Raw genomic sequence first — 57,671 nt, forward strand, 5'->3', positions numbered from 1 at the left:
CTGACGCACGTCACGATGGATAGCGCCGGTGCCTCCGCCGCTTGTGGATGTTTACCCATCCTTGATGAATTATGGGACCGTGAGTTCAAAGGAAATCAGAGTCCGCGAATAAAGCTGCGTTTCCTTGAGGAGGCTGTATCGGAAGCGTCGCTCTTCCTCGCAGCGCATTATGGTATGTATTTAAATAACGACACCTACCAGTCTCTGACCAAGACTTTTGCAGCCGAATCCATTACCTATAACGCTGAATTCAATGGTTCCCTCAAGCCGGTGCATTTCACTCGCCACTGAGCGTCACCGGATTTCGTGGGCGAGATAGAGGAGCAGATGAGAGGAGAAGCACGATTGTTTCAAGAAGGTAGCGCATGGTGAATGGGGCAGTCGTCATGCTTGCTGTCAATATCGCAGTGGGCATTTTATTTGCCTCTGCGTATATGGGTGTTGCCTTTGCTAACCGCGGCCAGCGAAGAGTTCTTTGGTTTGGGGTTTGCTATTTAATCGGAACCTTAGAGCCCGCTGGAGATCTTCTGGCGCCTTTTTTCGGCCATTCTTCCATGCTGGATTGGATCAGCCATTTCTGTTTCCTATCAGGACTGGCCTCGATGTCATTGAGCTTTGCCTACTTCCACCGCAAGCCGGTACCGTGGAGGTCTTTCGTCTTTGTGCTTCTCACGGGACTCCTGTTGCGGTTCCTCATCTCCTCCTGGCCGCAGGATACTCTGGCGTACGGCTTCGGATATCAAATTCCGTTTACGATGGCTTGTGAATTAGATACCTTCATCGTTCTGCGGAACGCCAGAAAGCAGCCCCTGTATCTTCTCCTGGGCGCTGTCTTCAGTCTGACGGCCTTACATTTCCTTCTCAAGCCGTTCCTGCTTGTCCGCTATGGAGGCGGAGGTACGGCGGTCTACACAAAAACAGCGTATGCATTACTCTCACAGGCTTCCTCTGGTTTCCTGCTGCTAGCCTGCGGAATCCTGTTATTGATTCTGGTATCCCATAAAGCGCTCACGGACTCCCGCCTGGCCTCGGAAATGGACTCATTATCGTGCATTTACAATCGCCGTGGATTCGATCACAAGGCTGCAACGTTGCTGCAAGATGCTTTCAACACGGAAGCAATCGTGACCGCAGCTATCTTCGATATAGATTTCTTCAAAAAGATCAATGACAACTATGGGCATGCGATGGGGGACAGAGTCATCGTCGAATTCGCCGCAGCGCTCCGGGAAGCCATGCCGCCAGATTCAGTATTGGGAAGAATCGGTGGGGAAGAATTCGCTGCTCTTGTAGTTGGACACAATGCGCAGAGCGCATGGCAGTATGCGGAGGAAGTACGAACGAAGTTTCCTCTACGGCTGAAGCAGGAGTTGGATGTATCCGTGAGTGGAGGTATCACATCATGGATTTCCGGAGAGCAGGTTTCGGAACTCATGAAACGTGCGGACCGGGCTCTTTATACAGCCAAGAACAATGGTCGCAATAAGGTTGTGATAGCAGAAGAGAAGTAAGCACACTCATAATCAGCAGTAAAAAAGGCCCGAATCCAAGCTGGATTCGGGCCTTCGCCCAGGATGGTACCGATAAACGCTCTTCTCGGAATCTTGCAGTATCACTTCCGGGAAGAGAGCTTTCCGCTAGCAATTTGCCATAGTCTCTCTGGAAAAAGCGCTTCGAAGTCAGAACGCCAGCAAGATCAGTATTACGGCTGCGCTGAGACTGGCGCCGATGCAGATGCCGAGTGTATCGGCGTGGGCAGCTTTACAACGGCCGCTGCTCCCGGATCGTCGCGCAGCTTCAGATAAAGCGTCACTCCATCCGCTGGGGTTGGCACGGCAAACTCGTCCTGCGCGAACCCGCTCGGCACATCGGCTGACTTGGCGAAATCTTTTCCCGCGCCGAAGGACTGCACTAGAAAGAGATTTTTTCCGCTCACCGCGCACGTCGCCGCATCGGTGGTCGTGCACTTAATCTCGCTAATCTCGGGCGTCCTGACCAGAATACCCAGCCGCGTCCAATCACCCATGCTTCCGTCTGCCGCTATCGGCCGCATAGCGAGCGGGCCGAACGCCGATTGTCCAAACGCTTTCAATGGATCCAGCGTCACGACCGCCGTGTGATCGTCCTGCAGGACCAGGTTATTATCCGCAAGCGAGAGCATGGTCTTGGCGCGTTCGTTGGCCGTCGCGACCTCTATCTTTTGCGTGCGCGGAAAGACATCTTTCGTCGTAATCACAAAGGTCAGCTTTCCGTGCAACGGGATCTCATCCTTGCCGCTCAGCACAACCTTGAACGTTCCGCCCTCTTCCGCCTGGGACGCGTTCATTGACACCAGCGTCAAGCCTGGCCTGGCCGCCGCAGCCGTAACTTTAACTGGCAACACGCGCCCATCCTTTAACTTGACCTTCGCCTCATCGCCGTCTTTCGGAGTGACAGCAGCCTTCGCCTCCAGGTGCGCCGTCGCCTCATCGCTTCCGGCAGCGGGGGTAAAGGTCTGCCCATCCAGGTCCAACGAAACAACGCTGCCCAGTCCCTTGCCCGTGAGCACTGCGGTCTGGTCTCCCGCGTGGATCGTGAATGCATCCAGCTTGATATTCGCGTTGTACGCCGTGAGGGAAACGTGCTCCAGGTTTTCATCGCCGAACTGCTTGATGCCTAGCGAATACCCGCCCGGCTCTACGCTCTTCAGCGACACACTGAGCGCGAGGGTGTCTTTCTGCAACTTCCCTCCATCCTCCTTCGCCGGCTCGTACTTCACATTCACATCCTTGGCGTCTTTCGCGCCCTGTGCCGGACTGAGTGCAATATGCTCCACGCAAGCCGTTCCATTTCCGATGAGCGTCAGCTTGTTGTCCTGACCAGCCATCAGCTTCGTGTCACCAGCGATCTTCCAGTCCTTGCCATTCACCTGCTGCAGATTGACCGTTGGTCCCTCGAAGTGATCAAACCCCCAAAAACCCTCCACCGTCCCCGTGATCACCAAGTCTGTCGATGAACCCATCTTGCCTTGCGGCCTCGCCGCATCGTTCGCCTTGGCCATCACATCGTCCAGCGGTTTCCGTTCTTTATCAGTAGCCACCACCAGTCCGCCCTGATCGGCATCCGCCTCAAGCGGCAGGTCCACCGCAGCTCCAGTTCGGTTGAGGTGCAGCACCATGTCATGCGCCAGCGACGTCGAGAACACCAGCGGAGCCCCCTCGATCGCCATGACCATCTTGGGGTTCTTCAGGCACGACACTTCATCGGCATTGCTCGGCTTAAGCGGCGGCAGCTTCGCGGCCTGCACAGCCGGCAGCGCAATCACGATCACCGACTTCGGGTTCAGGAAGGAGGGCGGCGCATTCAGCTTGAGGTTCAGGGTCGAGCCCTCCGGCAGCGATAGCGCAGGAATGTACTGATACTGCGCCGTCTTCATAAGGTTGACGATATGAACGACATCGACAATGACGCCCACATACGCGGAATACAGCCCAAGACCTGCCTGCGGCGTGTACGACGCGTTGCTGGCCAGATCCTGTGCGGTCCCCGACGAGAGCGCTTCCGTCACGCTCATCTCATGCCCATCGTTCAACAGCACCGGGACGCTGCCCTGGGTCAGGCATATGACCTGCTGCTCTACCGGCTGCTTGAAACAATCGGGATTCGGCTTCAAATCCAGCGTCACCGCCAGCTTCGAAGAACGATCCGCAATGACCTTCGGGTCTTTCGAATCGACCTTCTTCATCGCCGCCAGATAACGTTGAATCCGCTGTTGCTCGAACGTAGCCTCGTTCAGCCCGGCATCCGCGCGAATAAACAATCCCGGTCGCCCGCGCACGGCTCCCCGCAATGTCTTGAAGTCGCCACCGGTCTCCGGCGCAATGAACATCAGCGCCTGCTCTGCACCCTGTGGCACGGTGATGACCGTACCTTCGGCGGTCTTCTTGTCCCATGTCTCGATCTCGTGGAACCAGTCCTCGGGTGGTTCATTCGTCGTCCCGCGCAAAAAAGCTACGATCAGCAAAAGGTGATTGGACTGCGTCGAAGGGAGATCCGCCTTAATGCGAAGCTTGTCCCCTGCCAAAAGGTTCGGCACCTGGGCGATAGGCAGCTTCATGCCTCCCCGTTCCACCTGCACATCCACCTTGGGGCCGGCCAGGTCGAACTTCACAGGGTCATCGGCCCAGCACCGCGAACCCCCTCCAAAAACTCCCAACAATCCAGCAATGAGACAAACAGCCCGAATCAAACCCTTCATCACTATTTCGACCTCTGCGAGTTTCCTGTCATCCGTACTACGATGCTCGCAGTATTGGTGCCGTTGTTTGTACGGTGCGGCGAGCCGCTATGCCACAGAAGCCGATGCCACTGTAAGGTCAATAAATGCAGGGCTTTGATGCTTCGTCCAGTAAGAGCAATGGGAAAGTTCCCGTCCATTGCCGGAAGCGAATAAATCACGAGACTCGCGCTTTCGTCGGTGAGCCCATTCCTTCCGAGAAGTCGACTCATCGGTACCTATCGTGTTTGCGATAAAGTCATAGGCATCGGCGCACCCTGCAACGTTGCGAAGCTTTGAGGCGCGCAACAGGCGTGCCCCAACCGTACAAGATCAGCTTTCATGGCCCGGTCTGTTCCGAAAGACTTAAGAGTTGCGTCGAGAATGGACGCCGCTCCTGTGTCATCTGGCCGCTCAATGCGGTAATGCATCCACTTGCCCTCGCGTCTCGCCTCTACTATCCCTGCACGGCGAAGGTAGGCGAGGTGCCGAGATATCTTCGGTTGCCCTTGCTTCAGTATTTCGACGAAGTAACAGACACAGACTTCGCGGCCGTTCATGAGATTCAGCAGCCGCAAACGAGTGGGATCAGCAAGCGCTGAAAATAGCTTCACTAGATCGAATGACTGTGGAGTTCGAGTCATTTAATAAATATACGCCTTGACGGATATGTTCCGTTGGTCATATATTCGCCTTAGCGCATATGAGGTGCTGGCCATGGACAATCAAACCGCCGTTCGTGAAAAATATGGCTCGATAGCGAGGAGCGTAACGAATTCCGGGGCGACTGCGTGTTGCGATCCTGCAATGCGTTGCTGCGATCCGATCACCAAAGATTTGTACAACGAGCAAGAGACAGGCACGCTTCCTGAAAGTGCGGTCCTTGCATCGCTCGGATGCGGCAATCCAACCGCTCTAATCGAATTAAGAGAAGGTGAGACCGTTTTAGACCTTGGCTCTGGCGGTGGCATTGATGTGTTGCTTTCTGCAAAGCGAGTAGGGCCAAGTGGCAAGGCTTACGGTCTCGACATGACGGATGACATGCTTGCTCTGGCACGAGAGAATCAGCGGGAAGCGGGCGCGGTCAATGTCGAGTTTCTAAAGGGCGAGATTGAGGACATTCCGTTGCCGGATAACTCAGTCGACGTGGTCATCTCCAACTGCGTCATCAACCTGTCCGCAGATAAAGGGCGAGTCTTGCAAGAGGCATTTCGCGTTCTCCGGCCCGGCGGGCGCTTTGCAGTTTCGGATGTGGTGGTCAACGGTACAGTTCCGGAAGAGATACGGCAGAGTATGTTGCTTTGGGTGGGCTGCATCTCTGGAGCGCTTGAAAGAGAGGACTATCGCGCGAAGTTGACGACCGCAGGTTTTGCCAACATCAGCTTCGAGACAACACGCAGCTACAACATCGAGGACGCTCGTGTATTCCTGACCGAAGCGGGCATTGCAGTGGACGAGATTGCACCTTTGGTCGAAGACAAGTTCCAGAGTGCCTTTATCCGTGCCACCAAGCCGAATGAAGCCTGTTGCGAGCCGGGTTGCTGCTCTCCAGATCAGAAAGGCTAACGCGATGTCGACCCACTACAACGTTTTATTTCTATGCACTGGAAATTCAGCGCGTTCCATACTCGCGGAGGCCATCCTTAACCATAGGAGCAAGGGCGAGTTCACTGCGTACAGTGCAGGCAGCCATCCCTCAGGAACGCCACGGCCCGAGGCATTGAAGCAGCTTGAATCAGCCGGGATATCAACGAACGGGCTACGCAGCAAATCGTGGGACGAGTTTGTAGCACCCGACGCGCCACACATGGATTTTGTCTTTACGGTTTGCGACAATGCCGCCAATGAAGTGTGTCCTTTCTGGCCCGGGCACCCGATGACCGCGCACTGGGGTATCGCCGATCCCGCGGCAGTGAAAGGATCGCCAGAGGAGATCGAACGCGCCTTCTGTGACGCTTTTGTCGTGCTGGACCGGAGAATTGGTCTCTTCCTTTCGTTGCCGATCGCAACTCTTCAGCAACTCGCTATCCAGAAAGAGATTGAAAGTATTGGTCGCTCATGAGGCCAAGTCTTTTGCGCCGCGCCGTCGCAGAGTTCGTGGGAACGCTGTTTCTGCTTGCAACAGTTGTCGGGTCCGGCATCATGGCAGAGAAGTTGGCGGCGGGTAATGGCGCTCTGGCTCTGCTGGCGAATACGATTGCCACGGGCGCGGTCCTCGTCGCATTGATCCTTACCTTTGGGCCTATCTCAGGGGCGCATCTCAATCCGGTTGTGACGCTTGCCGATGCCTGGCAGGGCGGGATCGCATGGCGCGAGACCCCGGCATATGTCGCGGCTCAGTTTGCCGGGGCATTTGCAGGCGTAGCCACGGCTCATCTGATGTTCGGGCTCACACTGTTCACTGCGTCGACGCACGTCCGCAGCGGCCACGCTCAGATATTCAGCGAGTTCATCGCTACCTTCGGCTTGCTCTCTGTTATTTGGGGATGCGCTAGGCATCGGCCCACTGGGGTACCGTTTGCGGTCGGTGCATACATCACCGCCGCTTATTGGTTCACCGCGTCCACTTCATTTGCCAATCCAGCCGTCACACTTGCCCGATCCGCAAGCAACACGTTTGCAGGTATCAGACCGGCAGATACAGCGGAGTTTGTCATCGCACAGTTGGCCGGGGCATTCGCTGCAACATTGCTCTTTCGGTGGCTAGCCCCAGCGGCTAGGGCGGCGGCCGTGGATTGACACCGATAAACGCGCTTCTCGTCCCTGAATTAAATCCACGAACATTCCGTATGCGAGCTCTCAGCAGTGAGGACCCGCTTAGCATGTTCAAATGCTGCGCCCGTTACTTTAGTCCATTGTCCTTTCGTACCGTCTTCCCACTCCAGATAGTTTGCATAGAATTAACCCCATTTGTGAAACACTCATAATCAGCAGAGAAAAGAAGGCCCGAATCCAAACCAGATTCGGGCCTTCGCATTCCCTCTCGTAACAGAAAAAAAAGGAAAAAATTCGCGTTTTTTCTTTATAGTAACCACTTTTTAGAAATCTATTATCGAAATAGTAAACACCATAAAATCAACATCAACGTTCTTCTTTTCAATTGTTTAACCCTATCTAAGGCTTTAACTCCCTCGACAGAAACTCGGCGGTCGCCTTGTAGCTCGACACCCAGTCCCGCCACAGCAGAAAGTCGTGGATCTCATCCGGGTAGACGATCTGCTCAAATGGCACATGCGCCGTGCGCAGCCGCTGCACCAGATCGACCATCTGGTTGAACGGAACATTCCGGTCGTCGTCGCCCTGGATCAGCAGCACCGGCGACTTCCATGTCGCAATCGAGGCATCCGGCGAGGACTCCCACGCCAGCTTCCGTGCCGCAATGTAGTCCGGGGCCTTGTTCGCCGTGGGGTCGTCCTCCTGGAAGATCACGCTCCAGTCATGCACGCCGTGATAATCCACGCCCGCGGCAAAGAGATCGGAGTTGCGGCTCAACGCCAGCGCCGTCAACAATCCACCATACGACCCGCCCCAGATGCCGATGCGCTTCGGATCCACCGCAGGCAAGGTCCCTAAAAACTTTGCCGCCGCCACCACATCCTTGTATTCGGAAGACCCGCGCCAGCCGCCATTCGGCGCTACGCGGAAGTCATGCCCATACATGATGCCCAGCCGGTAATTCACCGAGAGCACCGTAAAGCCCAGGCTCACCAGATACTGATTCTCGGCATAAGCATTGTGATAGTAAGGCCGATAGTTGAAGCCCAGCAGCATCTGCCGCATCGGCCCACCGTGAACGAAGATCACAGCAGGCCCGCGCCCTGCCTTGTTGGCAGGTTCAAACAGCTGCCCATGAATCGTCAGCCCATCCTCGCTCTGGAATGTCACCTGCTTGGGCGTGACCAGCTTGTCCGATGGAAAATCCTTGGGCAGCAGCGAGCCCGAAAGCAGAACCCGCTTGCCATTAGCCACGCGATACAACATCGCAGGCGTCGTCGCCGTAGATCCAAAGCAGATGAGCGTCTTGCCGTCGCCCGTTTCTGCCGGACTCCACTCAATCGTCTCGCCTGAGGTGAGCGCCTTCGGCGTACCGCCCGCCGCAGCCACGCTCCACAGGTGTCTGCGGTCAATGTCATTCTGATTCGATGAGTAGAGGACTGTCTTACCGTCGACGCTCATCTCCACATCTTCAATCTCGAACTCGCCCGGCGTCAGCAGCGTTGCCTTACCGCCGCGCAACGCGTCAATCGAGTACAAATGCCCCCATCCATCCTGCTCGGAGTCAAAGACAATCCGCTCGCCTGCCGCGTAATGGAATGAGCCGGAGGCAAAGTGCGGCAGCGAATCCCGCAAGCCCGCGCCGCTATGCCAGATTTCATGCGCTTTCAGAGTGTCCGTATCGGCAACCCAGATGGCCCACGACTCCGGCGTGCGAGGAATGATGGGCAGCTTATTCTGCTCGCCTGGAAGGCGCATAAATGCTACATGTTTGCCATCAGGCGACCAGCGCGGCTCAATGTCGCGGTCGACAGAAGGAGCGACGTAATCGGTCTTCACCAGCTTGCCGTCTTTCACCGCGGCAATCGCAAGGAAGGCATGATCCCCACGGCTCAGCGTGTAAGCAATGCGGTCTCCTTGCGGCGACCACTTCGGACTCTCCGGCGTGCCGCGTTCATCCGTTAAGCCGACCGCCTTGTCTTTACCCGCAATTTCGACAATCCAAATGCGATGCTTCGCCGTCCACATGGCCCAGCGCCCATCCGGCGAAATCTGAATATCCTCGCAGTCCTCGCTGCCACAGCCCATATCGCCGAGCAGCTTCGGCTCGCCTCCATGTACTGGCACGGCCCACGCCTGTTGCAGCGGTTGCGCAGGCTCCGTCGTAGGATTTGCGGCGCGGCCTTCATCGTTCAACTCGGTTCCGCGTGCGTACAGCACTGTACCGCCATCGGACGTGATCCGGACTGAATCGATCTCCTGTCCGTTGTCACCGATGTAATGCGTGAGCTGCCGTGGCGTAAACTCCGGTCCCTCGGCAATCCAGATATTTCGCTCACCCTTGCTGTTCAACACCCATGCAATCGTGGAACCATGCGCATCCGTTGCCAGATCCGAGAGAAACGGCGCGCTCATCACCTGCTCTACGGTGAAGGATTGTGCAGCAGCTATGGATGCAGCGAAGACGAAGAGCGCAGACAACGCCACGCGACGGTAAACAGAAAAATGCACGAGACCTCCCCAAAAATGGGCAGAGATAAGGCGTACTTCTTATGGAAATGAGTATAGAGACTGCAGCTCAGGCCAGCTGAAACCGCACAGGCACGCCGGTCCGCTCTGCAAGCTGCTCGCGCGTGACTCCTTCGGCCAGCTCCGTGACTGCGATGCCATCGGGAGTGACATCCATCACGCCAAGATCTGTGATGATGCGGTTTACTACACCTGCGCCAGTCAGCGGCAGCGTGCATTCCGGCAGCAGCTTGGGGCTTCCATCCGTGGCGTTATGCTCCATCAGAACGAGCACGCGCCGCACGCCGTTTACCAGGTCCATGGCCCCCCCCATGCCTTTCACGCGCTTGCCGGGAATCATCCAGTTAGCGAGATCGCCGCTTGCGGAAACCTGCATGGCGCCGAGAATCGCGAGATCGATATGCCCGCCGCGAATCATAGCGAAGGACTCTGCGCTTGAAAAGATGGCCGCGCCCTCAAGCAGCGTCACCGTCTCCTTGCCTGCATTGATCAGGTCGGCGTCTACTTCGCTTTCCAGCGGATATGGCCCCATGCCCAGGATGCCGTTCTCTGACTGCAGCACCACCGAGATGCCCGCGGGAATGTAATTTGCCACCAGCGTGGGCATGCCGATGCCGAGATTCACGTAATAGCCATCCTTGAGTTCAGCGGCGGCGCGCTGCGCCATCTGATTGCGGGTCCACGCCATCCCTTAACTCCTCTTAAGCATTCCGAACTGTCCGGCGCTCGATGCGTTTTTCCGGCGCGGGGTTATGCACCACGCGCTGCACATAAATGCCCGGCGTATGGATCTCATCCGGATCTAACTCGCCCGGCTCTACAATGATCTCTGCTTCCGCGATCGTGACTTTGCCGCACGAAGCCGCCATCGGATTAAAATTCCGTGCCGTCTTGCGATAGATGAGGTTGCCGAACCGGTCGGCCTTCCATGCCTTCACGAGTGCCAGGTCCGCTTGCATTCCGCGCTCCAGAATGTAGGTGTGCCCGTCAAACTCTTTGTGCTCTTTGCCCTCAGCCACCATCGTGCCAACGCCCGAGCGGGTGTAAAAGCCCGGTATGCCGGCGCCGCCGGCACGCATGCGTTCGGCCAGCGTGCCCTGCGGAACGAACTCCACCTCGAGCTCGCTGGCCAGAAACTGCCGCTCGAATTCGGCATTCTCGCCCACGTAGCTCGAAATCATCTTGCGAATCTGGCGCGTTTCAAGCAGCAGCCCGAGTCCCCAGCCATCTACGCCGGCGTTGTTGCTGGCAACGGCAAGGTTGCGTGCGCCGGTATCGCGCAGTGCAGCAATCAGCGCCTCCGGAATGCCGCACAGGCCAAAGCCTCCAACGGCCAGCAGCATTCCATCCCGCACAACGCCTTCAAGGGCCGCAGCCGCACTGGGCCAGAGTTTATTCATCATTCGTTCCCATAACGCCAGAGAAAAATAGCATGTTACACCAACGGGAAGAAACAGTAGCCAATTGCATTCCGGGTGATTGCCTCAGCTTGCTTCGCGATGCGATACTCGCGGTCGCATGATGTGGAAGCCAGGCGCATCTAAAGATAAAGCAGAGTTGTCATAAAAAGGAGTTCCGCATGGCAGTAAGTACCGCGAGCGCGGAGTTTGAGCTAACGGAAGAACAGGAAGAATTGCGGCGCGAGATACGCCGCTTTGCGGAACGCGAGATTGCCCCGCATGTGCGCGAGTGGGATGAGCATTCGACCTTTCCCACTGAAATCGTTCGGCAGCTTGGCCAGATGGGCCTGCTCGGCGTGATCTTTCCGCCGGAGCTGGGCGGCAGCGGCATGGGGTATGTGGAGTATGTGCTTGCCATTGAGGAGCTTTCGCGCGTGGATGGTTCCATCGGCATTATTGTGGCCGCGCATAATTCGCTCTGCACGAATCATCTTTATCTTGCTGGCAATGCGGAGCAACACAAACACTGGGTTACGCGGCTGGCATCCGGTGAATGGCTTGGATCATGGGGCCTGACAGAGCCGGGCGCAGGCTCTGACGCGCTGGGCGCGCGCACCACAGCAGTGCGCCGCGATAACGGCTGGGTGCTGAACGGCAGCAAGACCTTCATCACCAATGGCGGCAAAGCGGATTGCGCGCTGGTGATCGCGGTGACGGATCGCGAAAAGAAGAGCCATGGCTTGACAGCCTTCCTGGTGGAAAAAGGCACGCCGGGGTTTCGGCCCGGTAAAAAAGAAGACAAGCTCGGCCTGCGGGCCTCTGACACTTCTGAACTGATCTTTGAGGACTGCTTTGTGCCGGACGAGAACCGCATCGGTGCGGAAGGCGAAGGCTTCATCGACTCAATGCGCGTGCTGGATGGCGGGCGCATTTCGATTGCCGCGTTGGCGCTTGGTATTGCACATGGTGCTTACGATGCTGCGCGCAAGTATGCAAAGGAGCGGAAGCAGTTTGGTAAGGCAATTGCGGAGTTTCAGGCGATTCAGTTCAAGCTTGCAGATATGGCTACGCAATTGGAAGCTGCTCGCCAGCTGACGCTTCGCGCCGCGCGTATGAAGACAGCGGGCCGAAAGGTTACGCTTGAATCTTCCATGGCGAAGCTGTTTGCAAGCGAGGCTGCGGTGCGCATCTGCGACGAGTGCGTGCAGATTCACGGCGGCTATGGCTTCATCAAGGACTATCCGGCGGAGAAGTTCTACCGCGATGTAAAATTGTGCACCATCGGCGAGGGCACCAGCGAGATTCAGCGCATGGTAATTGCGCGCGAGATTTTGAAATAGCCGCGGAGAACGAATGAGCAATACATTGCCATCAAAGCTGGATACCAAAGCCGCGCGCTATGAGAAGAATCGCGAAGCTCTGCTTGTGCTGCTCGGCGCGATGCGCAGCGAACAGGAGACTATTCGGATTGGCGGCGGCGCGAAGGCGATTGACGCGCAACATGCCAAGAAGCGGCTGACGGTGCGCGAGCGGCTTGCGCTGTTGCTCGATCCCGACACGGCCTTTCTTGAGCTTGGCCTGTATGCAGCGTACGAGATGTATACGGAGTGGGGCGGTGCGCCTGCTGCGGGCGTTGTCACTGGCCTTGGGCGCGTGCATGGCAGGCTCGTGATGGTGATTGCGAATGATGCCACGGTGAAGGCAGGCGCGTTTTTTCCCATGACGGCGAAGAAGGTGATTCGCGCGCAGACGATTGCGCTTGAGAATCGCATTCCGACGATTTATCTTGTCGATTCTTCCGGCGTGTTTCTTCCTCTGCAGGAGGACGTCTTTCCGGATCAGGATGATTTTGGGCGTGTCTTTCGCAACAACGCAGTCATGTCAGCAAAGAATATTCCGCAGATCACGGCCATCATGGGTATGTGTGTGGCAGGCGGCGCGTATCTGCCCGTGATGACGGATACCGTGTTGATGACCGAGGGCAGCGGACTGTTTCTCGCAGGGCCCGCGCTGGTGCAGGCTGCGATTGGACAGAAAGTGGGCGCGGAAGAGCTCGGCGGAGCGACAATGCATGCGGAGATCTCCGGCACGGTAGATTTCAAGGAGCCGAGTGATGAGGCGTGCATCACACGTGTGCGGTCGCTGGTAGGAAAGCTAGGCGCGCGCGGCAGAGCGCCGTTTGATGCAATCGCTTTTAATCCGAAGAGAGACGCGCCACTGTATGTAGAAGAGGATTTGTACGGTCTGCTCGATCCTGATCCGGCGCGTTCCGGGACTAATACATACGACATACATGAAGTGATTGCGCGGTTAGTCGACAGATCAGAGTTCGACGAGTACCGCACAGGTTATGGACGCACACTGGTCTGCGGCTATGCGCGCATTGGCGGCTATGCCGTGGGCATTGTGAGCAACCAGAAGCAGCACCAGACTACGACCGCGGCGGGTGGTGATCGACGCACTGAGTTTGGCGGCGTCATTTATACGGAGAGCGCGGAGAAAGCCGCGCGCTTTATTCTCGACTGCAATCAGAGTTTGATTCCGCTGATCTTTCTGCATGACGTGAATGGCTTTATGGTGGGCCGCGACGCGGAGCAGAGCGGCATTATTCGCGCTGGAGCAAAGATGGTTGCGGCTGTTTCCAATTCTGTCGTCCCGAAGATCTCTGTCATCCTCGGCGGCAGTTTCGGCGCGGGGCATTACGCGATGTGCGGGAAAGCCTACGATCCACGTTTTCTCTTTGCGTGGCCAACGGCGCGTTACGCCGTGATGAGCGGGGCTTCGGCAGCGAATACGCTGGTGGAAGTGCGCGTGAAGCAGCTGGAGCGCGGTGGTCACGCGATCACGGATGAAGAGCGCAAGCAGATTTACGACGAGATCAAGAACACCTACGATGCGCAGGCCGATCCGCGATATGGAGCCGCGCGGCTGTGGATAGATGCGATTATCGATCCTGTTGACACGCGGGCTGCGCTGATTGCTGCGCTTGAAGCCGCCAGCCTGAACCCGGATGTTGCGGCGTTCAATCCGGGTGCAATTCAAACCTAAATCTGATGAGCCATGCTATCCAACTCGTCGAGTGTCCGCGCGATGCGTGGCAGGGATTGGCCGGTGTCATTCCTGCGGCGGCGAAGGCGGAGTATCTGGGCGCGCTGATCGCAGCGGGATTTACGCGCATTGACGCTGCGAGCTTTGTTTCGCCGCGCGCTGTTCCGCAGATGGCGGATTCTGAAGAAGTCCTTTCTCTACTCGATCTTCCACCAGGTGTGGAGATCATTGGCATTGTGGTCAATACGAAGGGTGCGGAGCGTGCAATTGCCACGGGTAAGGTTACGACGCTTGGTTTTCCGCATTCCATCTCGGCTGAATTTCTGCATCGCAATCAGAACCAGACGCCGGATGGATCGCTGGCGACACTTCAGGCGATCCAGGCTGCGGCGAATCAGGCCGGGCTGAGCCTTGTTGTGTATATATCGATGGCCTTTGGCAATCCATACAATGATCCGTGGAGTATCGATGCTGTTCTCGATGCGTGCCGAGAGCTTACCGCACGGGGAGCGCGACAGATTTCGCTTGCAGATACGGTCGGCGTTGCGGCTCCCAAGAAGATCGCAGGACTTTTTGCAGCAGTTCGCGCGGAAATGGACTCGTCTGTCGAAATTGGCCTGCATCTGCATGCGCGGCCGCATGAGGCAACAGCAAAGATTCGCGCGGCCTACCAGGCTGGATGCCGCAGGTTTGACACGGCACTCGCGGGACTCGGCGGCTGCCCCTTTGCGCAGGATGATCTTGTAGGCAACATTGCCACAGAGACAGCGCTTGCCGAGCTGGCGCAGCTTGGCGCGGAGCTTCCTGAACTTAAGCCGCTTGGGGAACTGATTGCGCTCTCGCGAGATTTCGGCAACCGCTACAGCCATGTTGCAGAGGACTCCTTATGACTCGTTATAAGACGCTGCTTACGGAGCAACCTGACGACGGCATTCTTACGGTAACGCTGCACAGGCCGGAGCGGCGCAACGCAATGACACCTGAGATGCGCGAGGAACTGATCGACGTCTTTGAGTCGACGCGTGACTCTGTGGAGATATTGATTCTTACCGGCGCGGGCGCGGCCTTCTGCGCGGGGCTGGATCTTACGGCGCTCGAAACGATTGCAGCGAGCTCTCCTGCGGAGCAGGAAGCGGACGCGCGGCGGATTGCGCATCTCTTTCGTACTCTTTATACCTTTCCAGCGCCAACGATTGCCGCTGTGAACGGACCTGCCATTGCCGGGGGCACCGGATTGGCGACGCTCTGCGACTTTACGCTGGCTGCGCCGGAGGCGAAGTTTGGTTACACCGAGGTCCGCATCGGGTTTATTCCGGCGATTGTCTCGGCATTTCTTGCGATACAGATTGGCGAGAAGCAGGCGAAGGGTCTTTTGCTCTCAGGCCGCGTTTTTGATGCTCACCGGTCACATGCGCTAGGGCTTGTGGACGAGATTGTTGAGCCTGCAAGCTTGCTGACGCGGGCCCATGCGCTAGCGCAGGAGCTTCTTGCAAATAGTTCTGCCGCGATGCGCCAGACCAAGGCGCTCTTTCTGGCGCAGAGTCTTCCGGCGCTCGACCACAGCATTGAGGCTGCGATTGCTGCGAATGCGGAAGCCAGACAACATCCCGACTTTCGCGAAGGAGTGCGAGCCTTCCTTGAAAAGCGCAAGCCGCAGTGGGTGCGTGGTAAGTAATTGAAGTTACTAAGCTTGTGAGCGATTTCGTGCGTTTACTATTTCGATAACAGGTCTCAAAAAAGTGGTTACTTTTCCAAAAAAATTAGAATTTTTTCCTTTTTTTGTGAACCAGAGCTAAAAACAGAACGGCCCAAATCCATGCTGGATTCGGGCCGTTTTTCTCTGCTCATTATGAGTAAAGCACAAACGGGCATAATTCTACGCACGAGATTTCCACAGATCAGGGAAATATTTTCGGGATGGTACGACGCCTATTCTTGTAGGGATGAAAAATCGTATCCATACACGCCGCCGTTTTCTTGAGATCTCCGGCGCAGCGGCCCTGGCTGCTGCCGCGCCATTGCACATGACGGCACTGACGAGCGGGCCGTCTGCCGCCGCGAGCACTGCTGCGCTGAATGCGGCTCTGCAAAGGCTGCTCGGCGAATATGCGAAGCAGGTTCATTTGCGAGTCGCAGCGCAATCCGGTGCAGAGAGTTTTCACATCTCCGGCAGTACGGGAAATATTCTTGTCGAAGGCTCGTCGCCTTCCGCCGTGATGATGGGCGTGAACTGGTACCTGAAGTATGTGGCAGGCGTGAGCATCAGCTGGAATGGCGACTGCCTGAACCGATTGCCTAAGATGCTGCCCGCACCCGCGACTCCGATTATGCAAACAGCGAGCGTGCCGCATCGCTTTGCGCTGAATGACACTAACGATGGATACACCGGCCCTTACTGGCGATGGGAGCAGTGGGAGCGGATGATTGACGTGCTGGCGCTGCACGGCATCAATGAAGTGCTGGTGTACATGGGCGCGGAGGCGGTGTATCAGCAGACCTTTCGCAAGTTTGGCTACACGGATGAGGAATTGCGGGCCTGGTTTCCGACACCGGCGCATCAGCCGTGGTGGCTGCTGCAGAATCTTTCAGGCTGGGTTGGGCCAACAGTGCCGCAGCATTTGATTGATGCGCGCGCGGAGCTTGGCGCAAAGATCACGCGGCGGCTGCGCGAGCTGGGCATGGTGCCTGTGTTTCCCGGCTATTACGGTATGGTCCCGGATAATTTTGCCGCGAAGAATGCAGGCGCGAATGTGATTCCGCAGGGCGATTGGCTGGGATTGAAGCGGCCCGATTGGCTGAACCCCACGAGCGAGATTTTTGCGCGCGTGGCGGAAGAGTTTTATCGCGCGCAGGAGCGAGTGCTGGGGCCTTCCACGATGTTCAAGATGGATCCACTGCATGAAGGCGGCAAGCAGGGTGGCGTGGATCTGGGACGCGTGGCTGATGCGATTGCGGCAGCGCTTGAGCGGGCCCATCCAGGGGCGACGTGGGCGATTCTGGGATGGCAGAGCAATCCGAAGCATGAGCTGCTGGCGGGAATTCGCGACAAGAGCAAGGTGCTGATTCTGGATGGCCAATCCGAACGCTTTGCGTACAAGGACCGCGAGACTGAGTGGGACTCGACGCCGTATGCGTTTGGCAGCATCTGGAACTTTGGTGGGCACACGGCGATTGGCGCGAATGCGGGCGTGTGGAACGAACGCTACTTTCTGCAGCTTGCAAAAGCGGGAAGCAAGCTGCAGGGGATTGCGGTGATGCCGGAGGCGAGCTGCAATAATCCTGCGGCCTTTGCGCTGCTGACGGAGATGGCATGGCGACATGAACAGTTGGATCTGCCGAAGTGGTTTGCGGATTGGGCGGCGTATCGCTACGGCGGGCGCGATGCAAATGCGGCGCGTGCATGGGAGGTGCTGCGCGCGACGGCGTATGACGAAAAGGCCGGCGAGTGGAGTGAATCGCACGACAATCTTTTTTCAACGCAGCCCAGCCTGACGGCCAACTCCGGCGCTTCGTTCAGCCCGCATGAAGCGCGATACGATCTTGCGGCCTTTGCGAAAGCGATTGGGCCGCTGCTCGATGTACGGGCTGAGCTGCGTGCGAGCTCAGCGTATCGCTATGACCTGGTGGATGTGGCGCGGCAGACGCTGGCAGATCAGAGCCGCGTTATGCTGCCGAAGATACAGGCTGCGTACACGGCGAAGGACGCGGCGAAGTTCCGCGAGCTGACGGCGCAGTGGATGGAGAAGATTGCACTGTTAAATAAAATTGTCGGCACGGATGAGGCATTTCTGTTCGGCCCGTGGCTGGCAGCGGCGCGGGCTGCCGGAAAGACAACTGCGGAACAGCATGAGTTCGAGTTTGATGCACGCAGCCTGCTGGTGGAGTGGGGTCCGGCGGCGTCTGCGCCTACGAATATTCATGACTATGCTAACCGCGAGTGGAATGGGCTGCTGGAGTTTTATGCGGAGCGCTGGAAGCTGTACTTTGACTCTCTTCAGACGGCGATTGAGAAGAATGAGCCGGCAAACACGATTGACTGGTTTGCAGTGCATGAGAGCTGGGCGAAGCGGACCAATCGCTATGCGGAGCGGCCTGAGGGCGATGCGTACGCCGTGGTACGCGGGGCGATTGCGGCGATTACGACTTCGTAGTAAGGCCCGCGAAGTTGTGCTCGTGCAGGAACTGGTCGCGGAGTGCGGCATCGCGGAAGGCTTCTGTGCCGCCGGGGCGGAGCGTGGAAAGCGCGCCGGTGATGTTGCCTACGCGCGCTGCTTCCTCGTAGCTTGCGCCGCGTAGGAATGCGAAGAGGAAGCCTGAATTGAAGCTATCACCGGCGCCGATGGTATCAACGGGAGTGACAGTGACGCCCGGAACGACGATGCGCTTGTTCTCGACCTGTACCACTGCGCCGCTTTTGCCGCATTTCACAGCGATGGCAGGCACTTTTGCCGAGAGCGCGGTGAGGGCTTCATCAAGATTATTGCGGCGTGCGATTTTGAGGATTTCATTTTCGTTAGGCAGAAGGATATCAACGTAATCGAGAAGCTCATGCAGCACGCCTTCCCATCGGTCTTCGGGATCGTCGTTGGTGTCGAGCGAGATGGTGAGGCCGTCGCGCTTGAGATCGCGGAAGAGTTGAGGAAGATCTTTTTCAAGCCCGCGATGCAGGAAGAGCGACGAGAGATGGAAGTGGCGGGCTGAGGCAAGATATTCGTAGTCGAGATCGGCACGCGACATCTCAGCCATGACGCCGGGATAAGTGAACATGCGACGCGTGGCTCCGTGCGGCAGAATGATGGTTACGCCGGTGGTTGCCGAGCCGTTGGAGCGCGTGACATGCGACAGATCGACGCCGGACTCGTTGAGGCGGTCAAGGGCAATGGAGCCGAGCGAGTCTGCCGCGGGGTTTATACCGACGCGCGTGATGAAGCCGACCTGTGCGCCAAGCACGGCAAGATTGTGCGCCAGGATGGCGGAAGAGCTGCCGAGTGTCAACTGAAAATCGCTGGCCAGCAACTCGCGCTCGACCGGCAGCTCCGTGGGAAGGCCGTAGAGAATGAGGTCGAGGTTGATCTCTCCGGCGATGGCAATATCTAGCTTTTTCATGCTGTGGGTGGCGACTGTATTCCGATTTAAGTGTAGGTGGACACCAGAATCTACGTCAATAATTCGAAAGAAATCGTAATAAAATGCAATTAACCCGCTGCCGGGGAGAGGAGCGACCCGATTGCCTTATCTTGAGGCGACTTGGTTCGGAGGGCGATAAGGAGTTTTTCAATGCAGGACAAGTTTGTAGATATGGTGAGCGCAAAGGTTGAAGTAGACCTGCCGCTGAGCAGTTTTCAGCCGCGGCCGGCGCTGACGACCGCGATAACTGCGGTGGAGAAGCCGAAGTTTCCGGCAATCGATTATCACAATCATCTCGACTCGACGGAGCCACGCGAGGTGCTGGGAATTATGGACCGGTGCGGCTTGGAACGGGTTGTGAACATCACGATGAAGACCGGCCAGGATGCGCTGGATATGATGGATCGTTTTCACCGCGCGTCGCCTGAAAGGTTCTCTTCGATCGGATGGATGGACTGGAGCGATGTGACGAGCGCCGATTTTGTACAGAAGACGCTGGATCGCATTCAGCGGATGATGGACCACGGCGCGGTTGGGATCAAGTTCTGGAAGGACTTTGGGCTTACGGTGCGCGACGACGACGGCAAGCTGCTGCGAATTGACGATGAGCGTTTTGCGCCGATCTTTGCGGCGTGTGGCGAATGGAAACTGCCCGTCATGTTTCATACGGCGGATCCGACGGCATTTTTTCAGCCGATTGACGCTTACAACGAGCGATACGAGGAGCTGGCGGCGCATCCGGAGTGGGGCTTTCAGGATGTGCCGGTGACGAAGCGCGAGCTGATAGAGCAGAGAAATCGCGTTATTGCTCGGCACCCGGACGTGACGTTTGTGGGCGCGCATTGCGCGGAATGCAGCGAGGATTTGCAATGGCTTGGCAAGCAGCTGGATGCGCTGCCGAATCTGATGGTCGATATCAGCGCGCGTACGCCGGAGCTGGGGCGGCAGCCGTATAGCGCGCGAAAGTTTTTTCTAAAGTATGCCGATCGGATTGTCTTTGGCACCGACCTGCTGCCCGAGGACGAGATGTATCGGCTCTACTTCCGGTTTCTGGAGACGGCGGATGAATACTTTGAATATCCCTCGCATGCTTCGCGGCAGGGGCGGTGGAATATCTGCGGGATCTTTCTGCCGGATGATGTGCTGCGCAAGGTCTATAGAGAAAATGCGTTAAAGCTGCTGAAACGATAGGAGAAGGATCAACAATGTCGGAGATTTTGAAAGCGCTGCTAAAAGAGCGGAAAAATCCTAACGCTGCGCGGGGAATTTATTCAGTGTGCACGGCGCATCCACTGGCGATACGCGCGGCGCTGCGGCAGGCGCGCGAGGACGGCTCACCGGTGCTGCTGGAGGCGACCTCAAATCAGGTGAACCAGTTTGGCGGCTACACGGGAATGCGGCCGGGAGATTTTCGCCAACTGGTGCAACGGCTGGCGGAAGAAGAGCAATTTTCTGTGGAGCAGATCATTCTTGGCGGCGATCATCTCGGGCCGAATCCATGGCGTACAAAGCCTGCGGAAGAGGCCATGAAGCTGGCTGAAGAGATGATTGCCGGGTACGCGGCGGAGGGCTTTACGAAGCTGCATCTGGACGCGAGCATGGCGTGCGCGGGTGATCCCGCTGCGCTGCCGCCGGAGATTGTGGCGGAGCGATCGGCGCGGCTATGCGCTGTGGCTGAGGCGGCTGCGCCGAATGCAGGCGAGCTGTTGTACGTGGTGGGAACCGAAGTGCCTGTTCCGGGTGGAGCGACAGAGGAGTTGGATTCGCTGCAGGTCACATCAGTTGAAGATGCGGAGAGGACGCTTGCAATCCATCACGAGATCTTTGCTACGCATGGACTCGCAATTGCATCGCAACGCGTGATTGCGATGGTGGTTCAGCCGGGTGTGGAGTTTAACCACGACACCGTGCATGACTACGTTCACGAAAAGACAGCAGCATTGACGAAGTGGCTCGATGCACATGAGCCGCTGGTCTTTGAGGCGCATTCGAGCGATTATCAGCGGCCGGAAGCGTACCGTCATTTGGTGAATGATGGCTTTGCGATTCTGAAGGTAGGGCCGGCGGTGACATTTGCCATGCGTGAGGCATTCTTTGCGCTGGCCCGGATAGAAGACGAGCTGCTGCCCGAAGCGGAACGGTCTAACCTTCCGCGAGTGCTGGAAGAGGCGATGCTGGAAGCGCCGGCCAACTGGAAGGGCCACTACCACGGCACGGCAGCGGAGCAGCGGCTGTTGCGGACCTTCAGCTACAGCGACCGGCTTCGCTACTACTGGACGGTGCCGGCGGTGCAGCACGCGGCGGATAAGCTGATTGCCAACCTCTCCGCGCGCACAATTCCTGAAACCTTACTGAGTGCGTATTTGCCGGTGCAGTATGCGGCGGTGCGCGAGAGGAAGCTGAAGAATGAGCCGCTGGAGTTGGTGCTGCATGCAAGCCAGTGTGCGCTGAAGCCGTACGCACGGGCATGCTTCGGTGTTTAACAGACTGTGACTTCGATGCCGGCTTTGCGGAGAGCGGCGAGATCAGTCTTGCAGATACCGCGATCGGTGATGACATGATGCAGCGAGACCGTGGGGCAGAGAAGCGAGAGGCTGCGCTTGCCGAATTTGCTGGAGTCGCAGACGGCGACTGTCCGGCGTGCCACGTCCATCATGGCGCGATTGACGCGCGCCTCGAGCAAGTTGGGCGTAGATAGACCGAAGTTGACATCGAAGCCGTCAACACCCAGAAAAAAGATGTCGGCGCTGAGCTTGCGGAGTGTCTCTTCGGCGAGCGGGCCGACCTGCGAGAAGGAATTCTTCCGCACATTTCCGCCAGTGAGAATGACTTCGATATTGGTGCCGGAAAGCTCAACGGCGATGTTGACCGCATTGGTAATGACGGTGAGATTTTGAAAGTTCCGGAGGGCGCGGGCGATGGCAGTGGTAGTAGTGCCGGAATCGAGAATGACAACCTGAGCTTCGGAGACCAGTTTGACTGCCTCAGCCGCAATAGCGCTCTTCTCTTCGCGATGAAGTTTTTCCTTGTCGAGCAGGCTGGGATCTTCGAGCACATTGCCCCGGGCGGTCAGTGCGCCGCCGTGGGTCCTGTAAACATGCCCCTTGGCGTGAAGGGTTTCAAGATCCTTGCGAATCGTAACCTGTGATGTGTGAAAGCGCTGAGCCAGCTCCACGACTAGAACGCGGCCCTCCCGACCGAGAATCTCAAGAATAGCTCGCTGTCGTTCTTCGCTTAGCACTTTGTGTCAGCTCGCAAAAACACTTGTTTCAGTTGGATGCACGAGCCGGTATTGTAATTGCCCGCAGGGACGCAATTCCAGCCGGAAGATTACGTTTGTGAACAGTCGCGCATGTATTTTGGGTAGGCCGGCCGAATGAAAAGTCCATTTACTTTCATATCTTGCATGCAAACGTAATCATTCGTAAGATATCAACAGGCTCGTTGGATTTTTGCGTCCGATGTTCCAGGTGGTTTGCCAGAGGCTACGTGATGGATCCTTTGCCCGCATTGCTCGCTGAACAAGCTGCCAGACATGCACAGCACGAAGCAGTGCATACTCAGCGCGAGATTGTGCAGCAACCTGACACATGGCCGAAGATGTTTTCGCTCCTTACAGACAGGAGGGGATCGCTGCCTTTCTTAAAAAGTGGCGGCCCTGATGAGCGACAAGGGACAGAGGTCAACTGTGCGCTGTAGACCATAGAGATTTATCAAGCGTAACTGGGTACAATTGCAATCAATTTACGCGAAGAGGAGTATCAGGTGATCCATCGGTCGCCGCGTATTTTTGCCCTGTGTATTGTGGCAACGTTTTCCACTCACTGCGCGCTGTCGCAGACGGCGAAGCTTGCCGCGAACGGCGGCAGCATCCGGAACGCAGGAATTGTCGCCGAATGGCAAGCCCAAGGCAATCGGCCCGCTGCATTGACCGTGCGTGGGGAACAGAGCGCGATTGTGCTGGAGAGCCCGTTTGCGATTTCGATCAAAAATCGCGGCGTGCTGAATGCGGCAGAGCTGACTCCAGAAGGCGAGCCGAGCGTAGAGCAACTGAAGCCTGAGCCCGGGGCTTCGCGATTCTCCGACCGCGTGCCCGGAGTAGCGGTGCACTATCAGCTTGCCGACCCGCAAGGAGAGTTTCATGCGGTCTGGTCGGTGATTCTGCGCGAGGGATCGAATTATGTGCGCCAGTCGCTGACGATTACTGCGGGCGACAAGCCGGTAAACATTACGGGAGTGCGGCTGATTGATGCGCACGCGCCGGGCATGGAAGTTGATGGGACAGTGAATGGCTCGCCGCTGGTGGCAAGCGAGGACAAGGCGGATTTTTTCCTCGGCTTCGAGCATCCGCTGAGCGAATCGAGCGTCGTGCGCGATCGCGGTGTAAGTGTGCTGTCGATTGCGGTGCCGCTGGGAGCGCATCAGACCGCGACATACTCCGCGGTCATTGGCATTGCGCGCAAGGGCCAGCTGCGGCGCGATTTTCTTGCCTACATTGAGCGCGAGCGCGCACACCCGTATCGCACCTTCCTGCATTACAACAGCTGGTTTGATATTGGCTTTTTTACTCCGTACACGCAGCAGGATGCTCTGACGCGGATTCACGAGATTGGCGACGAGCTGAACAAGAAACGCGGTGTGACGCTGGACTCGTATCTATTTGACGATGGCTGGGACGATCACAACGATCTGTGGCGCATCCGCGCGGACTTCAAGGATGGGTTTACGCCGCTCAAAGAGGCCGCTGCGGAGTACGGCACTGCGCCGGGAATCTGGCTTTCGCCGTGGGGCGGTTATGACAAACCAAAAGATGAGCGTGTGGCCACGGCGAAACGTGACGGCTATGAGCTCGCCGGTGGTTTGCTTGCGCTCTCGGGTCCGAAATACTACGCACGCTTCCACGAAGCGGTGACGGAGCTGGTGACAAAGTACGGGATCAACCAGTTCAAGCTGGACGGCACTGGCAATGCAGACCGGGTGATTGCGGGAAGCCAGTTTTCAAGCGACTTTGACGCGGCGATTCATCTGATCGGCGACCTGCGGCAACTGAAGCCCGATATCTATATCAATCTGACGACGGGCACCTATCCCTCGCCTTTCTGGCTGATGTATGCGGACTCGATCTGGCGTGGCGGAGATGACACGGAGCATGAGGGCGTGGGAACATGGCGCGAAAAATGGATCACATATCGCGATGCGGATGTATATGACGAAGTGGTCAAGCGAGGGCCGCTCTATCCGCTGAACTCGCTGATGCTGCACGGCATTGTGTATGCACAGAAGGCACCGCATCTCTCGACCGATCCGGGCAATGACTTTGCGAATGAAGTTCGCAGCTATTTTGGCACTGGCACGCAACTGCAGGAGCTGTACATTACTCCGAAGCTATTGAGCGATGCGAACTGGAATGTGCTGGCAGAGAGTGCGAAATGGTCGCGCACGAATGCGGCGACACTCAAAGACACCCACTGGGTGGGCGGCGATCCGCGCTGGCTGCAGGTATATGGATGGGCTTCATGGTCGGCGGCGAAGGGGATTTTGACGCTGCGCAATCCGAGCGACAAACCGCAGACGATTACACTCAATGTGGAGCAGATATTTGAACTGCCTGCAGGCGCGACGCGCGGCTACAAGGCGCACAGCCCGTGGGCCGCAGATGCTGCAACGCCCGCGATGGAATTACGCGCGGGCCAACCGCATACTTTTCAGTTGGAACCATTCCAGGTGCTGACACTGGAGGCGCTGCCGCAGTGATGAAGAAGATTGGAATTGTTATTGCGTTGGTGCTGCTCGTCGGCGCTGTTATTCTTCGCGCGCAGGGCACACCGTCGGATCATATTTTGCGTGTCGTCGGCGATCACTTCGAGCTGGATGGCAAACGGTTTCAGATCATCTCCGGCGCAATTCATTATGCCCGTGTGCCGCGCGCGTACTGGCGCGACCGTCTGAAGAAGGCGAAGGCGATGGGGCTGAATACCGTGGAGACCTACGTCTTCTGGAATCTGCATGAGCCTGAGCCGGGCAAGTACGACTTCAGCGGGCAGAACGATGTGGCGGAGTTTATCCGCGAGGCGCAGCAGGAAGGGCTGTACGTAATTCTGCGGCCTGGGCCATATGTGTGCGCAGAGTGGGAGTTCGGCGGCTATCCTGCATGGCTCTTGAAGAATCCGAAGATCAAGGTGCGGACCTCCGATCCCGCATTCATCGAACCCGCGACGCGATGGCTGCATCGACTGGGCCAGGAGCTTGCACCGTTGCAGAGCGGCAACGGCGGACCGATCATTGCAACGCAGGTGGAGAACGAATACGGCAGCTTTGGATCAGATCATGCGTACATGGAGCAGATTCACCAGGCGCTGATCGGTGCGGGATTTACGAAGTCCATGCTGTACACGGCGGACGGCGCCGATGAACTTCCGAATGGCACGCTGCAGGGGCTTCCCGCGGTCATTAACTTCGGTACAGGCAGCGCGAAGGAAGAGTTTGCAAAGCTTGAAAAGTTCAGGCAGGCTGGGCCGCGCATGTGCGGCGAGTACTGGGCCGGATGGTTCGATCACTGGGGCGAGCACCATCATACGGAGAGCGCAAAGACCGAGGCTGACGAGCTGAAGTGGATGCTGGAGCAAGGCTTCAGCGTGAATCTGTATATGTTTCACGGTGGCACAAGTTTTGGTTGGATGAACGGCGCAAACATGGACGGCAAGAAATATCAGCCAACTGTGACCAGCTATGACTACGATGCACCGGTGAGCGAGAGCGGCGAATTGACACCGAAGTATGAACTCTTCCGCGAAGTGATTGCGAAGGCAACGGGCGTTGTGCCGCCTTCGCCTCCTGCACGGATTAGGTCTCGTGTGTATGCATCGGTCGAGTTCACACGCTCGTCAGCGCTATTTGCGACTTTGCCAAAGCCGGAATTATCAGACCAGGTACAGCCGATGGAGGCACTGGGCCAGAGCCATGGATACATTCTCTACCGCACGACGGTCGATGCTGCACAGTCAGGCGAACTGAAACTGGATGCACTTCACCACTATGCGCAGGTGTATCTCGATGGCAAGCTGATTGGCACGCTTGATCAGCGACTCGCGCAGGACACGCTCGCGCTCACAATCCCGCACGATCATGCGCAGCTCGACATTTTGGTTGAAAATGCTGGCCGCGTAAACTTCGGGCATGAGTTTCCGATGGAATGGACCGGAATTACGCATGATGCGACGCTGGGCGGCAAAGCGCTGGCACATTGGTCGATTTATTCATTGCCGATGCAGCTGACCAGCAAGCTGCCATTTGCAGAAAAGCCGTGTGAGGGCGCGTGCTTTTACGAAGCAAGCTTCAACGTTGATCAGCCCGCAGACACGTTTATTGACACGCGCCCGTTCGGCAAAGGCATGGTGTGGGTAAATGGCACGCCGCTGGGGCGATTCTGGAAGATCGGCCCGCAAGGCGCGCTGTATCTGCCTGCGCCATTTTTGAAGCGAGGACGCAACAGCGTCGTTATCTTTGACCTTGAAGGCAAGGGCAATCCAACATTGAAGTTTTCTGAAAAGTCGATTCTCGACTTTCAGCCATAGCTGTCGCGTAAAAGATCAAGCCGCCACTCGCGCATCTACGCGAAGCCATAAGGCAAGTTGCCGCAACAGCCATATATTGCGCTCAAAGAGCCTAGTGGCATAGTGCAGTGCGGCGATCTCCTTTGTCTTTTCGGCATAGTCTGCATACACCCGATTGCGGGTTTCTTCCATCATGCTGCCGCGATCATCCGTCACGCGTATGAGTAAGTCGATGCGTACAGAATCGCGCGTCGTAAGCGCATCGTTGGCCATGATAAGAATCGTGTCGAGCGCTTCCAGAAGCGTCATGGCAAGATCGTTCCCGCTGTAATGTTGCAGCGTCTCCGCGAACAGAAAGACATTTTCATCCAGCGCCCGGAGCATCTCTTCTTTGTGCTGAAACGAAATCACCCGTGCCGCAAGATCCGTTGCAATGGACTGTTTCACCAGCGCTGCAAGAAAGCTTGTAATCTCGTTTTCCAGCACGCTGGCTGCGCCATGCAGAGACTTCAGCGTCACGCTTTCGCGACCGCGCACGATATCCAGATAACGCCTTAGAGCGACAAAGATTCGCATCTGCTCCAGTGCCACCAGTTCTGGCGTGGTCTCAGGAGAACGCAGTGCCTCCGGTTGCAGATACATCGGTTGCGACAGGCTTTGCTCCGGGGTTGCCGGTGAAATTTTTGCCAGCCATTCCGGAGCCCACTTCAACCCGGCAATGCCTACCGCTGCGATCGTCAAATTCAGCGTGAGAAACATCAGGGCAATCTGCCCCGGCAGCGTGGGCGAGAGTTTTGCGAAGACTGCCTGCAACAGCGGCAAGCTCGACTCGCGTTCGATGAGCAGCAGTGCGCCCAGGAGCATGGCCGCAATGGCATTTGAAAAAATCTGATACCAGGCAATCTGACGGGGAATGCCGCGCAGTGTGCTGGTGAGAAAGAACATTGCGATTGCCGCGCCCATCCCCAGGCCCGCAATTGCCATCAGCGCCGGAAACTCGGTGCGCAGCCCAACTTTCTCGACCGTAATAATGATGGCAGCGCAGCCTGCCGAGGAGTGAATCAGGCTACGCATCAGGAGGCCCACAACAAAGGCAGCGTCTGGCCATCGATCAAAAAAGCGGGCAGCAATCATCAGTCCAGGCGATCCTGCCAGCGGCCTGAAGGCCTGCTTCATCATGTCCAGCCCGAAAAAGACAAGCCCGATTGAAAGCAGTCCGGCAATCCACGGCTTCCACCTGCCGAGCAGCTTGAACGCCAGGATCATGCCGCAAATGCCGATCAACATCAGGATCGGCAGATGCAGATCCACTGCGGCAATCAACACAAGCGCCGCTGTGCCAATGTTGGCGCAGGAAAGCACGACAAGTGCCCGGCTCAGCGGCAGCAATCCGCTCGACACCATGCCCGACAGTATGAACGCGACCACGGAGGTGCTCTGCGTCACGGAGCCTGCCACTACACCGAGCAGCCCCGCGCGCAGTTGCCCACGGGTTGTCCGCGCCAGCAGATTTCGGAAGCGCTGCCCGCTCAACTGCCGCAAATTGTCTGAGATGCCGGCTATACCGGTAAAAAAGAAACTCAGCCCTGCCAGGTACAGCGCAATTAACTCAACCATCTACAAGAATCCAACTCAACAGAAAAATGCGCCTCCGTGCCGTTCCGGCGCAGTCATAGGCCGCTAAGAGCCCCATATCACCGGGGCCGAAGAATATCTGGAATTTTTGCGTGAAGCCGGAATCAGCGTTCCAGGCTGCCAGAATTGTAAATGCACGCTCGTATTCAAGGCTTGTATCTTTATAAGGAAAACGTAAGACTCATCCTAAATGCATCGAATCTTGTCGCATAAAATCCAGTTGTGTAAAATCCGGTCCAATTGGAAACCAAGCATGGCTGCATTGTTTATGTGCCTGGCAATGATGCAGGCTGCGGCGATGCACGCGCAGCAGACGCGCGCAGAAGCACAACAAGATGGCGCACAGCAATTTGCCGATCTAGGCCGCTGCGCGCTTGAAAGCGGGCAGACGATTGAACACTGCCGCGTGGGCTACCGGACGTTTGGGCACCTGAATGCCGCGCGCGACAATGCTGTGCTGATGCCCACATGGCTTTATGGCAAAAGCGTCGATCTGGCGGGACTTTTCGGCGATGGAAGCTCAGCAAGTCATCTCGTCGACACGAAAAAATTCTTCGGCATTGCTATCGACGCTTTTGCGGACGGAGTTTCCTCTTCGCCCTCGAACAGTGAGACACAGCATGGAGTGGATTTTCCGGCCATCACCATGCACGACATAGTTAACGCCGAGTATCGCGTGGTGACGGAAACGCTGGGCTTGAAACATCTGCACGCCGTGGTGGGGCTCTCCATGGGTGGCGAGCAGACCTTCGCATGGGCCGCGGCGTATCCGGGCTTCTTCGATCTGGCAGTTCCGATTCTGGGCACGCCACGCCTGACCAGCTATGACCTGCAGGTGAAGGAGATCATGCTGGGCACGATTTATGCCGACCCTGATTTTCACAGTGGCCGCTACACTCAGCAACCGGCGTTGAAACTGGCCAATCTCTTTGGCGCACTCACGGTGACCACGCCCGAGTTTCGCAACCAGCAAACACCGCGTGAGCATTTCGAGGAATTTGTGCAAACCACGGAGGCGCAGCAGCCAATCGATGCCAACGACCGTGTGGCGCAACTGAAAGCCGTCGTCCGCCATGATGTGATCGGCAAGCGCACCCCTGCTGAAGCGGCGCACGCCACCACGGCGCGCTTTCTGATCATCGTGTCCGCGGAAGATCATCTGGTGAACCCAGGGCCCGCGCTTGAATGGGCCGCAGCGCTGGGCGCTCCGACATACATTTCGCATGGAAGCTGCGCCCACCTGATCATGAATTGCGATGCGGCGGAGGTGTCGCGCCGCGTGCGGGAGTTTCTGGAGGCAGGCAAGTTGAGCCAGCCATAAGTCCGGCGCGATATGCTGCCTGTGCACGTCTTGCAAGCAACCACAACACAACCTCACAGGAAGTGCGGAATCATGCAATCCATATCACGCCGCCGTTTTCTAACTTCTGCTCCTGCTGCCGCTGGAGCGCTGGCGTTAAGAAAAAACCTGCACGCAGCGGAGCCGGAACAGACGCAGAATACTGCTCTCAAGCTCTGGTATCGTCAGCCCGCTACGCAATGGGTGGAGGCGCTTCCCATTGGCAACGGGCGCCTTGGAGCGATGGTCTTTGGCGGCGGCGCAGTCAGTCCGGAGCCTGCCAAGGGAACGATGGCCGATTGCGCGGATGGAGCGGTTGAAGTCGACCCCGCAAAGGAAACGCTGGCGCTCAACGAGGATACGTTGTGGTCCGGGCGTCCGTTCGACGGAAACAAGCTCAATGCAAAGGAAGCGCTGCCGGGGATTCGCAAGGCAGTTCTTGAGCAGCAGGATTATCACCTGGCGGACAAGCTGTGCCATGACCTGCAGGGACTATTCGGCGAGGGGTATCAGCCGGCTGGATTGCTGCATGTGGATTGCGTGCATGCGGAGACGGTGAGCAATTATCGTCGCGAGCTGGATCTGGACGCCGCGATGGTGCGAACGAGTTATAGCGCGGGCAGCGTGCAGTTTGAGCGCGCGGTCTTTGCATCTGCGCCGGACCAGACGATTGTGCTGCGCTTGACTGCGAGCAGTCCCGGAGCGCTGAACGCAACGCTGTGGATGGATGGCGCGCTGATGCACAAGGTGACCGAATCCGCGCAGGGCACTACAGAAGGCCGGCTGATGCTGGAAGGCAAAGCGGCGAGTCATGTGCCGGGCGCGGGACATCCTGACAGTGAGAAAGGACCTGGCTTCTCTGATGCAGTGGGCGAAGGAATGTACTTTGCTGTAGCTGCTGAGGCGCGCGCGGAAGGAGGCAGAATTCATGCGGAAGCCGGGCGCCTGCGCGTGGAAGGCGCAACGGCTTTGATCGTGACGCTGACCGCGGCAACGGGCTTTCGCGGCTTCGACCAGAATCCGAATCTGCCACTGGAAACAGTGAGGCAAAATGCGGCCAAGCAGTTGGATACAGCACTGAAGAGCAGTTACGATGCGCTGCTTGAGCGGCACCAGGCTGATTATCGAAAGCTCTTCCATCGCGTCGCGTTGAATCTTGGTTCCGGCACAGCGACAGCGACCTTACCCACCGATGAGCGGCTGAAAGACTTTGCAGATACGCCCGATCCATCGCTGCTTGCGCTTTACTTTCAATATGGCCGCTACCTGCTTATCGCCAGCTCGCGGCCCGGCTCGCAGCCTGCGAATCTGCAGGGTATCTGGAACTTTCAGGTGGAAGCGCCGTGGAGTTGCAACTGGACCTCCAACATCAATATCCAAATGAACTACTGGCCGGCGGAAAGCTGCAACCTGAGCGATTGCGCGGAGCCGCTCTTTGAGCTGATGCAGGGCCTCAGCCAGACTGGCCGTCGCGCAGCGGAAGAGACCTATGGTCTGCCCGGCTGGGTTTCACACCACAACATTGATATCTGGCGTACGGCCAATCCGGTCGGCATGGGCGTGGGCCAGCCAACATGGGCCAACTGGCAGATGAGCGGCCCGTGGCTGTGCGCGCACCTCTATGAGCACTACCTGTTTACCGGCAACCGCGAATTTCTTCGCACGCGCGCTTATCCAATCATGAAGTCTTCCGCGGAGTTTTACCTGACATGGTTGATTGAGGATGGCAGCGGGCATCTGACAACCTGCCCATCGTTTTCCACGGAGAACTCGTTCCTGGCTCCGGATGGCAAGTCCGCAAATACCAGCGCAGGATGCACAATGGACATGGCGCTGATCCGCGAGCTTTTCGCCAACTGCATTGCCTCTGCAAAAGAGCTCGGCATCGACGCGGAGTTTGCAGCGAGGCTTCAGACAGCTCGCGCGCGACTGGTCCCATACAAAGTGGGACGGTACGGCCAGCTGCAGGAGTGGAGCGTGGATTTTGAGGAGAGTGAGCCAGGTCAGAGACACATGTCGCACATGTATCCGCTCTATCCGGGCGCGGAGATCACGCCGGACCTCGACCCGGAGTTCGCGCAGGCAGCGCGTATCTCTCTTGAGCGGCGGCTTGCACATGGTGGCGCATACACGGGCTGGAGCCGCGCATGGGCCATCGCCTTCTGGGCGCGCTTGAAGGATGGCGACAAGGCGTGGGAGTCTCTGGAGATGCTGATGAAGCACAGCACCAATTCCACGCTGCTCGATACGCATCCGGCAGGCAAGGGAAAGAGCATCTTTCAGATCGATGGCAACTTTGGCGCGACGGCCGCGATGGCCGAGATGCTGCTGCAGAGCCATGCAGGATTCATCGAGTTTCTGCCGGCGCTTCCAACAGCATGGCAGCAGGGCGAAGTCAAAGGCCTTCGTGCGCGCGGCGCGCTGCAAGTGGATCTTCAATGGCAGAGTGGGCGTGCCGCGCATGCAAATCTGCGCGCGGATGCGGGAGGAATGTTCACGCTGCGCGCGCCGGCAGGACAGCGGATTGACCATATTGCGGGCGCGGGAAATCCGCAATTAGAGCGGGTCAACGAGCGAACCGTGCGATGCAGGCTGGAGCCGCGAGCCGTCTACCGGGTGAGCTTTGCATAGGGCACAACGGAACTCGAATCAATCCATTACCCTGGCAGGGTATGCTGCCTCTGTAGCACTCTTGTGAGCTTGTAGGATAAGGCGGTGAAAGATGCGGCGACTCACTCTGCTTGTGGCTTTACTGTTGCTCTGCGGCGCGGCAAACGCAAAGCCCGCGGCACTCTTCTACTTGACGGACAGCCCTGAGGGAATTCGCTCATTTCTGGCTCATGCGTCCAAGATCGACATTCTCGTTCCCACCTGGTACCAGGTAGATGAAAACGGCCTTGTGAGCGGCGGACCAAACATGACCGTGCTTGCAGCTGCGAAGGCCAAGGGCGTCCCGGTGATGCCGATTCTTGCGATGTTCAACAAAAAGGGATTCCACACCCTGGCCGGCAACGCTGAGGCGCAGTTGCGCATGAACAATGCACTGCTGCGTGAAGCTAAGCTGCACGGTTACTCCGGATTTCAGTTCGACCTGGAAAATGTGGATTACCTGGACAGCGCTGGACTAAACGACCTCACTGCCCACACCGCACAGCAACTGCATGCAGCAGGCCTGCAGCTCAGTATCGCCACGGTTCCCAACGCGCCGGGCTATCCGGGGCAAGGTGGATTTTCGAAGTGGATCTTTACCGACTGGCGCGGCGCATACGATCTTGCGGCACTGGCAAAATCCGTGGACCTGATCTGCCTGATGACCTATGACCAGAACACGCGCTGGACCATGCCTGGGCCGGTGGCGGGCTGGGGATGGACCGTTGAAAACCTGAACTACGCGCTGAAGGTTGTGCCCAAGGAAAAGCTCTCGCTCGGCATTCCGCTCTACGGATATCACTGGTACACGAAAGCGCCAACTGTGGATAAGGACGGCACGGAGCATCCTAACGTGACAGCGGACTACATCAGCACGCCCGATGTACTGCGCCTGGCGACCGACTACAACGGCAAGCCGCAGTGGGATGCAGAGGATCACAATGTGTTTTTGTTCTTTTATCGCGACCAGTTGCGCGAATGGATCTTCTACACAGACAAGCGCACCTTTCAGGATCGCTACAATCTGGTGAAGGAGCGCGGTCTTCAGGGCTTCTGCTCGTGGGTATTGGGAACGGAAGACCCGGAAATTTGGAACCTTCTGCCGGACGTTCATTGAGGCCCCGCAGGATTGGAGTTTAGGAACGAATGTCGTATTTTCTTGCGGTGGATTCAGGCGGCACCAAGGCTGAATACTTGCTCGCGGATGAGACGCGCGAGCTCAAACGCACATTTAGCGGAACCATCAGGCGCGTCAACGCGGAAGCTGCAGTAGCAGCGGAGAATGTTTCAAGCGCGCTGGCGGAGCTGGAAGCGGCCACAGGCGTGCGGATGTCGCAGGTGACGCGCACCTGCATCGGCACATCCGGCAACACTGTTCCACTCGTCACGGATTGGATGCGTGAAGAGTTCTCGCGCCGCGTAGGCGGCGAGCTCATCATTGTCGGCGATGTGGAGATCGCGCTTGACTCCGTCTTTCATGGAGGCCGCGGCGTGCTGGTGCTTGCCGGCACCGGCTCCAACGTGGCCGCGCGCGCGGCGAATGGCGAGATCATGACAGCCGGCGGCTGGGGTCCAAATCTTGCGGATCAAGGCTCGGGACACTTTATCGGCCTCGAAGGTTTACGCCGTGGCTTTCTGGCGCGCGATGCGCAGAGGCCTACACAGTTGCTGGAGTCCGCACGAAAGCTGTTTGATTTGCCCACTGTAGATGCGTTGATTGAGTTTGCGAATGCGCAGCATCCTGTGCGTTATGCGTCAAAGTTCGCGCCGGAGGTTGTCCGCTGCGCGGCGGCAGGCGATGCGGTGGCGCAGGAAATTCTCGCGCAGGGCGGGCGCGATCTTGCCTATCTTGCCGGACTGCTGATTGAGCGAATGCGCGCAATAGAATCCGGCGAATTTCAACCGCCGGAGATTGCCATTGCCGGCAGCATCCTCGCGCATGTGGGGCCTGAGCGCATCGCAATGCAGCAGGCCCTGCGCGACCGCTATCCCGCGATTCGTTTTGTCGATCAACCCGCCGATCCGGTGCTCGGAGCCTTGTGGCGCGCCATGCGCGGTTAAAAAATTGAGAGGGAAGATGACACGCAATGTGAAGTATTGGATTGTCTGCGCAGCGGCTCTACTCGCCACGCTGAACGTTCCTGCGATCCGCGGCCAGGAAGCGGGCGAGATAAAGCCCGCGCCATATCAGACTGCGTGGCAGGATCTCGAATTCGGTGTCATCCTTCATTTCTCCACCAATACTTTCCTCGATCGCGAGTGGGGCGACGGCACTGCCAGCCCCGCGACATTCAACCCCACGCAATTCGATCCAGACCAGTGGATGAAGGCCATTCGTGACTCCGGCGCAAAGTATGTGGTGCTGGTAGCCAAGCATCATGACGGCTTTTGCCTCTGGCCCACTGGGCAGACCGATTACAGCGTGAAAAGCAGCCCGTGGCAGAACGGCAAGGGCGACGTGGTTGGTGATGTGGCGCGCGCCGCACGTAAATACGGGCTAAAGTTCGGCGTCTATCTTTCGCCATGGGACCGGCACGAGCCTAAGTACAAGGACTCGGCTGAGTATGACAAGTACTACAACGCAGAGTTAGAAGAGCTAGCCACAAGTTACGGCGATCTCGTCGAGTTCTGGCTGGATGGAGCAGGCAGCGGTGGCCATGTGTATAACTTTCCCAAGATCATTGAGACGCTGCGGACCTATCAGCCGAACACCGTGGTCTTTGCTGACATGGCTTTGTTTGAATACGGCGACGCGCGCTGGGTCGGCACGGAGGCCGGGAGCGTGGACTACGAGAACTGGAATGTGATTGACAGGCACGGCTATCGCCGCTGGCGTCCTGTGGAAGCGGATACGCCTTTACGCAAGCTGCATTGGTTCTGGCATCCGAATGACGAGGCTTCGCTCAAATCCCTGCCTGAGCTTTTGGATATGTACGACACAACCGCAGGTCGCGGAGCGCAGCTCATGCTGGGTCTTGCGCCGGATCGCCGCGGTCTGCTGCCGGATTCCGACGTGAAACGGCTGGAGGAATTCGGTGCAGCACTACACAAGCGAGCAGAAAATAACCTTGCCTGGCATCAAATGGCCACCACGCCGGAGGCGGCAGCGGCGTTGGACAACGATCCGGATACATTCTGGTCTGCGCCCGCAGGATCGCATCACGCGCAGCTTGAGGTGATTTTCAACAAGCCTGAGACTTTTGATCACGCCGTCACGATGGAGTGGCTCAATGACGGCCAGCACGTCGAGAAGTATGCCATTGAAGTGTGGAACGAAGGCGAGCACACATGGAAGCCCGTTGCGCAGGGTCAGGCCATTGGCCACAAGAAGATTGACAAGTTTCCTGCTGTAACGGCGCGGCGCGTGCGACTGAACATTCTCTCCAGCACATCAGAGGCGCACATACGCGAGTTCCAGATTTTTAATTGGGGAAATAACTAAACAACGAGAACCTTGATTCCCTTCGCCTTAAACGCGGCGACGGCTTCATCGGAGATGCCGTCGTCAGTGATCAGCATGCCGATCTCGCCCGGCGTGCAGATCACTGCAGGACTCACCGAGCCGATCTTGCTCGAGTCTGCCACCACCACCACTTGACGCGCCTGACGCGCCATGGCGCGAAAGACCGCAGCTTCCTCCGGCTCAATCATTGAGGCTCCACGTTCCGGATCAATTCCCGTAACGCTCAGAAATAGCCGGTCCATCACAAACATCCGAATCGTCTCAATAGCCGCGGGGCCGACCAGCGAAAACGCGCCCACCCACAGCATCGCGCCGCCTGTAATCGTGGTCCTCAGCCGCGAGCTTGAGCTGAGCTCCATGCCGATATTCACCGCGTTGGTGAGAATGTGAATCTCACGCCGCTGCAGAAGCTGGCGAGCCACAAGGGTCGTAGTGGTGCCTGCTGAAAGACCAATCGTCTCGTTATCTTTGACCAACGCAGCAGCCGCATGAGCAATGCGCTGCTTCTCCGCGGCAAAGCGGTCCTCGCGCACATGAAAGGACGCATCGAAACGGAAGGGCTCATAGACAGCGCCGCCCGTTAACATCGCGCCGCCATGCGTGCGATGCACCAGGCCGCGCTCTTCCAGCCGCGCCAGGTCGCGCCGGATGCTCGCAGGAGACGCGGCAAGCGTTGCCGTCAAGTCTTCCACCGAGGTCTTGCCCTGCTTCAGCAGGACCCGGAGGATATCCTTCGCGCGTTTATCTGTCTTTGAAGACATGCTTTGCCCTGAAGTCGCAAATCAGCGCCGTGCAACGGACTGCTCGGCTGCAATTCCATCCAGCGTTTGCCTAAGTGCGCGCACATCGGCTTCGCGCACCACATAGCGCGCATGATCTTCCGCATGCGATCCCAACACCACGCGCGGATTCCAGTAACGTGCCGCACCCGGAGTACGCGCGCCCAGCGAGGTATGCACTTCTTCCACTCCCGTGGCGTGTACAAAGTCGTGCACGTTATTGCGCCGCACGCCGCCCCCGGCCAAAATGGCGATTCTGCCGCGAGCAGCCTCGACAAGCTGAGCAATGCTGGCGGTTCCGCGCACAATGTCATGCTCTCCGCCGGAGGTAAGAAGAATCTCCGCCCCCAAGCCAATCACGTCTTCGAGGGACCGGTTCAAATCGCGCGTCACATCAAAGGCGCGATGAAAGGTAATCTTGAGCGGCCGTGCTGCGGCGATCAACTCCGCGGTTATCACGGTGTCCACATCACCATCCGGCGTAAGCGCGCCAAGAACCACGCCATCGACGCCAAGCACGTGCGCTTCCTTCACGTCCTCCAGCATGGTTGTTACCTCACTCGGCGTGTAACAAAAGTCGCCGCCGCGCGGCCGGATCATCACATGAATGCCGATGGAAACAGCCGCGCGCACTGAGCGGATAAGGCCGGCGCTGGGAGTGATTCCTCCCTCGCGCAGCGCCGAGCAAAGTTCAATGCGATCTGCCCCGCCCGCCTGGGCCGCGACCGCTGATTCTACCGAGTCCACACAAACTTCAAGCAGCATGATGCCGTATCGATTCCTTGGGCCAACCCTTCCGGTATAGATACGGAAGGGTTAGCCAGAAAGTTTTCGGGGAAACGACGACCATGGGAAATCAGCCGCCTTTAGAAAGTGTACCGTGCCGAGAACTGCAGATGCCGCTCCGAGGAACGAATCTGATTCTGCTGCACGATCTGTCCAAATCCGGAGTCGTTGATTCCCGTATCCGGATTGCCATAGCTGACGATGTTAAAGGCGTTGAAGGCATCGAACTGGAAGCCCAGGAAGTGTTCGCGGAAGATGCGGAAATCTTTCATCAGCGACATATCCACATCGTGGAAGCCAGGCCCGCGCACCGCGCCGTTCTTGGATGTGCCGAAGGTGTTCTGCGCCGGTGCACCGAAAGCGCACACACCGTTGTCCACACCGGCCGTGGTGCAGGGCTGGGCGGAGGGATCGTCTCCAAACCAGTTGCCCAGGGAGCGATTTCGGATATGCAGCGGGCGATACCAGTTGGCTCGTTCCTGGCCGTAGCTGTTTACGTTGCTGCTCACGCCAGAGGTCAGCGTATCCGGGAAACCTGTATACGACATACCGGCAGCCGTAATCTTCCACCCGCCCAGAATCTCGTCCACAACCCGGTTGGAGTTGGCCATGTATTTCTTTCCATGGCCGAACGGCAGAGAATATACCGCCGTGCCGGAGAAGTTGTGTTTGATATCGGAGCCCGCCAGACCATAGTCCGCGCCGCTGTCGTAATAGTTCTGGAAGCCCGGATCTGCATTGTAGCCGGAGACGTTCAGCCCATAGTTGCCCACGGCATTTGTCATTGACTTCGAATACGTGTAGTTCACCGTGTACTCGAGTCCCGAGTTTGACACGCGCTGGCGCAGAACCACCTGCAACCCGTTGTAGTTCATCATCGCGCGGGACTCGGTCACGAGCAGGCTGTTCGAACAGATCTGCGTGGCCGCGGCCGTCTGGCAGCCAATGTACTGGTTGTTGTAGAACGGCGCGGAAGTCGCATCGCCCGGCGTCTTCCACTCGTTAATGTTGCCGTAATCCTCAATGTGCTGGCCGCTCTCGCCCACATAGCCGGCCTGCAGAGAGAGCAGCGGTGTGATCGCATACTCCAGTGTCAGGTTGTAGTTGTGAATGTATGCCGGCTGCATGTTCTGCGGATACACGTTATAGGTTCCACCCGTCTGCGCCGACTGCTCAAAAGCCGTCTGCGTGGTAAGCGGCTGCGTAATCAGCTCAGCCGTAGGCTGCGGAATGTTCACATTCAACGCCTGGATAAACGGCGTGATCGAAGTGAGGCGCTGATTGGATGAGTTGCCTTCAAAGAAACTGGTTCCACTGTATCCGCCGCGAATTACGAAGCGATTGTTGACCTGATATGCAAAGCCGAGCCGTGGCATGAACTGATGGAAGTTCCAGTCATAGCAGCCGCTGTTCTTGCACAGCCCCGCTCCAGCGGGCGCGCCTGCCGGAACCGCGTGCGCGTAGATAATCTGGCCAGTCGCCTCATCAATGTTGCCGGTCTTATTGTTCTGCTCCGCCCAGGGCTGGTCGAACTCATAGCGGAAGCCATAGCTCAGAGTCAGATTCGGTTCGAGCTTGAAATCGTCGTTGAAGTACGTTCCCACACGCCATTGACGCTGGCCCACGTTCACGCTGGCAAAGGTAACCGCAGCGCTGCTGACGCGGTCCAGCAAGAAGTCCGCGCCGCCATAGCCGGAATTGGTATTGACTCCCGTTACATCCTTGGTGAAATTGCCGTTGTACGTCAGCGATCCGAGATAGCCGTTGTTGTTGGCCGTGGGATAGTTGTTCTGGTATCGCAGCCAGGAGGTGCCAAAGGTGAAGTAGTGGCGGCCCTTCTGCCAGCTCAACGCATCAATGTAGCTGTATGTGTTGTCAATCAAACCGCTGCCGCTGACAGGATTTCCACCCGCAAACAGGCCGCCGCTGATGGTCTGGTTGCTGTAACCCGGCAGCGTCTGGTTGGGAAAGTTGATGCCCACCTTCTGGTTGCCCGTATCTCCGAACTGGCCCGTCGAATCTACCGAAAAGTTCTTCTCCCACACCGTACGCGTAAAGCCGATACGCGCCGAGTTCACCAGTGACGGCGAGAAAGTATGCACCCAGTTTGCTCCGGTCAGCTTCGTGGGATAGAGATTCGGGCCGCTGAAGCTGATCGCAAGCACAGGAGAAGTGCCGTCGTAAGCTGTCGACATGGCATAGAATCCGGTGAGCTTGTCGCGCAAGCTCATGTCGTACTCAAGCTTGATGTCACCCTGGTTGTTAGCCTTAAAGCTGCGCGTATTCGCCTGGTAGTTGTTTGCAGCAATGCCGTCGGTCGCTGTCGCATTCGGCTCGGGATAAAGCGAAGAGTTGGCAAGCAGGAACTGCGCCACGGGGTTATTGATCTGTACGCCCATGTTGTCCGCATACGGCTTGTTGCCATTCAGCGGATCATAGAGCTGAATGTTATTACCGTTGTTCAGCAGCTCAGAGAAATCGCCATTTCTCATGCGTTGAGTAAGCACGCTCTCAAAACCGATGCCCCCCTTGTGATAGCGCGAGCCGAGGTAATCCACAAAGAAGAAAAGCTTGTTGCGCAAAATGGGACCGCCGAAGGTTCCACCAAACTGATCCTGAGAAAACGGATTGGTCCCCACAACTGGATTCTGGTTGCCGTTCTGCCACGAATTCGCGTTCAGCCGATAATCCTGCACGTAACCATAAGCCGATCCATGAAAGTGGTTCGTACCGCTCTTCAGCACGCTCACCACGCCTGCGCCGTTCACATTGCCAAACTCCGCAGGCGAATTCGCAGTCAACACCCGCACCTCAGCCAGCGAGGCCGGAGCCGGGCTGTAGGAGATGAGATTGTTGAAGCTTTCGTTCATGTCAATGCCTTCAAGCGTGTAATTGTTGGCCTGCGCGCGATTGCCGTTCACGTTCACTGAGTCGCTGTAATACGTGCTGCGTTCAATGCTCGTGGTGCCCGTGTTGCCATAGGTCGAAGTCGCGCCTGGGACATACAACGTCAGCGCGCTGAAGTCGAGGCCATTCAACGGAAAGTTCGAAATCGTATTCTCCGAAAATGTGCCGCTCAATGAGTAATCGTCTGTATGCAAAATTGGCGCAAAGGCTGAAACCTGCACGGAGGAGTCTGAACCCTGCACAGCTAGCTTCACATTGAATGAAACCGTTTGAAGCGCCTCCAACGAGAAGACTGGAAGCTTGGTCGAGCTGAATCCGGGTGCGCTGACCCTCACCTCGTATTTACCGATCTGCAAAAAGTCGATGTGGTAATTGCCGGTCGAGTTTGTGGTCGCAGGCGTATCAACGTTTGTGTCCACATTGTGCGCAGTCACCGTGGCGCCGGCAACCACCGCGCCGCTAGGGTCAGTCACCGTGCCCGCAATGGAGCCGGTAACAGACTGGCCGTATGCAAACGATGTGCCCAACAAAACCGCGCACACGCATCCCTGAACCATCCGGAGAAATGCAATTTTCATGGAGCCTCGCTTCCTGTCGCAGTCCTTTGCGTCACCGTACTGGCCTCAGAACGGATGTAAGCGGAAAATCTGCGTGGAATCACATTAGCGGTAAAGTGATTGCTTTGTCTACAAAAATGATCATTTTGATAAAAACATACAAACATTCAGCTAAATAAAAGAAATATAAGATTTTAATCTGATTGCGGGTTACGATTAACCTCCTACGCAGCAGCCGGAATCGTCAATATCGCACAAAAAAGTGAGCGAAATGGAATCCATCTCGCTCACTTTCCGATCCGCTTTTTGTGAATTTCGGCCTATTGCACCTTCCCTACTGCACCTTTAAAGTCGCGTTCGCCGGCAGGTCCGCCGACGAGCCGCCAGCCATAAGCCGCACAGGCTCCGTTTCTACACGAAAGTCCTTCGTTTTTTCATCCCAGTAGGCCAGCGCACTCGCCTTCAGCGGAATCTCGACGGTCTTCGTCTCGCCCGGCGCAACCGACACACGTTTGAAGCCCTTCAGCTCCTTTTGCGGCCGCTCCACCTTCGAACCAAGGTGCTTCACATACAACTGCACCACGGCATCGCCTGCGCGGCTACCCGTGTTGGTCACATCCACGCTTACAGTCACCTCGCCGCTCTTCGCCACCTGCGGCGTGTTGGTCCGGAGATTCGCATACTTGAAGGTCGTATAGCTCAGTCCATAACCGAAGGGATAGAGCGGCTCGCCCTTGAAGTACATGTAGGTTTTACCGTGCCGGATGTTGTAATCCATCATCGGCGGAAGCTGATCGAGCGACTTGGGCCACGTCTCCACCGTGTGGCCGCCAGGATTGTAGTCGCCAAACAGCACTGAAGCCAGTGCCGTGCCCTCATCCTGCGAGGAGTGCGTCATGTGCAGAATCGCCGGCACATTCTCCTGGCTCCAGTTGATCGCAATCGGGAAGCTCGAAACCAGGATCACGACGGTCTTCTTGTTCACCTCGTAGACCTGCTTCACTAGCTGCTCTTCGGTCGAGTCAATCCGCTCGCGGTCGCGGCCTTCGCGCCCGTCGCTGGGGTCCGTGCAGGGGAAGGTTCCATTGTCACCCCAGTCATGCGGCATATCCGGCCCGCATGTCGGATCGTTGCCAATTACCACCACGGCAACATCGGACTTGCGCGCCGCCTGTACCGCTGCCTCGCCCAGCTCATTCTCCGCGTAGTTCACCTTCACATTCGGTCCCACGGCAGCCTTGATGCCATCCAGCGGCGTTACCTTGTACGGCGGAGTCCCACCATACCAGTCCCAGCGCACAGAATCCGCCAGCGGACCGATCACCGCAATTGATTTGATCGCGTCTTTCTTCAGCGGCAGAAAATCCTTGTCGTTCTTCAGCAGCACAATCGACTCAAGAGCTACCTTCTTCGAAATCTCCTTGTGCTTATCGCCGTTCCACGGCTCTCCGCCGGCATCGGAACCGCCCTTGACCTTCGAGTAAGGCATCATATCCGGCGGATCCAGTAATCCCAGCCGAATCTCCGTCCGGAACTTCAGCCGCAGAAGCTCGTCGATCTCCTTCTCCGTTACTGAGCCATCTTTCAGCGCAGCCTTGGTCTCATCCGACCACTTATCTAAAAACTGGTTGATGCCCGCCTTGAGGCACGCCACCACTGCCGCCTTCTGGTCCGGGAAGAGATGACGATGATCCCATAGCAGCTTTACCGCGCCGCCATCAGAAGAAAGAATCTCCACGCCCCACTTATCGCGCAGAATCGATTTCAGAATCGGATTCACTGCCATCGTCGTGCCGTTCCACGCGTTGTAGCTCGCCATCACGGCCTTCGCGCCGCCATCTACAAAGCCCATGCGGAAGGGAACCGAGTAGTACTCCCAGAAGAGCCGGTCATCAAAATCCGATGACGTCACGCTGCGGCCATTCTCATTGCTGTTCGCCAGGAAGTGCTTCAGCAGTGCCGCAGCCTGCCAGTACTTCGGATCGTCACCCTGGATTCCATGGATAAACGACACCGCCATCGTGCCGTTGAAGAACGGGTCTTCGCCGTAGACCTCTTCGCTGCGGCCCCAGCGCGGATCGCGCATCAGGTCGCTCTGCGGTCCCCATGTCATGAGAATCTGCCGGTTGTACTGGGGCGTCTGGGTAATGTAGCGCGCCTCATAGCCCTGCACGCCACCGGCTGCACGCACCGCCTCCGGGTCCCATGTCTCGCCCATACCCGGCGGCTGCGGAAACTGCGTCGTCGTAATCGGCTGGCGGCCCAGTCGCGGCTCGCGCTGCACTACGCCATGAATGCCCTCAGATGATCCGATGTTCGGCACACCCAGCCGAACCACACTGGTCACAGTACCCAGGCATGCCACCTTCTCATCGCTCGTCATGCGGCTCAGCAGATCCGTGATCCGGTCTTCCATCGGCCGCTTTGGGTCGGCGAAAGGATACTGTTGCCGCGTCTTCGCCAGTTCTTCCAACGACGGCATGACAGGACGGGTTGGGGCAGCCTGCTGTGCCTGCGCGGCGGCAGCGGAAAAGACAAGACAGAGCAAAGCAGCAAGAGGCTTCATCATTACAAGCGATTCCTATATGTGAATTGCGAACGCAGCAAGCCTACCACGCACGAATTGCATCTGGCATATCGATTTTCTTTGCTGTTTTGTAACGCCATTCAACTTCGAGCAGGGTTCAAGTTATGCGTCGCTATTGCGTTACCTTCAACCCCAGCGCGGCATCCACCGCACCCAGCAGTGCACCATTCGAATCCGCCTCGTAGCTCCAGAACATCACGCCGCCCAGCTTGTGCTTCAGCACGTACTTACCCTTCACCGCAATTGACTCCGGATCTTCATACGAAACGAAGATCTTCTTGTCCGCGTTGTAGAGATACGGCACTTTCGAAACATCATCCCAGTAACGCGTAAACCCATGCCCCAGCATCGTGGAGACAATCATGCTGTACGGCGCAAAGGCATTCGGAATCTGCTTGCCCGGCTGAAAAAGTCCATGCGCCGTTGCAGGAACCTCACCCCACACATGCCCATAAAACGGCAGCCCCAACAGAATCTTCTCCGCAGGCACGCCAGCATCCTCAAGCACGCGTACCGAAATATCGGAGGAAGCTCTGTGCGGATCGGCAGGATTGTTATACAGCGGCGCGTGATGCCCGGTATTGGGCGCTGAACCAGGCTCATAGAAGTCGTAGGCCATCAGGTTCACGGTATCCACAATCCGCGCTATCCTGGCCATCTCCGTGTTTGCCACAAACTCCGGACCACTGCCTGCAGCGAAGGTTAGATATAGCCGCTTGCCGCTCCGCTTCGTCTCATCATCGAAACGCTTTCGCAACTCCGCCAGCAGCAGCGTAAAGTTCTGCTTATCCTCCGCGCGAAACTTGTGTCCCGCTCCCGGATCTCCTGGAAATTCCCAATCAATGTCCAGTCCGTCGAGCTGATAGCGGTCCAGAAAATCCATCACGCTGTCGATAAATACCGTGCGGCTCTCAGTCGTGAGCGCCGCATCGGTAAACCCGCCCGACCACAGCCATCCGCCTACAGACACCAGAACGGTGAGCGAAGGATTTTCCTTCTTCAGCGCATTCAGCGTCGCAAAGTTTTCCGCATCATACTTGAACCCCGTCACCATGCGGCCGTTTTCAATATTGGCGAAGGCATAGTTGATGCGCGTCAGCGCCCGTCCATTCACCTGATCCGGCGTAAGCTTCGCATCCTGCGGAAAGAGATACGCCACCACCATCGGTGTCCGCTGCGCCTCTGCCTGCAGAGCCGCAAAGACCACCAGCAGCGCTGCCAGCGCTCTAAACAACTTTGTCATCCGCATGCTCCATCGTTGCATCCGCATAATGCTTGCATCCAAACACGCGGAAATCTGCCACATTCTTTAGCCGGAACTGCCCCGCCGCTTTGCGCCCCGGAAACTTCACGCGAAAGAAATCCGCTCCATCCACATCTTCCAAATGAAATGCAGGCCGTGCATCCTCGCGCTCCGTGGCAATCTCCACGTTACTGAACTCCACATTCTTTGCATGCCGCGTATAGAACCCCGTCGCCGGCAAATCTCCAAACATACGCGGATCAGGATACTTCTCCGCATTTTCCGGCGGGTTGATCGCAGCCATCGCTGCATCCGCGCCGCCCACCTGGTGCAGATACACATCGCTGATCTTGATATCTTCCACCGGATGCCCCTCGACTCCGGCAAGAATCGATGGCAGCTGCGACGAGCCGGAGCAAGTCACATTGCTGATGATCACGCGCTTGAGCGACCCTACCACCGTCTCCGGCTTCGGCCCGCGCAGCCTTGAGCCCAGCCGCAGAAATATCGGCGCTGAGTTGATATTGCGCATGGTCACGCCGGTAAACGTAATGTCTTCCACCACTGCGCCGTCTTCGGTCTCCAGCGCAAATCCCTGGCAGGCCTCAAAGACACAGTTCGTAATGGCAACATTGCGAAATCCGCCATTCGACTCCGTGCCCAGCTTGATGCGTCCCGTGCCCCAGGCGCGGCCATTCGTATTGAACGGCTTCCACGTCCCATCCAGCACCGAGCCCAGCGCATAGCCGGCCGTCACAAAGCAGTTCGCAATGGTCACATTCTCCGTGATGCGCGCCTGCCCCAGCGCATACGAGCTCTTCGGGCAGATCGCATCATCCCACGGCGAATTCACCGTGCAATTCGACACGCGCACATTCCGGCAGCAGTCAATATCAATACCATCGCGATTCGTGTCGATCTTCAGGTTGTCGATCGTCAGGTTGTCCACGCCCGTCGCCAGAACCCCGAACCATCCGCCCTGCAGAATCGAAAAGTCACTCAGAATCACATTGCGGCAATTCTTCAGCGCAATCGCTTTGTTGCCTACGCCCGGCGCAGTCGTATTGGGCAACGCTTTTTCATCATGCCCACGGCTCAGCCCCCTGCCATAAATCAGTCCCGGCCCAAAGATGCCGAAGTCGTGCAAATCTTCGCCCCAGATCAAGCTGTTGTGCCAGTGGTTGTGACCGTAATCCTGGTACGGATCCCACGCGCCTTGCGTCTCTGCCGCATCGTAACCGCCGCTCGTCATTCCTTCATAAGGAGTCGGCGCAGCCAGTATCGTCGCGCCCTGCGAGAGATACAGCGCCACGTTGCTCTTCAAATGAATCGAGTAACACGCATACACGCCCGCCGGAAACACCAGCGTTCCGCCGCCCCCATTCGCCACGTAATCAATCGCCTTGTTCACCGCCGGCGTATCGATCGTCGTGCCGTCGCCCTTGGCGCCGAAATCCCGCACGCTGAAGATTCCCGGCCAGCCTTCGCGATCTATCTTTCCTGTCTTTTGGCCCGCGGCCTGCGCCGGAACCAGCATCGCCGCACTCCCCGCCACACCCAGCCCCGCCATCCGCAAAAACTCCCTGCGAAACTCCACTCCCGGCTTCTCCATCTGCTTCGCTCCACCAAAATTGAAATTGTTTCCGGCGAACCCATCAAAGCAGGTTCGCCTTTCGCGCGCAAGCTACCGCCGGTAAGAGTAATGGGGCAGCTTGACGCAAGCTGCGGAACTTGTCGAAAACGTGACATTAGGAGAAGAGCGAACGGGTGCCTTCGTTCGGTTCAGAACGGCAAGGTGGCTCGGCGAGATTGCCGACTGGTAACATGCCACGTTATGGCAACAATTTGGCATGACGAGTTCATCAAGCTCATTTTCAATTGCCTCGGCGGAATATTTGTTTTGTTCCTCGGAGCCCTCGGTGGCCAGCGGCTCACCGCCTATTGGAATTTGCGTCAAAAACGACGCGAACTCCAACTGTCGGCCCTGCAGCAGTTTTACGGCGCTTATGGCGATTTTTTTGCAGTTTGGAAGCTTTGGAATCGATTGGATAGGGAGTCGAAAGACGCACCTGAAAGAACTTGGGAACTTCACAAACGAGCTGCTTCAGCAGAGGCCATAGTTGAAAGCACAATGGTACGTCTCGCCAGCGAGATGAAGCTACTCGACTTTGACATAAGAGATTTAGGTCGATTCCGTCAAGCATTTCAGCAGCTTCGCCAGTCCATTCGAAAAAATCAGGACTTGGAATGGCCCAGCTCAGAATGCCCTGAGTATAAGAGCTTCAAAACCTTGGCAGTTCATTGCGCAAGGATCATTTCAAAAGCGTGGCCGGACCGGCCCATCGCGGCTGACCTCGCGACGACGCAATTGCTGCAGATAACTTCAAACAAATGGGAGCACGATTGGATTGTTGTTCGAGATCACTAAGAAAGCCTAAGGATTGAATCGTTCCCAGGAAACGACGTTTTCGACGACTTCGAATACTCCACAGTTCAAACTGCCCGGCAATATGCGAGACTTTCATCTCAGGACCCCCTTCTCGCGCAAGCCACCATGGAACATCCCGAAAAACATTCCGCGCTCTCAGTTCTCCTCGTCGATGACGATCAGGAGCTCTGCGGCATGATGACGGAGTTCTTCGCGCTGGCCGGACACAGGCTCACCTTCTCGAACAATGGCCGCGATGGCCTTGCCGCCGCGCTCAACGGCGCGCACGATCTCGTCATCCTCGACGTTATGCTTCCCGTCCTCAACGGCTTTGAGGTCCTTAAGCAGCTTCGCCGCCGCAAAACCGTGCCCGTCATCATGCTCACCGCGCGCGTGGAAGCGCAGGACCGCATCCTCGGGCTTGACACCGGCGCGGACGACTATCTGCCCAAGCCATTCGATCCCGATGAGTTGCTCGCGCGCATCCGCGCCGTGCTGCGCCGCATGGAGTTCACGCCATCCGGACCGCAGCAGGAGGTAACGCTCGGCAATATCCGCCTCAACACCACTACCCGCGAGGCATGGAGTTCCGGAGAACTGCTGCAGCTCACCGGCATGGAGTTCGACCTGCTCGAAATGCTCGTCCGCTCTGCCGGCCGCGTCGTTTCGCGCGAAGAGATCACCGCAGCCCTCTTTGAGCGCGAAGCCACGCCCTACGACCGCTTCCTCGATGTCCACATCAGCCATCTCCGCAAAAAGCTGCACGATGGCCAGAAGCTTATCCGCACGGTACGCGGCGTAGGCTATATGTTTACGGGAGCCGAATGATGGCAACGCGCGTGCGTCAATGGTTCAGCCTCAAATCGCTCGTCGTGGCCACCGTGGTCTCGATGATTGCCATTCTCGCGCTCTCCTTCCTCGTCTTTCAGGCCATCGCCAACCGCATGACCCAGCAGCGGATCGATCCCACCTTCCAGAAGATGGATGAGGTACAGCTTGAGAGCGCGCGCTCTGCCTATGAACACCGCGGCCAGCAGGGGCTCATCGACTACATGGGCATGCTCGACCGCATCTTTTCAGGCTCCCACTATCTGCTCGACGCGCACGGAATCGATCCGATCACTGGCGAGGACCACAGCTCACTGCTGCCCGCCCCGCCCGCCGCGCATTCCCGCACCGACGACGGCCACGGCCACTGGATCATCACCCATCGTTCCCAGGATGGCGCCTACTGGTTCGCAGCCACCGGGCAGCTTGGCCGCATCCATATCTGGACCTTCCTGCCCTACTACTTTCTCGTCCTCGGCGCTACCGCCGTCGTCTTCTGGCTCGCCGCTGTCGGCGTTGTGCTGCCCATTCGCCGTATCGCTTCTACCATCGCCCTCTTCGGCCAAGGGGATCTCACGGCCCGCATCCAGACAAAACGCCCCGACGAGATCGGCCAGCTCGCGCGCTCCTTTGATCAGATGGCCGAGCGCCTTCAAAAACTCATTGTCAGTGAACGCCAGCTTCTCGGCGATATCTCCCACGAACTCCGCTCGCCGCTTGCGCGTCTCAAATTCGCCATCAAGCTGGCACGCACTTCGCCCAATCCGCAGGCCGCTCTCGATCGCATCGAGCGCGATGTCGATCGCATCTCCACGCTCGTCGCCGACATCGTCGAAGTCACCTTCGTCGAAGGCGATCCCGCATTGCGCGGCGCAGAAAGCGTCCCCCTTGGCGATGTCGTGCAGGACGTCGTCCGCGATTGCACCGTTGAAGCTGAAATTCGCGGCTGCCGCGTCGAGCTGGACGGCGCCATCACAGGCCACGCTCTCGGAAGCCGCGAAATGCTTCGCCGCGCCATTGAAAATGTTCTCCGCAACGCCGTGCGCTACTCGCCTGAAGGCAGAGTCGTCGAAGTCACGGCAACAGAAACCGAGCGCTGCGCCGTCATCGTCGTCCGTGACCACGGCCCCGGCGTGCCAGATGAAGCCCTCGTCCGCATCTTCGATCCCTTCTACCGCGTAGAAGAGGCTCGCGAAAACAAAAACGGCGCAGGCTCAGGCCTCGGCCTCTCCATTGCACGCCGCGCCGTGCAGGCTCACCACGGCTCCATCGCCGCGGAGAACATGCACCCCGGCCTGCGCGTGCAGATCGCGCTCCCCCTGATCTCTGCCCGCCTCACAGCATGAAACCTGGGCCTGAAAACTTCACAGCCTAGAACTTCACATCTGTCACTTTGTGGTCCTCAAAAACCACCTGCATGCCGCGATAGTTCCACATGGATTTGTTTCCGAAGTTCACCTTCTTTTGCGGAACCCCCATGGCCTTGAGTACCTCGGCCTCCGTCATTCCCACGGTGATTGAAGCATCGTCCGAAGATGTCTGCGCCGAAGAGTTATGAGCCGCGTCGGTCGGCGGTTCCGTCACTGCCTGCTCTGCCGGCGTCGCGCTCCGGGGCTGGCTCGCTCTGCGCTCCAGCAATTTCGCATAGTTTTGCCTGGCCCATTTCTCCACGTTCGATGCCATGTTTCCCGATGCAAGACGCCAGGAGAGACTGGACTCCGCCTTCATGGGGATCTCCGAAGAGCCGGCGAGAAGCGTCGCATGAAGCACGTTAATGGTCTGCATCGTTGGCGAGGTTGTGGATGTCGTCTTTTTACCGTCATCGCTCTTGGAGGTGTACGTGTTCACACTGCTCAACTCTTTCCGAACATTGCGTGAATCGATTCGCAGCACAATATCCGCGTCGGAAGGGTTTTCGACAACTCGAAGCGTCTTTGATTTTCCTGCAAGCGACCGGCTTAGATCCCCGGCAGAGTCTTCTGCGCCATTCGCCGCAAATTCTCCACTGCCAGCCTGCACATAGACCCGGATGAGAGTCTGGGCCCACACACCGTGCGCTGCTCCCAGCAGAAGCGTCAGAAAACAGAGAGCAATACGATAATTTTTCACCATCATGATGGAAGCTCCTTGGCTGCTCGATTGGATCCCTGCTCCTAGGCGTTGCTGCAGTGGAACGATTCTACCCCGGACGAATAATCAGACCTAAGCGACCACGCTTCTCATCCCGGTGCCCTTTTACCCCCCATGGAGGCGCCACATCCTGCCCGGATTGCTTCCGTATCTCTAACAATCCCCAACTCTTACCATCGTTTTTCCACGTTGTAATTAAAGCACTTAACATTTCTTAAGGTTCATTGTTGACAACTGTATGTTTTACTTGCTCTAATGCCGTACCCCATATGGGGAAAACTAGCGCGGCAGGCTGAGAGGAATCACCATGAAGCGCTTGCTCTATTCCGCCGCAATCCTTGCTCTCGTTTCCGTTCCCGCCTTCGCCGCCAAGAATTCGCAGACAGTAACCATCCCCGAGGCTGTCACTGTCGGTTCCAACCAGCTGCCTGCCGGCGACTACAAGGTCACCTGGACCGGCAATGGTTCTGATGTGCAGGTCACGCTCATCCAGAAGGACAAGTATTCTCCCAAGCCGGTTACCGTTGCCGCCAAGGCAGTGGATGCCGCCGAGAGCCACAATGGCTTCACCGTTGACCGTCAGGGTAATGTGAACACGCTCCAGACCCTGCAGCTTGGCAAGACCACGCTCGTCTTCAACGGCGCGCCTGCCAACGGTCAGTAAGCAGCATTGATTCTTTTGCGGCCGGGCCCGTTTATTGCTCAGCCGCCCATCATCTGCCGGCGCAAGCCGGCAGCCTCCTGAACAAAACTTGCTGTGCCTTCCGAGCTCCCTTGTCCGCCCGCAGCGGATAAGGGAGTTTTTTTCTGCGCGCTCGCGCGTACCACCACAATCAAACTCGCTCAGCCCGAATCACTCGGTGCGAAGCGCTTCCATCGGATTCACAGAGGCTGCGCGGCGCGCCGGCAAAAAGCTTGCGGCAACCGACACAACACCAAGCGCTGCCACCACGCCGGCCAGAATCGTCACATCCCAAAACTTCACCCCAAACAGCAGGCTGCGCATCAGCATGGACGCGCCCACGGAGCAGACAAGCCCGCATGCCAGCCCCACGGCTGTCAGCCATCCGGCCTGCCGCATCACCAGTGCATAAATGGATGTGCGTCCCGCGCCCAGCGCCATCCGCACGCCAATCTCTTTCACACGTTGCGCCACGGAATATGCCACTACCCCATACAATCCCACCACGCTCAGGATCAGCGCCAGCACTGCAAATCCACCTACCAGCCATGCCAACGTGCGATGCAGATACGGCGCAGGAGAGTCGCGAATCACCTCATCCATCGTTGCTGCATCTGATGTGGCAATTCCCTTATCCACCTCATGCGCAGCGTTCACCAGCATCGGCAGCATCGCCCCTGGAGCCTGCGCGCTTCGCACCACCAGCTCAAACGAGCCCCAGGAATTCTGGTTGAACGGAACATACATCACTCCGCGCATCGGCGTATCCAGCTGCCCTTCCTTAATGTCGTCCACTACGCCGACAATCAGCATCCTGTCTCCAGACCCCGAGTACGCAATGCGTTTGCCCACAGCATCTCCGCCCGGAAAGAGCTCCTTCGCGAGCGTCTGAGTGACCACCACAACGCGCGGTTTGGCCGCATCGTTTTCAATCTCCGTAAAGTAGCGCCCGCGCAGCAGCTTCGCTCCCAGCATCGACAGGTATCCCGCGCTCACATCGCGCTCCGGAACATCATGTCGCTTATCCGGCTCCGCGCTTTCAGGAACCACAATGTTCGTTCCCAGATCCCATGAGTGAATCGGCTTCGATACCGTAAACCCCACCGACTCCGCGCCCGGCAAACTCTGCGCGTGACTCATCAGTTGCTGCTCCAGCACCATCACCTGCGCGTCCGTCTTGTAGGATTTCGGAACCTCCACCACAACCGAGCTGAGATGATCAGCCCGGAAGCCCGTCTCTACATGCAGCAGCTGGTAAAGGCTCTTCCCCAGCAATCCCGCGCCCGCCAGCAACACCACAGACGTGGCCAGCTCCACAATCACCATCCTTGCACCAAGCCGCTTCCACGCTCTGCCCGTTGCGCCTCGCGCATTTTCCTGAAGATCCTCGCGCACATTCGACCGCTTCAGCCGCATCGCAGGAGCCAGCGCAAACAGCACCACCGCAAACACCGCGATCCCGCCCGCAAATGCCCACACATGCGCGTTCATCTTCATATCCAGCAGAAATGGCATGGCGCTCATCTGTTGTGCCGGAATCATCTTCGGAAGCAGCCGGAGCGCCACATACGTAAAGCCCAGGCCGAGCATCGACCCCGCCAGCACCAGCAGCAAACCCTCCGTCACAAACTGCTGCATCAGTCGCGTAGAAGAAGCGCCCAGCGCCTCGCGCACCGCAATCTCATGCCTGCGGCCTTCAGAACGCAGCAACAACAGCCCCGTTACATTCACGCAGGCAATCAGCAGCAACAACCCTGCCGCGCTGAACAATGCCAGCAAGACAGGCCGGATCTCTCCCACCACAGAGTCGCTCAGCGACACAGTGACCGCGCCATATCCCCGGTTCGAATCCGGAAACTGTTTCCCCAGCTGCTCCGCAATCGCTTCCATCTCCGCCGAAGCGGCAGAAGCTGTTACGCCATCCTTCAATCGCCCCAGCCCGAACAATCCATGACACCCGCGTCTCTTATCGCAGCCACTGGGATCATTCAGCGCTGTCCAGAATTCCGCTTCGCCGCGCGGAGCAAAGTGAAAGCTCTTCGGCAGCACTCCAATAACGGTGTAGCTCACATCATCCAGTTGAATGGTTTTTCCAATCGCGCTCGAATCGGCTCCAAAACGCTTCTGCCACGCCGTGTAACTCAGCAGCGCAGTGCGCGGCGCGCCCGGCTTATCTTCGCCCGCATAGAAATCGCGCCCCAGCATTGGCCCCACACCCAGAGTGCGAAAGAAACCATCGCTGACACGCGCGCCATCCGCAGACTCCAACCCATCCGCAGACTGCACTGTGTAGCGCGCATAGCCCCACACATCCAACGACCGGAATGAGTGCGCCATCCGCTGCCAGTCGCGAAAATTCTGATAGGAAACATTGCACAGCGGGCACGAAGCCACCGTCTCATACACGCTCACCAGCTGGCTCGGAGCCTCATACGGCAGCGGCCGAATCAGCGCCGCATCCACAAAGCCAAAGATCGCCGTGCCCGCTCCCATGCCTAGCGCAAGCACCAGCATCGCAGTCACAGTGAACGATGGATTCTTCATAAGCTGGCGAATGGCAAAACGCAGATCGCGCATCATGTTTTCGAACCACACCGCGCGGCCTCGCAGATAAAAGCGTTCCTGCGCCGCCGTGACATTGCCGAACTCAACGTGCGCCTTTCTGCGCGCCTCTTCTTCGTCCAGCCCTTCGTCCCGCAGCGTGTCTGCCTCCAGCTCCAGATGCGCTTTGATCTCTTCCGCAAAATCATCCGTCTTGCGCCTGCGCTTGAACATCGCTAAGCCTCCTCGCCGCTCAGAACCAATCCCATGGCGCGCGTCAACCGCTGCCACTCGTTCGTCTTTTGCACCAGATGTTCGCGGCCCTTTTCCGTGAGCGAGTAAAACCGCGCCTTACGGTTGTTCTCGCTCACGCCCCACTCCGCGCTGATCCACTGTTTGTCTTCCAGTCGCTGCAGCGCCAGGTAAAGCGAGCCGTGATCGACAAAGAAAACCTCTTCGGACTGGCGTTGAATCGAGCGCGCAATCCCCTGGCCATGACACGGCGACAGCACCAGCGTTTTTAGAATCAGCAGGTCCAGTGTTCCCTGCAGCAGGGCGATACGATCGTCGGAATTCTTTTGGGTAGGCATCCGACCTAATATGTCACCCCCTTGGGTCGGATGTCAACCCAAGGGTGAATTCGCCCACTTTCCCGCCAAAGCTTGGCCCCAAAGCGGGTTTCAGCTATACTGGAAATTCGGCACGCTGTGGGCTGCGGCGTTTTATGCGCATGCGCCCGGTCTTGAGAACCGTGTTAGAGACTGCGCGGCGCGAAAAACCCACAGGATTTGGAGTAGAAGTCATGGCACAGGTATGTGATATTTGCGGCAAAGGCCCGCAGTTCGGCAACAACATCTCGCACGCGCACAACGTTAGCCGCCGCCGCTGGAACGTCAACCTCCAGGCAGTGAAGACTCTCGTCAACGGCGCGTCCAAGCGCCTCCGCGTCTGCACCAGCTGCATCAAGACCGGCAAGATCGTCAAAGCAGCGTAGCTTTTCTCAACTCCGCGTTTCCTTTAAAACCCCGCTAGTCGGACCAGATCCGGCAAGCGGGGTTTTCGTGTGTCCGCTCGCTTCGAATAGCAATGAGGGGCATAAATCGCCTAGGATTGCGGTGCATGAATCGCCGTACCTTTGCCCAACTTCTCGCCTCGACCTCCGCCGCCAGCTTCGCCGGGCCAGCCTTATCTGCACAAAACCAGTCCGCACCCCAGGCGCCGCTGCACTTTTCGCTCTCGGTCATGCTCTGGACGGTCTTCCGCAAACTGCCCTTTGAAGAACGCCTGGCCAAAGTAGCCGAAGCCGGCTACACCAATGTCGAGCTGGTCGGCGAGTACAGCCACTGGTCGCAGGCCGACTTCGACCGCGCCAATGCCGCCCGCAAGCGCCTCGGCATCCGCTTCGACGCTACAGCCGGCCTCCCGCACGGCATCGCCGATCCGGCCAATCGTGAGGCCTTCCTCTCCGATCTCCGTCAGGCCCTCGTGTGCATGGAAACCCTTGCTTGCCCAGCCATAATCGTCCTCACCGGCAACGTCGTCCCCAGCCTCTCGCGTGAAGTTCAGCATCAGAGTTGCATTGAAGGCCTAAAGCGCGCCGCCTCGTTAGTCGAAGGCCGCCAGATCGACGGTCAGCCCATCCGGTTGCTCCTTGAATGCATTGATCTCGAAGAAAATCCCCATTACTTTCTGCCCTCAGCCGCGGAAGCCATCGAAATCGTCCGCGCCGTCAACCATCCCCAGGTGCAGTTTCTCTACGATCTCTTCCACGAGCAGATCGCCGAAGGAAACCTTATCGAAAAACTTCAGGAGCACATCGACGTCATTGGTCTCGTCCACGTCGCCGACGTCCCCGGACGCCACCAGCCCGGCACCGGCGAAATCAACTACACCAATATCTTCCACAAGCTGATCGAGCTGAACTATCGTCACACCATAGCTATGGAATTCCTGCCAACAGGCGATGAAGTCGTCGCCCTGCGCGAAGCCCGCCGTTTAGCCGAATTGGCTTCCAGCCGATAAGCTTTAACGAAACTGCTTATGCGTTACTTGGCGAAAGCTGGAAAGCATGAGGCTACTGTGATCCTCACCATCGACAGTAAATACCGGTTTACTCTTCCTCAAGTCCTGCTGGAGCACATGATGCTCAAACCCGGCGATAAGATCAAATTCGTGATTAGACCGAACGGTGGCGTTGTCATGTCCCGCAAAGACCCGATTCCGCCACGCGAAGCTGGCTCTCGCACTTTCGGCAATTCCACGCTCGCCCTCTAAAATAGTTCCCTATGCCCACGCGGGTCCGCTCTCACGCAAAGATCAATCTCGGCCTATACATCGGAGCTCCGCGCCCGGACGGCTTCCACGAACTCCTCACCGTCTACCAGACCCTCGAAATGCATGATTTCGTAACGGTCTCCGCCAAGCCAGCCTCGCAAACTTCCATCCAGCTCACATCGAACGACGTCCGCGTCCCCACCGACAGCCGCAATACGGCCTGGAAGATCGTCGCGCTAACCCTCCAGACTCTCGAAATCTCCGCCGAAGTCGAAATTCACATCGAAAAACAGCTCCCCGTACAGGGCGGCCTCGGGGCAGGATCCGCCAACGCCATCGCCGCCCTCATCGGCCTTGAAACCGAACTCGACATTGAATCTCGCCTTAGAAATTGGCCCGCGGATCGCCTGCTCATCGCCTCGAAAATCGGCTCTGACGTCCCTCTTTTCTCAATCGGCGGCACCGTCCTCGGCCTTGATCGCGGCCAGGAAGTCTACCCCCTTCCTGACATCGAGCCAACCTGGTGCGTAGTCGCCGTACCCACCGTCGGCGTCTCCACCCCGCAGGCATTCCGCGACTGGGATACCCTCTGCTCAGCTCGGGGATTGACCCAGGAGGCAAGCGCCGGTAAACTAAAACAGTTGAGCCGTGCCTACGCTAGCGCGTTTGCATCTGGCTCCTCCGGTGTTCTTTCCGCAGATTCAGACAGGAGAAAGAACCTGGCCGGACCACAAGAGTCCGCGCTTGTCCGCACCGGGATCCATAGCTGGATCGCAAACGACTTTGAACAGGTCGTCTTTCCCCAGCATCCCACCCTGCGTGAAATCAAGCGTCTTCTTGCGGCCACCGGCACACCGGAGGCAGCCATTCATGCCTCGCTCTCGGGGTCCGGTTCAGCGCTCTTCGGGTTGTACTTGACCCGGGAAGCAGCGGAAGCGGCAGTAGCCAGACTCGAGCAGGTTCCGGACGTTGCAGCAAGTATCACCCGCACCGTTCCCCGCTCGGTTTACTGGCCAGAAATGATTGTGTGAAAGACTGTTGACAGCGGTCCGTTTGGCACGAAACAGTATCCAACGGGCTGCCGGGCAAACCTCTCGAACGAAACAGGTTCGCTGAGGTTATACCGGGGCCCCCGGCGACAGGTCTTCGTCGTTGGGGTGGTAAGTGTTGGGCGATCGTCTAACGGTAGGACAGTGCCCTTTGGAGGCACTTGTCTAGGTTCGAATCCTAGTCGCCCAGCCAAAATTCGTGCGTGGTATCTGAAATATCAGCCAAAGCAAACCAGCTTGGAGGGTACAGAGAGATGGATCAGGGAACGTTGACGGTGACATTGGAAGACAAGCGGCAGGCAGCACCGGGCGAAGAGCTTACCGGCAAAGACGGTGCACAGCCTGCTGCAGACGCCAAGGCAAAGGACCCCAAGGCCGCACCAGAGCGCAAGCGTTCGCGGAACCTGGCAGAGGACAAGCGCTTCAAGTTCTTCTCCGGCACCGCGAACCGTCCTCTCGCCGAGGAGATCGCGCGCCACATCGGCGTGCCGGTGGGCGAGGCCAAGCTGCAGCGCTTTGCAGATGGCGAAGTCTACTTCCAGCTGCTCGAAAACGTTCGCGGAGTGGATGTATTTGTGGTGCAGCCTACCTGCTACCCGGTAGACCAGCACCTGTTGGAGTTGCTCATTATGATCGATGCGCTCAAGCGCGCTTCGGCGGCCCGCATCACGGTGGTTGTGCCCTACTACGGATACGCCCGCCAGGATCGCAAGGACCGTCCTCGCGTCGCCATCAGCGCCAAGCTCATCGCCGATCTGCTCACCACGGCCGGCGCCAACCGCGCCCTCTTCGTGGATCTGCACGCGGCGCAGATTCAGGGCTTCTTCAACATTCCGGTGGATCATATCTTTGCCTCGCCCGTTCTGGTCAGCTACTTCCAGAAGCTCACGCTGCCCAACCTCACCGTGGTTTCTCCGGATGCGGGCGGCGTGGAACGTGCGCGGCACTTCGCGCAGAAGATTGGAGCGCCCCTGGCCATTGTGGACAAGCGGCGCACGGACATTAACGTCACTGAGGTGATGAACGTCATCGGCGATGTAAGGGATCGCACCTGCCTCATCATCGACGACATCATCGACACGGCGGGCACACTCGTAAAGACCGTCGATGCTCTCTACGCCAACGGCGCAACCAGCGTTCATGCCTGCGCCAGCCACGCAGTGCTTT

At 57.6% G+C, this 57,671-nt stretch carries 45 protein-coding genes and 1 tRNA gene (2 of these 46 only partly in view); 29 read left to right on the top strand and 17 right to left on the bottom strand.

Annotation, left to right across the window (positions count from 1 at the left end; genetic code table 11):
• On the top strand, window positions 1-291 hold the 3' portion of the coding sequence (locus VO84_RS08950; RefSeq protein ID WP_058187312.1) for a hypothetical protein. It extends 12 nt beyond the left edge of the window; 291 of the gene's 303 nt are visible here — the last part of the coding sequence; the start codon falls outside the window, past its left edge; its stop codon occupies window positions 289-291.
• Window positions 292-365: 74 nt separating this feature from the next.
• Window positions 366-1,511, top strand: a complete 1,146-nt coding sequence (locus VO84_RS08955; RefSeq protein WP_058187313.1) for a GGDEF domain-containing protein — start codon at window positions 366-368, stop codon at window positions 1,509-1,511.
• Between the two features lie 191 nt (window positions 1,512-1,702).
• Here the strand turns inward: VO84_RS08955 and VO84_RS08960 are convergent, their stop codons facing one another.
• Complete coding sequence (locus tag VO84_RS08960; RefSeq protein WP_197413967.1) at window positions 1,703-4,237, bottom strand: hypothetical protein; 2,535 nt, start codon at window positions 4,235-4,237, stop codon at window positions 1,703-1,705.
• 257 nt (window positions 4,238-4,494) lie between these two features.
• Window positions 4,495-4,899: an ArsR/SmtB family transcription factor gene (locus VO84_RS08965; protein WP_058187315.1), complete on the bottom strand. Its 405-nt coding sequence runs from the start codon at window positions 4,897-4,899 to the stop codon at window positions 4,495-4,497.
• Window positions 4,900-4,972: 73 nt separating this feature from the next.
• Here VO84_RS08965 and VO84_RS08970 point away from each other — a divergent pair, with 73 nt between their 5' ends.
• Genes VO84_RS08970 through VO84_RS08980 form a run of 3 tightly spaced genes read left to right on the top strand, consistent with a single transcriptional unit; the run spans window position 4,973 to window position 6,994 of the window.
• Window positions 4,973-5,821, top strand: a complete 849-nt coding sequence (locus VO84_RS08970; protein ID WP_058188671.1) for an arsenite methyltransferase — start codon at window positions 4,973-4,975, stop codon at window positions 5,819-5,821.
• Between the two features lie 4 nt (window positions 5,822-5,825).
• Window positions 5,826-6,317 carry an arsenate reductase ArsC gene (locus VO84_RS08975; RefSeq protein WP_058187316.1) on the top strand — a complete coding sequence of 164 codons (492 nt, stop codon included), beginning with the start codon at window positions 5,826-5,828 and terminating at the stop codon, window positions 6,315-6,317.
• Window positions 6,314-6,994, top strand: coding sequence for an aquaporin (locus VO84_RS08980; RefSeq protein ID WP_058187317.1), 681 nt, complete (start codon window positions 6,314-6,316; stop codon window positions 6,992-6,994). Before VO84_RS08975 ends, VO84_RS08980 begins: the two co-directional genes overlap by 4 nt.
• A 375-nt stretch (window positions 6,995-7,369) precedes the next feature.
• Here VO84_RS08980 and VO84_RS08985 read toward each other — a convergent pair whose 3' ends face one another.
• The 3 genes from VO84_RS08985 to VO84_RS08995 all read right to left on the bottom strand — a co-directional run bounded on the left by VO84_RS08985 (window position 7,370) and on the right by VO84_RS08995 (window position 10,902).
• Window positions 7,370-9,481, bottom strand: a complete 2,112-nt coding sequence (locus tag VO84_RS08985) for a S9 family peptidase (protein WP_157439809.1) — start codon at window positions 9,479-9,481, stop codon at window positions 7,370-7,372.
• Between the two features lie 67 nt (window positions 9,482-9,548).
• Complete coding sequence (locus VO84_RS08990; protein WP_058187319.1) at window positions 9,549-10,187, bottom strand: CoA transferase subunit B; 639 nt, start codon at window positions 10,185-10,187, stop codon at window positions 9,549-9,551.
• Window positions 10,188-10,200: 13 nt separating this feature from the next.
• Complete coding sequence (locus VO84_RS08995) at window positions 10,201-10,902, bottom strand: CoA transferase subunit A (protein ID WP_408033306.1); 702 nt, start codon at window positions 10,900-10,902, stop codon at window positions 10,201-10,203.
• A 176-nt stretch (window positions 10,903-11,078) separates the two neighbouring features.
• Here VO84_RS08995 and VO84_RS09000 point away from each other — a divergent pair, with 176 nt between their 5' ends.
• The 5 genes from VO84_RS09000 (at window position 11,079) to VO84_RS09020 (ending at window position 18,098) form a co-directional block, all read left to right on the top strand.
• Complete coding sequence (locus VO84_RS09000) at window positions 11,079-12,239, top strand: acyl-CoA dehydrogenase (protein WP_058187321.1); 1,161 nt, start codon at window positions 11,079-11,081, stop codon at window positions 12,237-12,239.
• 13 nt (window positions 12,240-12,252) lie between these two features.
• Window positions 12,253-13,947 carry an acyl-CoA carboxylase subunit beta gene (locus tag VO84_RS09005; protein ID WP_058187322.1) on the top strand — a complete coding sequence of 565 codons (1,695 nt, stop codon included), beginning with the start codon at window positions 12,253-12,255 and terminating at the stop codon, window positions 13,945-13,947.
• A 5-nt stretch (window positions 13,948-13,952) separates the two neighbouring features.
• The gene (locus VO84_RS09010) at window positions 13,953-14,837 is read left to right on the top strand and encodes a hydroxymethylglutaryl-CoA lyase (RefSeq protein ID WP_058187323.1); all 885 of its coding nucleotides are present in this window, start codon (window positions 13,953-13,955) and stop codon (window positions 14,835-14,837) included.
• Entirely contained in the window at window positions 14,834-15,622 is a 789-nt protein-coding gene (locus VO84_RS09015; RefSeq protein ID WP_058187324.1) for an enoyl-CoA hydratase/isomerase family protein, read from the top strand. Before VO84_RS09010 ends, VO84_RS09015 begins: the two co-directional genes overlap by 4 nt.
• A 268-nt stretch (window positions 15,623-15,890) precedes the next feature.
• A complete protein-coding gene (locus VO84_RS09020; protein ID WP_058187325.1) occupies window positions 15,891-18,098 on the top strand; it encodes an alpha-N-acetylglucosaminidase in 2,208 nt (735 codons plus the stop codon).
• Here VO84_RS09020 and VO84_RS09025 read toward each other — a convergent pair.
• Window positions 18,085-19,053 carry a carbohydrate kinase family protein gene (locus tag VO84_RS09025; RefSeq protein ID WP_058187326.1) on the bottom strand — a complete coding sequence of 323 codons (969 nt, stop codon included), beginning with the start codon at window positions 19,051-19,053 and terminating at the stop codon, window positions 18,085-18,087. The genes VO84_RS09020 and VO84_RS09025 overlap by 14 nt on opposite strands.
• A 171-nt stretch (window positions 19,054-19,224) precedes the next feature.
• Here VO84_RS09025 and VO84_RS09030 point away from each other — a divergent pair, with 171 nt between their 5' ends.
• Window positions 19,225-20,265: an amidohydrolase family protein gene (locus VO84_RS09030; protein WP_058187327.1), complete on the top strand. Its 1,041-nt coding sequence runs from the start codon at window positions 19,225-19,227 to the stop codon at window positions 20,263-20,265.
• A gap of 14 nt (window positions 20,266-20,279) precedes the next feature.
• Window positions 20,280-21,557, top strand: a complete 1,278-nt coding sequence (locus tag VO84_RS09035) for a D-tagatose-bisphosphate aldolase, class II, non-catalytic subunit (RefSeq protein WP_058187328.1) — start codon at window positions 20,280-20,282, stop codon at window positions 21,555-21,557.
• Here VO84_RS09035 and VO84_RS09040 read toward each other — a convergent pair.
• The gene (locus VO84_RS09040; RefSeq protein WP_058187329.1) at window positions 21,554-22,315 is read right to left on the bottom strand and encodes a DeoR/GlpR family DNA-binding transcription regulator; all 762 of its coding nucleotides are present in this window, start codon (window positions 22,313-22,315) and stop codon (window positions 21,554-21,556) included. The genes VO84_RS09035 and VO84_RS09040 overlap by 4 nt on opposite strands.
• Before the next feature lie 563 nt (window positions 22,316-22,878).
• Between VO84_RS09040 and VO84_RS09045 the strand changes: the two genes are divergently transcribed.
• Together VO84_RS09045 and VO84_RS09050 are read left to right on the top strand one after the other, a co-directional pair.
• Window positions 22,879-24,828, top strand: coding sequence for an alpha-galactosidase (locus VO84_RS09045; RefSeq protein WP_197413968.1), 1,950 nt, complete (start codon window positions 22,879-22,881; stop codon window positions 24,826-24,828).
• On the top strand, window positions 24,828-26,648 hold the full coding sequence (locus tag VO84_RS09050; RefSeq protein ID WP_058187331.1) for a glycoside hydrolase family 35 protein: 1,821 nt from the start codon (window positions 24,828-24,830) through the stop codon (window positions 26,646-26,648). Before VO84_RS09045 ends, VO84_RS09050 begins: the two co-directional genes overlap by 1 nt.
• Window positions 26,649-26,663: 15 nt before the next feature.
• Here VO84_RS09050 and VO84_RS09055 read toward each other — a convergent pair whose 3' ends face one another.
• A complete protein-coding gene (locus tag VO84_RS09055; protein WP_058187332.1) occupies window positions 26,664-28,244 on the bottom strand; it encodes a Na/Pi symporter in 1,581 nt (526 codons plus the stop codon).
• 271 nt (window positions 28,245-28,515) lie between these two features.
• On the opposite strand from VO84_RS09055, the gene VO84_RS09060 reads away from it, so the two are divergent.
• From VO84_RS09060 to VO84_RS09080, 5 genes are all read left to right on the top strand, one after another.
• On the top strand, window positions 28,516-29,583 hold the full coding sequence (locus VO84_RS09060; protein WP_058187333.1) for an alpha/beta fold hydrolase: 1,068 nt from the start codon (window positions 28,516-28,518) through the stop codon (window positions 29,581-29,583).
• A gap of 72 nt (window positions 29,584-29,655) precedes the next feature.
• Window positions 29,656-32,232: a glycoside hydrolase family 95 protein gene (locus VO84_RS09065; protein ID WP_082661857.1), complete on the top strand. Its 2,577-nt coding sequence runs from the start codon at window positions 29,656-29,658 to the stop codon at window positions 32,230-32,232.
• Between the two features lie 91 nt (window positions 32,233-32,323).
• On the top strand, window positions 32,324-33,367 hold the full coding sequence (locus VO84_RS09070; protein ID WP_058187334.1) for a glycosyl hydrolase family 18 protein: 1,044 nt from the start codon (window positions 32,324-32,326) through the stop codon (window positions 33,365-33,367).
• Window positions 33,368-33,396: 29 nt separating this feature from the next.
• Window positions 33,397-34,311, top strand: a complete 915-nt coding sequence (locus VO84_RS09075; RefSeq protein WP_058187335.1) for an N-acetylglucosamine kinase — start codon at window positions 33,397-33,399, stop codon at window positions 34,309-34,311.
• Window positions 34,312-34,327: 16 nt separating this feature from the next.
• Complete coding sequence (locus VO84_RS09080) at window positions 34,328-35,692, top strand: alpha-L-fucosidase (protein ID WP_058187336.1); 1,365 nt, start codon at window positions 34,328-34,330, stop codon at window positions 35,690-35,692.
• Here VO84_RS09080 and VO84_RS09085 read toward each other — a convergent pair.
• From VO84_RS09085 to VO84_RS09110, 6 genes are all read right to left on the bottom strand, one after another.
• Window positions 35,689-36,474: a DeoR/GlpR family DNA-binding transcription regulator gene (locus tag VO84_RS09085; protein ID WP_058187337.1), complete on the bottom strand. Its 786-nt coding sequence runs from the start codon at window positions 36,472-36,474 to the stop codon at window positions 35,689-35,691. The two genes, VO84_RS09080 and VO84_RS09085, sit on opposite strands and share 4 nt — an antisense overlap.
• A 21-nt stretch (window positions 36,475-36,495) precedes the next feature.
• On the bottom strand, window positions 36,496-37,257 hold the full coding sequence (locus VO84_RS09090; protein WP_058187338.1) for a copper homeostasis protein CutC: 762 nt from the start codon (window positions 37,255-37,257) through the stop codon (window positions 36,496-36,498).
• A gap of 101 nt (window positions 37,258-37,358) precedes the next feature.
• Window positions 37,359-40,763: a TonB-dependent receptor gene (locus tag VO84_RS09095; protein ID WP_231737852.1), complete on the bottom strand. Its 3,405-nt coding sequence runs from the start codon at window positions 40,761-40,763 to the stop codon at window positions 37,359-37,361.
• 313 nt (window positions 40,764-41,076) lie between these two features.
• Entirely contained in the window at window positions 41,077-43,311 is a 2,235-nt protein-coding gene (locus VO84_RS09100) for a glycoside hydrolase family 3 C-terminal domain-containing protein (RefSeq protein ID WP_231737853.1), read from the bottom strand.
• A gap of 130 nt (window positions 43,312-43,441) precedes the next feature.
• Window positions 43,442-44,572 carry a glycoside hydrolase family 18 protein gene (locus VO84_RS09105; protein ID WP_058187339.1) on the bottom strand — a complete coding sequence of 377 codons (1,131 nt, stop codon included), beginning with the start codon at window positions 44,570-44,572 and terminating at the stop codon, window positions 43,442-43,444.
• The gene (locus tag VO84_RS09110) at window positions 44,556-46,184 is read right to left on the bottom strand and encodes a rhamnogalacturonidase (protein ID WP_058187340.1); all 1,629 of its coding nucleotides are present in this window, start codon (window positions 46,182-46,184) and stop codon (window positions 44,556-44,558) included. The genes VO84_RS09105 and VO84_RS09110 overlap by 17 nt, the downstream gene beginning before the upstream one ends.
• 222 nt (window positions 46,185-46,406) lie before the next feature.
• Here VO84_RS09110 and VO84_RS09115 point away from each other — a divergent pair, with 222 nt between their 5' ends.
• From VO84_RS09115 to VO84_RS09125, 3 genes are all read left to right on the top strand, one after another.
• Window positions 46,407-47,000 carry a hypothetical protein gene (locus VO84_RS09115; protein ID WP_058187341.1) on the top strand — a complete coding sequence of 198 codons (594 nt, stop codon included), beginning with the start codon at window positions 46,407-46,409 and terminating at the stop codon, window positions 46,998-47,000.
• Window positions 47,001-47,126: 126 nt separating this feature from the next.
• Entirely contained in the window at window positions 47,127-47,828 is a 702-nt protein-coding gene (locus VO84_RS09120) for a response regulator transcription factor (RefSeq protein WP_058187342.1), read from the top strand.
• Window positions 47,825-49,174 carry a sensor histidine kinase gene (locus VO84_RS09125; protein ID WP_082661858.1) on the top strand — a complete coding sequence of 450 codons (1,350 nt, stop codon included), beginning with the start codon at window positions 47,825-47,827 and terminating at the stop codon, window positions 49,172-49,174. The genes VO84_RS09120 and VO84_RS09125 overlap by 4 nt, the downstream gene beginning before the upstream one ends.
• A gap of 25 nt (window positions 49,175-49,199) precedes the next feature.
• Here VO84_RS09125 and VO84_RS09130 read toward each other — a convergent pair whose 3' ends face one another.
• Window positions 49,200-49,943: a hypothetical protein gene (locus VO84_RS09130; protein WP_058187344.1), complete on the bottom strand. Its 744-nt coding sequence runs from the start codon at window positions 49,941-49,943 to the stop codon at window positions 49,200-49,202.
• A gap of 322 nt (window positions 49,944-50,265) precedes the next feature.
• Between VO84_RS09130 and VO84_RS09135 the strand changes: the two genes are divergently transcribed.
• Window positions 50,266-50,622 (top strand): hypothetical protein, encoded by a 357-nt coding sequence (locus VO84_RS09135; protein WP_058187345.1) that lies wholly within the window; start codon window positions 50,266-50,268, stop codon window positions 50,620-50,622.
• Window positions 50,623-50,811: 189 nt separating this feature from the next.
• Here the strand turns inward: VO84_RS09135 and VO84_RS09140 are convergent, their stop codons facing one another.
• Together VO84_RS09140 and VO84_RS09145 are read right to left on the bottom strand one after the other, a co-directional pair.
• Window positions 50,812-53,415, bottom strand: a complete 2,604-nt coding sequence (locus tag VO84_RS09140; protein WP_058187346.1) for an ABC transporter permease — start codon at window positions 53,413-53,415, stop codon at window positions 50,812-50,814.
• Window positions 53,416-53,417: 2 nt separating this feature from the next.
• Window positions 53,418-53,771: a PadR family transcriptional regulator gene (locus tag VO84_RS09145; RefSeq protein WP_058187347.1), complete on the bottom strand. Its 354-nt coding sequence runs from the start codon at window positions 53,769-53,771 to the stop codon at window positions 53,418-53,420.
• A gap of 212 nt (window positions 53,772-53,983) precedes the next feature.
• On the opposite strand from VO84_RS09145, the gene rpmB reads away from it, so the two are divergent.
• The 6 genes from rpmB to VO84_RS09175 form a co-directional block, all read left to right on the top strand.
• Window positions 53,984-54,175: a 50S ribosomal protein L28 gene (gene rpmB, locus VO84_RS09150; protein ID WP_058188674.1), complete on the top strand. Its 192-nt coding sequence runs from the start codon at window positions 53,984-53,986 to the stop codon at window positions 54,173-54,175.
• Window positions 54,176-54,300: 125 nt separating this feature from the next.
• Window positions 54,301-55,203 (top strand): TIM barrel protein, encoded by a 903-nt coding sequence (locus tag VO84_RS09155; protein ID WP_058187348.1) that lies wholly within the window; start codon window positions 54,301-54,303, stop codon window positions 55,201-55,203.
• An 18-nt stretch (window positions 55,204-55,221) separates the two neighbouring features.
• Entirely contained in the window at window positions 55,222-55,455 is a 234-nt protein-coding gene (locus tag VO84_RS09160; protein WP_058187349.1) for an AbrB/MazE/SpoVT family DNA-binding domain-containing protein, read from the top strand.
• 11 nt (window positions 55,456-55,466) lie between these two features.
• Entirely contained in the window at window positions 55,467-56,486 is a 1,020-nt protein-coding gene (ispE, locus tag VO84_RS09165) for a 4-(cytidine 5'-diphospho)-2-C-methyl-D-erythritol kinase (RefSeq protein WP_058187350.1), read from the top strand.
• Window positions 56,487-56,623: 137 nt separating this feature from the next.
• Window positions 56,624-56,697 (top strand) — tRNA-Gln (locus tag VO84_RS09170).
• A 61-nt stretch (window positions 56,698-56,758) separates the two neighbouring features.
• Window positions 56,759-57,671, top strand: the 5' portion of a protein-coding gene (locus VO84_RS09175) for a ribose-phosphate diphosphokinase (protein WP_082661860.1). Its footprint extends 185 nt past the window's final position; 913 of the gene's 1,098 nt are visible here — the first part of the coding sequence; it begins with the start codon at window positions 56,759-56,761; its stop codon lies off the right edge, out of view.

The organism is Occallatibacter gabretensis (assembly GCF_001449115.1).
In the GTDB taxonomy this organism is placed as follows: Bacteria; Acidobacteriota; Terriglobia; order Terriglobales; family Acidobacteriaceae; genus Telmatobacter; species Telmatobacter gabretensis.

What these genes read in the sequence shown, in the direction of transcription:
- VO84_RS08955 (WP_058187313.1), top strand. Translation starts at nt 366, where the DNA reads ATGGTGAATGGGGCAGTCGTCATGCTTGCTGTCAATATCGCAGTGGGC.
- VO84_RS08960 (WP_197413967.1), bottom strand. Translation starts at nt 4,237, where the DNA reads ATGAAGGGTTTGATTCGGGCTGTTTGTCTCATTGCTGGATTGTTGGGA.
- VO84_RS08965 (WP_058187315.1), bottom strand. Translation starts at nt 4,899, where the DNA reads ATGACTCGAACTCCACAGTCATTCGATCTAGTGAAGCTATTTTCAGCG.
- VO84_RS08970 (WP_058188671.1), top strand. Translation starts at nt 4,973, where the DNA reads ATGGACAATCAAACCGCCGTTCGTGAAAAATATGGCTCGATAGCGAGG.
- VO84_RS08975 (WP_058187316.1), top strand. Translation starts at nt 5,826, where the DNA reads ATGTCGACCCACTACAACGTTTTATTTCTATGCACTGGAAATTCAGCG.
- VO84_RS08980 (WP_058187317.1), top strand. Translation starts at nt 6,314, where the DNA reads ATGAGGCCAAGTCTTTTGCGCCGCGCCGTCGCAGAGTTCGTGGGAACG.
- VO84_RS08990 (WP_058187319.1), bottom strand. Translation starts at nt 10,187, where the DNA reads ATGGCGTGGACCCGCAATCAGATGGCGCAGCGCGCCGCCGCTGAACTC.
- VO84_RS08995 (WP_408033306.1), bottom strand. Translation starts at nt 10,902, where the DNA reads ATGATGAATAAACTCTGGCCCAGTGCGGCTGCGGCCCTTGAAGGCGTT.
- VO84_RS09000 (WP_058187321.1), top strand. Translation starts at nt 11,079, where the DNA reads ATGGCAGTAAGTACCGCGAGCGCGGAGTTTGAGCTAACGGAAGAACAG.
- VO84_RS09005 (WP_058187322.1), top strand. Translation starts at nt 12,253, where the DNA reads ATGAGCAATACATTGCCATCAAAGCTGGATACCAAAGCCGCGCGCTAT.
- VO84_RS09010 (WP_058187323.1), top strand. Translation starts at nt 13,953, where the DNA reads ATGAGCCATGCTATCCAACTCGTCGAGTGTCCGCGCGATGCGTGGCAG.
- VO84_RS09015 (WP_058187324.1), top strand. Translation starts at nt 14,834, where the DNA reads ATGACTCGTTATAAGACGCTGCTTACGGAGCAACCTGACGACGGCATT.
- VO84_RS09020 (WP_058187325.1), top strand. Translation starts at nt 15,891, where the DNA reads ATGAAAAATCGTATCCATACACGCCGCCGTTTTCTTGAGATCTCCGGC.
- VO84_RS09025 (WP_058187326.1), bottom strand. Translation starts at nt 19,053, where the DNA reads ATGAAAAAGCTAGATATTGCCATCGCCGGAGAGATCAACCTCGACCTC.
- VO84_RS09030 (WP_058187327.1), top strand. Translation starts at nt 19,225, where the DNA reads ATGCAGGACAAGTTTGTAGATATGGTGAGCGCAAAGGTTGAAGTAGAC.
- VO84_RS09035 (WP_058187328.1), top strand. Translation starts at nt 20,280, where the DNA reads ATGTCGGAGATTTTGAAAGCGCTGCTAAAAGAGCGGAAAAATCCTAAC.
- VO84_RS09050 (WP_058187331.1), top strand. Translation starts at nt 24,828, where the DNA reads ATGAAGAAGATTGGAATTGTTATTGCGTTGGTGCTGCTCGTCGGCGCT.
- VO84_RS09055 (WP_058187332.1), bottom strand. Translation starts at nt 28,244, where the DNA reads ATGGTTGAGTTAATTGCGCTGTACCTGGCAGGGCTGAGTTTCTTTTTT.
- VO84_RS09060 (WP_058187333.1), top strand. Translation starts at nt 28,516, where the DNA reads ATGGCTGCATTGTTTATGTGCCTGGCAATGATGCAGGCTGCGGCGATG.
- VO84_RS09065 (WP_082661857.1), top strand. Translation starts at nt 29,656, where the DNA reads ATGCAATCCATATCACGCCGCCGTTTTCTAACTTCTGCTCCTGCTGCC.
- VO84_RS09070 (WP_058187334.1), top strand. Translation starts at nt 32,324, where the DNA reads ATGCGGCGACTCACTCTGCTTGTGGCTTTACTGTTGCTCTGCGGCGCG.
- VO84_RS09075 (WP_058187335.1), top strand. Translation starts at nt 33,397, where the DNA reads ATGTCGTATTTTCTTGCGGTGGATTCAGGCGGCACCAAGGCTGAATAC.
- VO84_RS09080 (WP_058187336.1), top strand. Translation starts at nt 34,328, where the DNA reads ATGACACGCAATGTGAAGTATTGGATTGTCTGCGCAGCGGCTCTACTC.
- VO84_RS09085 (WP_058187337.1), bottom strand. Translation starts at nt 36,474, where the DNA reads ATGTCTTCAAAGACAGATAAACGCGCGAAGGATATCCTCCGGGTCCTG.
- VO84_RS09090 (WP_058187338.1), bottom strand. Translation starts at nt 37,257, where the DNA reads ATGCTGCTTGAAGTTTGTGTGGACTCGGTAGAATCAGCGGTCGCGGCC.
- VO84_RS09095 (WP_231737852.1), bottom strand. Translation starts at nt 40,763, where the DNA reads ATGAAAATTGCATTTCTCCGGATGGTTCAGGGATGCGTGTGCGCGGTT.
- VO84_RS09100 (WP_231737853.1), bottom strand. Translation starts at nt 43,311, where the DNA reads ATGATGAAGCCTCTTGCTGCTTTGCTCTGTCTTGTCTTTTCCGCTGCC.
- VO84_RS09105 (WP_058187339.1), bottom strand. Translation starts at nt 44,572, where the DNA reads ATGACAAAGTTGTTTAGAGCGCTGGCAGCGCTGCTGGTGGTCTTTGCG.
- VO84_RS09110 (WP_058187340.1), bottom strand. Translation starts at nt 46,184, where the DNA reads ATGGAGAAGCCGGGAGTGGAGTTTCGCAGGGAGTTTTTGCGGATGGCG.
- VO84_RS09115 (WP_058187341.1), top strand. Translation starts at nt 46,407, where the DNA reads ATGGCAACAATTTGGCATGACGAGTTCATCAAGCTCATTTTCAATTGC.
- VO84_RS09120 (WP_058187342.1), top strand. Translation starts at nt 47,127, where the DNA reads ATGGAACATCCCGAAAAACATTCCGCGCTCTCAGTTCTCCTCGTCGAT.
- VO84_RS09125 (WP_082661858.1), top strand. Translation starts at nt 47,825, where the DNA reads ATGATGGCAACGCGCGTGCGTCAATGGTTCAGCCTCAAATCGCTCGTC.
- VO84_RS09130 (WP_058187344.1), bottom strand. Translation starts at nt 49,943, where the DNA reads ATGATGGTGAAAAATTATCGTATTGCTCTCTGTTTTCTGACGCTTCTG.
- VO84_RS09135 (WP_058187345.1), top strand. Translation starts at nt 50,266, where the DNA reads ATGAAGCGCTTGCTCTATTCCGCCGCAATCCTTGCTCTCGTTTCCGTT.
- VO84_RS09140 (WP_058187346.1), bottom strand. Translation starts at nt 53,415, where the DNA reads ATGTTCAAGCGCAGGCGCAAGACGGATGATTTTGCGGAAGAGATCAAA.
- VO84_RS09145 (WP_058187347.1), bottom strand. Translation starts at nt 53,771, where the DNA reads ATGCCTACCCAAAAGAATTCCGACGATCGTATCGCCCTGCTGCAGGGA.
- rpmB (WP_058188674.1), top strand. Translation starts at nt 53,984, where the DNA reads ATGGCACAGGTATGTGATATTTGCGGCAAAGGCCCGCAGTTCGGCAAC.
- VO84_RS09155 (WP_058187348.1), top strand. Translation starts at nt 54,301, where the DNA reads ATGAATCGCCGTACCTTTGCCCAACTTCTCGCCTCGACCTCCGCCGCC.
- VO84_RS09160 (WP_058187349.1), top strand. Translation starts at nt 55,222, where the DNA reads ATGCGTTACTTGGCGAAAGCTGGAAAGCATGAGGCTACTGTGATCCTC.
- ispE (WP_058187350.1), top strand. Translation starts at nt 55,467, where the DNA reads ATGCCCACGCGGGTCCGCTCTCACGCAAAGATCAATCTCGGCCTATAC.